The following is a 46,017-nucleotide window of genomic DNA, read 5'->3' on the forward strand; positions in this document are numbered from 1 at the left end:
GTGGCCTGCCGAAGATGATCCGCACCGACAACGGCAAGGAGTTCTGTGGCAAGGCCATGGTCGCCTGGGCGCATGCCAATCGTGTGCAGCTACGCCAGATCCAGCCTGGCAAGCCGAACCAGAATGCCTACGTCGAATCCTTCAACGGCCGGCTACGCGACGAATGCCTCAACGAACACTGGTTCCCAACGCTGCTGCATGCGCGCACCGAGATCGAACGCTGGCGCCGCGAATACAACGAACACCGCCCCAAAAAAACAATCGGCGGAATGACGCCGGCGGCCTATGCCCAGCAGTTGGCCAATAGCGATATCATCAACCCCGGACTCTAAACCCGACTGCTACTCAGGATGGGGGGACGTCGGACGATTACCCCGATACTCCGCCATATGCGGAGTATCGGCGGTTGGCGTAAAGCGTCTGTCTGCAGCGACCGGCCCGCCCGCCGAGTCTTCACTGCCGTAGCGCAGGCATCGGGACCTGCGTCGTTGTCGTCCATCCATAAAAAACCCAGCAACGCGGGGCTTTTTCGTTTCGATAAAAGCCGACCGAAATTAGCGCTTCATCGAACTGAAGAACTCGTCGTTGGACTTGGTGGTCTTCATCTTGTCCAGCAGGAATTCCATCGCGGCGATTTCGTCCATCGGGTGCAGCAGCTTGCGCAGGATCCAGATCTTCTGCAGCAGCTCCGGCTCGATCAGCAGGTCTTCGCGGCGCGTGCCCGAACGGTTGATGTCGATTGCCGGGTACACACGCTTTTCGGTGATGCGACGGTTCAGATGCACTTCGCTGTTGCCGGTGCCCTTGAACTCTTCGTAGATCACCTCGTCCATCTTGCTGCCGGTTTCCACCAGCGCCGTCGCGATGACGGTCAGCGAGCCGCCTTCTTCCACGTTCCGCGCCGCACCGAAGAAGCGTTTCGGGCGGTGCAGGGCATTGGCGTCCACACCACCGGTGAGCACCTTGCCGGAGCTGGGCACCACGTTGTTGTAGGCGCGCGCCAGACGGGTGATGGAGTCCAGCAGGATCACCACGTCCTTCTTGTGCTCGACCAGGCGCTTGGCCCGCTCGATCACCATCTCGGCGACCTGCACGTGGCGCGCAGCCGGCTCGTCGAACGTGGAGGAGATGACTTCGCCGCGCACGGTGCGCTGCATTTCGGTCACTTCTTCCGGGCGCTCGTCGATGAGCAGCACGATCATGTGCACTTCGGGGTGATTGGTGGTGATGGCCGTGGCCACCTGCTGCATCATCATCGTCTTACCGGCCTTGGGCGGAGAGACGATCAGTGCACGCTGACCCTTACCCTGCGGCGCCATCAGATCCAGGATGCGGCCGGTGATGTCCTCGGTGGAGCCATCGCCACGCTCCAGACGGAAGCGGCGACGCGGGAACAGCGGGGTCAGGTTCTCGAACAGCACCTTGCCCTTGCTCGCTTCCAGCGGCTCACCGTTGATGGTGTCGACGATCGACAGCGCGAAATAGCGTTCGCCGTCCTTCGGGAAGCGGATGCGGCCGGACAGATGGTCGCCGGTGCGCAGATTGAAGCGGCGGATCTGGCTGGGCGAAATATAGGTATCGTCCGGGCCGGCCAGGTAGCTGGCTTCCGCAGCACGCAGGAAACCGAAGCCGTCCGGCAGGATTTCCAGCACGCCATCGGCGGCAACGCCTTCGCCATGACGGGTGAGCACCTTGAGCAGGGCGAAGATCACGTCCTGCTTGCGCGCACGCGCCACGCCTTCCTGGATATTGAGCTGATCGGCGATATCCAGCAGCTTCTGCGCCGGCATCCGCTTGAGATCGCTCAGCGAATAGACCGGGAAGCCTTCCGGCACGGCCGGATGCGGACGCGCGATGAATGGCTCGTTGCTGCCATCGGACGAAGGCATGCCGCCGCCTTCGTTACCGAAACGATCACGCGGGCCGCGGTCGCGGCGGTTGCGGAACCGGTCGCGTCGATTGCCCTGCTGGTTCTGGCCTTGCTGATTCTGACCTTGACCCTGTCCGCCCTGACCTTGCTGGTTCTGGCCGGCGTTCTGGTTCTGGCCTTGTGCCTGGGCTTGAGCCTGCTGCTGGCCTTGCCCCTGGCTTTGAGCCTGATTCTGGTTCTGCTGTTGCTGCGCCTGGTTGAAGCGCTGCTGCTGCGACTGGCCGCCCTCGCGGGACTCGCCGTGGGTGTCGCCACCGTGGTTGGCGCTGGGCGCCGGACCGGCGTGTGCGCCATCGCGGGACGTCTGCGTCGGTGCCGGGTCGGCAGCGCGCGACGGTGCCTGCGGGGCACGGGGTGCTTCGGGTGCGGGGCTGGCGGGCAAGGGCAGATTGGGCTGCTGTGCGCCACCGTCTTCATCGGTGACGGCGGTCTTGCTCACGCGCGGCTTGCGCACGCGCTTCTCGACGGGAGCGTCGACGCTGCTCCCGGTATCGGAGGAAGGATGATCGGACAAGTGCGTGATTCCTCGCTAAGGTGCGAGCGCCCAGCTAGGGGGCGAACTATTGGTAGATGGGAGCCTAGAAGATTTTCTAGAGGGGTACGGCGGCGCACGAACGTGTGCCGGATCCACTGACACTATCACCGCGGCGCGTGGCCGCGCAAGCGTCTTTGGGCGCAGGATTTAACTGACGGCGCATCATCGGGCGCCCATCGCTGGACGCCCGTCTGCTCAGGCGGCGGCGTCGCCCAACGTCTTGTCGATCATCTGGGTCAGCTGGCCCTTGCCGACGGCGCCGATCTGGGTCGCCTGCACTTCCCCGTTCTTGAACAGCAACAACATCGGGATCGAGCGCACGTGGTACTTGATGGCCAGCGCGCGGTTCTGGTCCACATTGACCTTGGCGACCTTCAGGCGGCCCTGGTAGGTGTCGGCCAGATCGTCCAGCACCGGTGCGATCATCTTGCACGGGCCACACCACTCGGCCCAAAAATCCACCAGAACCGGTTCGCCGGATTGCAGTACCGCTGTATCGAAGTCGGCATCGCCGACATGTTGAACCTTATCGCTCACGTTGGGTCTCCTGGAAACCAAAACGGCCCACCCGAACGGGCAGGCCGCTACATTGCGTTAAACTGGGGCATTGCGCGACTGAATCAAGTGTCAGTCCTAAAGCCGCGCTGTCCGCCACAAGAGCCGCAGTTTGCGACGCTGTCGGCATCGATGCAAGCCGCGCCCGGGCTGCCCTGGGCGCCTCACGAAGACGGAATAATGAGCGACAAACCGCTAACCGATGTGACCTTTTCCTCGTTCGACCTGCATCCGGCGTTGGTCGCCGGGCTGGAGAGCGCAGGGTTTACCCGCTGTACCCCGATCCAGGCGCTGACCTTGCCGGTCGCGCTGCCGGGCGGCGATGTCGCCGGCCAGGCCCAGACCGGCACCGGCAAGACCCTGGCGTTCCTGGTGGCGGTGATGAACCGCCTGCTGAATCGCCCGGCCCTGGCCGACCGCAAGCCCGAAGACCCGCGCGCGCTGATTCTGGCGCCGACCCGCGAACTGGCGATCCAGATCCACAAGGACGCGGTCAAGTTCGGCGCCGACCTCGGCCTGCGCTTTGCGCTGGTCTATGGCGGTGTGGACTACGACAAGCAGCGCGAACTGCTGCAACAGGGCGTGGACGTGATCATCGCCACCCCGGGCCGCCTGATCGACTACGTCAAGCAGCACAAGGTGGTGTCGCTGCACGCCTGCGAAATCTGCGTGCTGGACGAAGCCGACCGCATGTTCGACCTGGGCTTCATCAAGGACATTCGCTTCCTGCTGCGGCGCATGCCCGAGCGTGGCACCCGGCAGACGTTGTTGTTCTCGGCCACGCTCAGCCACCGCGTGCTGGAGCTGGCTTACGAGCACATGAACGAGCCGGAAAAGCTCGTCGTCGAGACCGAGACCATCACCGCCGCGCGGGTGCGCCAGCGCATCTATTTCCCGTCCGACGATGAGAAGCAGACGCTACTGTTGGGTTTGTTGTCGCGTAGCGAAGGCGCGCGCACGATGGTCTTCGTCAACACCAAGGCATTCGTCGAGCGCGTGGCGCGCACCCTGGAGCGGCATGGCTACCGCGTCGGCGTGCTGTCGGGCGACGTGCCGCAGAAGAAGCGCGAGTCGCTGCTCAACCGCTTCCAGAAGGGCCAGCTCGAAATCCTGGTGGCCACGGACGTGGCCGCGCGCGGTTTGCACATCGACGGCGTCAAGTACGTCTACAACTACGATCTGCCGTTCGACGCCGAAGACTACGTGCACCGCATCGGCCGCACCGCGCGTCTGGGTGAGGAAGGCGATGCGATCAGTTTCGCCTGCGAGCGCTACGCGATGAGCCTGCCGGACATCGAGGCCTACATCGAGCAGAAGATCCCGGTCGAGCCGGTGACCTCCGAGCTGCTGACGCCGTTGCCGCGTGCAGCGCGCGTGCCGGTGGAGGGCGAAGAGGCCGATGACGAGGCGGGCGACAGCGTCGGCACGATCTTCCGCGAAGCGCGTGAACAGCGTGCTGCCGAAGAACAGCGTCGTGGTGGCGGCCGCAGTGGTCCTGGCGGCGGGTCGCGCAGCGGCAGTGGTGGCGGCCGCCGCGATGGCGCCAGCGCCGGTGCCGATGGCAAGCCGCGTCCGCGCCGCAAGCCGCGGGTGGAAGGCGAAGCGCCTGCGGCTGCGGCGCAGACCGAAAAACCGGTGGTTGCTGCCGCAGCGGCGCAGGCGCCTTCCGTTGGCATGGCCGATGCCGAACGCGCACCGCGCAAGCGTCGGCGTCGTCGCAACGGTCGTCCGGTCGAAGGTGCCGAGCCGGCAGTGGCATCCACCCCGATTGCCGCGCCTGCCGCACCGCGCAAGCCCACCCAGGTGGTTGCCACGCCGGTGCGCGCGGCAAACAAGTCGTCGGGCAGCCCGTCGCTGCTCGGCCGGATCGGCCGCCGGCTGCGTTCCCTGGTCTCGGGCAACTGACCGTTTGCGGTATTGATCGCATCGCCGCGCATCGGCGGTGCGACGCAAGCACTGACGCTCCGGCATAATCGCCGAATGACCGTTCTGCGTTTCGACAACGTCAGCAAGCACTACGCCGGTGGCCACCAGGCGCTGACCGATGTCAGCTTCGAAGTGGCCGACGGCGAGATGCTGTTCGTGACCGGCCACTCCGGCGCCGGCAAAAGTACCTTGCTCAAACTGATTCACCTCAGCGAACGCCCGAGTCAGGGCGCGGTGCTGCTGGGCGAACGCAACCTGCTCACGGTGCGTGGCCGGCAAATTCCGCTGCATCGGCGTCAGGTGGGTGCGGTCTATCAAGACCACCGCCTGCTCAACGACCGCAGCATCGCCGAGAACGTGGCGTTGCCGCTGATCCTGCGCGGCACCCGGCGCGCCGAGATCGGCAAGCGCGTGCGCTCCGCGCTGGAGCGCATCGGGCTCGCCCATCGCGAAAAGGCCTTGCCGTCGCAGTTGTCGGCGGGCGAGCAGCAACGCGTGGGCATCGCACGCGCCATCGTTGGTGAACCGCGCCTGCTGGTGGCCGATGAGCCAACCGGTAATCTGGACCCGGCACTGGCCGCAGAAATCATGCAGCTGTTCGCCGAACTTCCTGCGCGTGGCACCAGCGTGCTGGTGGTCAGCCATGACCTGGCCCTACTCAAGCAGATGCGCAAGCGCGTGCTGATTCTGGATCACGGCCGCCTGGTCGACGACATCTCGCCGCAGGACCTGGCCGAATGAGCAAGCCCGCCAATACCGAAACCGTCGCGCCGTCGCGATTCGGCGTCTGGATCGATCACCATCTGCACAGCATCGCCTTCAGCCTGGGCCGTGCGATGCGCAAGCCGTGGGCCACCTTGCTGACCATCGTGGTGATGGCGCTGGCGCTGGCGCTGCCGTTGGGGCTGTCGATTGCGCTGGGCAACGTCAAGCTGTTGGCCGGCAGCGTGCAGCAGTCGCGCGAAATCAATCTGTTTCTGAAGGTCGACGTGGCCGCCGACGCGGCGCAGGCGCTGGCCGGCGAGCTGCGTGCGCGCCCGGATGTCGCCAAGGTCACCTTGCGCACGCCCGAGCAGGGTCTGGCCGAGCTGCGCGAGAGCGCCAAGCTCGATGAAGCCGCCGATGCGCTAGGCGAGAACCCGTTGCCCACCTTGCTGATTGTCACCCCCGCCGATGCGGCCGACGACGCGCAACTGGCCAGCGCGCTGCAGGTGCTACCGCAGACCGATCAGGTGCAGCACGATGCGCTGTGGCGCAAGCGTCTGGATGGCTGGCTGCACTTCGGCGAGCGCCTGGTGCAGGTGCTGTCGGCCTTGCTCGGCATCGGTGCGGTGTTGGTAGTGGGCAACACCGTGCGGCTGGACATTCAGTCGCGGCGTGAAGAAATCGGCGTGCTGCAGTTGCTCGGTGCCAGCGATGGCTTCATCCGTCGCCCGTTTTTGTATCTGGGCGCGTGGTACGGGCTTGGTGCTGGCGCCGTTGCGCTCGCTTTGATTGTCGCCTCGGGCCTGGCGTTGCGTGCGCCGCTGGCGACATTGGCCGACAGCTACGGCAGTTCTTTTACCCTGCGCGGGCTGGATCTGTTGCATGCTGCGATGGTGCTAGTCGGCACACTCGTGCTGGGATGGTTGGGCGCCTGGCTGGTGACCGGCCATTTCCTTCGCCAGACCCGCCCCACCGAGACCTGAGACCTGCCATGCATCCACCAGATCTCAAACACCTGATCAGTGCCGCGCCGCGCGTGATGGTGGTCGATGGCTCCAAGCTGGTGCGCAAGCTGATCGCCGACGTGCTCAAGCGCGACCTGCCCAACGTGCAGGTGATCGGCTGTTCCAGCATCGCTGAAGCGCGTGAGGTACTGGAAGCGGGCGCAGTGGATCTGGTGACCACCTCGCTGTTGCTGCCCGATGGCGATGGCCTGACCCTGGCGCGCAGCGTGCGCGAAACCGCCGGGCAGGCCTATGTGCCGGTAATCGTGGTCTCCGGCGATGCGCAGCAGCATCTGGTGGAGCGCCGCTTCACCGAGTACGTCACCGATTATTTCGACAAGGCGCTGGGCCATGAAGCCCTGGCCACCTTCATCCGCGGCTACGTGCAGCCCGAACCGGTGGTGGGGGCGATCGTGCTCTACATCGAAGACAGCCGTGTGGTGGCCGAGGCGACCAAGCGCATGCTCGAGCGCCAGAGCCTGAAGGTAGTGCACGTGCTCACCGCCGAAGATGCGTTTGCACTGCTCACCGCCGAATCGCTGGGTCGCACCGAGCGCCGCATCGACATGGTGCTGACCGATGTGACCCTGAAAGGCGAGCTCAACGGCCGCGACGTGGTCGAGCGCATCCGCATCGATTTCGCCTACGGCAAGCGCCGCCTGCCGGTGCTGGTGATGACCGGCGATACCAACCCGCGCAATCAGTCCGAATTGCTGCGCGCCGGTGCCAACGATCTGGTGCAAAAACCGATCGAAGAGCGCCTGCTGGTGACCAAGGTGCTGTTCCAGCTGCGCCTGGCACGTCTGGAGGATCAGGCGGTCACGCTATGACCGAAGTGGAAGCGCGTATCCAGCTGGAACCGTCGTGGAAGGCAAAGGTTGGCGACTGGTTGCTGTGCTCTCAGATGCAGGAGCTGTCTGCCTTCCTGCGCCAACGCAAGGCGGTCGGCGCGCGCGTGTTTCCGCCTGGCCCGCAGATCTTCGCTGCCTTCGACGCCACCCCGTTCGATCAGGTCAAGGTCGTGATCCTGGGTCAGGACCCGTATCACGGCGAAGGCCAGGCGCACGGGCTGTGTTTTTCGGTGCTGCCGGGCGTGCCGGTGCCGCCGTCGCTGCTCAACATCTACAAAGAGATACAGGACGATCTGGGCATCGCGCGGCCGGATCACGGCTACCTGATGCCCTGGGCGCGCCAGGGCGTGCTGTTGCTCAATGCCGTGCTGACGGTGGAGCAGGGCCGGGCAGGCGCTCATCAGAACAAGGGCTGGGAAGGCTTCACCGATCATGTGGTGGAAACCCTCAACCGCGAGCGCGAGGGCTTGGTGTTCCTGCTCTGGGGCAGCTACGCGCAGTCCAAGGGCAGGGTCATCGACCAGGCGCGCCATCGCGTGTTCAAGGCGCCGCATCCGTCGCCGTTGTCGGCGCATCGCGGCTTCCTGGGCTGCCAGCATTTCTCCAAGACCAACGCGCATTTGCAACGGCGCGGGATCAGCCCGATCGACTGGTCGCTGCCGCCGCGCAATGAGTTGGACACCACCTCCGCTGGCGCCTGAACGGTGAGGCCGGCAGCCCGTTTCGCAACCGATTTGTCACGGTTTGCATAGGAGCTGAGTGGTAGCGTATCCGTCGAGATCGGGGTGCTGAGCTGTAGAACAACGGTGACGCAAAAAGCCCGAACGTTCTATAAATGGAATGCTGGGAACTCTTTCTGTACCCGGCAGTCCAATAGTTCGACTGCTAAGATGGTGCCTATGAACCAGACTACTTCGACTGCCCTTGTGGCAAACAATCTCCCGATTCCCAGTGCGCTCGGTTCGCTGGACGCCTACATCGGTGCCGTGCACCAGATTCCGGTGCTGTCGGTCGATGAGGAGCAGAATCTGGCCCGCCGCTTCCGCGACGAGCTGGATTTGGACGCCGCGCGCGAACTGGTCCATTCCCACCTGCGCTTCGTGGTGCATGTGGCCCGCGGCTATAACGGCTACGGCCTGCCGCTGGGCGACCTGATCCAGGAAGGCAATATCGGCCTGATGAAGGCGGTCAAGCGCTTCGACCCGGACATGGGCGTGCGTTTGGTCAGCTTCGCGGTGCACTGGATCCGTGCCGAAATGCACGAGTTCATCCTGAAGAACTGGCGCATCGTCAAGGTCGCCACGACCAAGGCGCAGCGCAAGCTGTTCTTCAACCTGCGCAAGTCCAAGACCCGTCTGGGCTGGCTCAATGCGTCGGAAGTGACTGCGGTCGCCAAGGACTTGAACGTCTCAGAGCGTGAAGTGATGGAGATGGAGTCGCGTCTGTCGGGTCGCGACATCGGTTTCGACGCCTCGTCCGACGAAGACGACGATCACGGCCCGCCGTCGCCGGTGAGCTACCTGGTCGCCAACGAAGAAGACCCGTCGCAGGCGTACGAGCGCCACGACAGCGAAGACAACCAGTTGCAGTTGCTGCGCGAAGGCATGGCCGGTCTGGATACGCGTTCGCGCGACATCGTCAAGCGTCGCTGGCTGGATTCGGATTCCAAGGTGACGCTGCAGGAGCTGGCCGATGAGTACGGCGTGTCGGCCGAGCGTATCCGCCAGATCGAGGCGAATGCGCTGAAGAAGATGAAGGCGCTGTTCGTCGCCTGATCCTTTCGATCGTGCGATCGCTGTTGTACAAACGGCCCGGTTTTCCGGGCCGTTTGCAGATGTGGTGTTACGCGATTGCGACTCCGGCGCGCGCGCCACCGGCAGATGCCACCCATAGTGGATGGCCATAAAGCGTAGGCCGAAACACACCTCGGCACCGGTTGCCAGCGACCAGGCCTGCGGCACCTCCAAGATGTGCCCGATCGCAACCAGCCCGCCACCGGCGAGCGCGGCGACGGCATACAGTTCGGCCTGCAACACCACTGGCGTGCGTGCCACCAGCAGATCGCGCGCGATACCGTCGCCGATGCCGCTGAGCATGCCCAGCAGCGTCGCGCTCAGTGGGCTGAGGTGGTAGTCCAGCGCCTTGCTGGTGCCGTAGACCGCAAATAGCGCCAGCCCGGCCGCGTCGAAGATCTGCACCGGGTTGCAGCCGCTCCACCGCTGCGTGCCACTAGAACCCGGCAACGCCGGCCAGGCAGGCGACCAGCAGATACTGCGGCTGCACCAGCGCGGCCGGCGGTGTGGCACCGATCAGCACATCGCGCACGATGCCGCCGGACACCGCGGCCGCGCAGGACAGCACCAACACGCCGAACAGGTCCAGACGGTTGCGCACCGCCACGGTCGCCCCGCTGAGGGCGAACACGAAGGTGCCGAGCAGATCCAGCAGAAACAGGACAGTTGCAACCATCAGGCCATCGACTCAGGCCGCACAGCATCGCGCACGGCCTGCGCTGCTGTCATCCGTCCTTGCTGCTGGGTGGAGTGTCGTCGGTGGCGCCGCCGAAGATGATGCGCGCGGCGCGCTGGTAGCTCCAGTACGCCATCGCCCAGTTCACCAGTACGACGAACCGATTGCGGAAGCCGATCAAAAAGTACACGTGCGCAGCTAGCCAGAACCACCAGGCGACGATGCCGGACAGCTTGAGCTTGCCCACATGCACGATGGCGGCCATGCGGCCGATCGTGGCCAGGTTGCCGTAGTCCTGGTAGCGGAACGCCGGCGCGGTCTGGCCGCGATGCCGCGCCCGGATCGCCTTGGCGATGTGCTTGCCCATCTGTTTGGCGGCCGGTGCCACGCCCGGCACCGGGCGGCCGTCCTGCTGCACTGACGCCAGATCGCCGCCGACGAAAATTTCCGGGTGGCCCGGCACGCTGAGGTCGGCCTCGACCAGCACGCGGCCGGCGCGATCCAGCGGCACGCCCAGTGTGCGCGCCAGCGGCGAGGCGGCCACGCCGGCGGCCCACACCACGGTGCGCGCCGGCACGAAGGTATCGCCGAGCTGGTAGCCCAGCGCATCGATATGCGTGACCGGCGCGCTGGTGTGCACTTCCACGCCCAGGTGTTGCAACTGCTTGCGCGCCTTGTCGGTGAGATCCTCCGGAAACGACGGCAGCACGCGCGGGCCGGCTTCAACCAGGCGCACCCGCGCCTGCTGTGGGTCGATGTGGCGGAACTCGTTCTTGAGCGTATGGCGGGCGATTTCGGACAGCGTGCCGGCCAATTCCACGCCGGTCGGTCCGCCGCCAACCACCGCAAAGCTCAGCCAGGCGGCGCGTGCGGCGGGGTCGGATTCGGCTTCTGCGCGTTCGAATGCGAGCAGCAGCTTGCGCCGCAGCACCAGCGCGTCATAGAGCGTTTTCAGGCCAGGTGCGTGTTCGGCCCACTGGTCGTTGCCGAAATAGGCATGCGTGGCGCCGGTGGCCAGCAGCAGCATGTCGTAGCCGAGCGTGTTGCCATCGGCCAGGACCACCTCACGGCGGCTTGGTGCGATATCGGTGACATCGCCGAGCAGCACTTCGACATTGCGTTGCTCGCGCAGGATGTGCCGCAGCGGTGCGGCGATGTCCGGCGCCGACAGGCCGGCGGTGGCGACTTGGTATAGCAGCGGCTGGAACAGATGATGGTTCTGCCGGTCGATCAGGGTGATGCGGATGTTGGGGTCATCGAGCGCGCGGGTCGCCCATAAGCCGGCGAAACCGCCACCAACCACAACAAGATGCAGCGGGGCTTGGGAGGGGGGAGCGGTCATCGTAAGGTCCGATGGAGTGCGACGCGGGCTCGACAGCATGCCGCATCCGCAATGAACAGGCCGCGTTAGCGCGTCCCTGCTGCGGCAGCATGTCGCATCTCCCGCGTCCGGTCGCCGCATGTCGTCGCTACCGCCCCGTTGCCGCCATTGTCGGCTGTACCGCCCCGTTGCCGCCATTGTCGGCTGTACCGCCCGCTGGGCCGCCGCTGGTTCCATCAGCGCCTGCCGCCCAAAAGCTGCCCAGTGGCGTCGCGATCGGGCTGATCGGCGTGGTGACCTGTGTGGTGCTGTTCGGGTTGCTGGTGCGCGGTGCACGCATCTGGCTGATGTCGATGAGGTGATCGCTTTTTGCCGATCAGGCGCGCAGCGCGCTGCAGGACGATGCGGTGGTGCGGGAACATATCGGGCAAATCCCCGAGATGCGGGTGGATCTGTATCGCACCGGTCTGGCACCGGGTGGCGACGCGTTCGTGTTCGATGTGGAAGGCGATCGCGGCACCGGGCGCGTGCATGCCACCTGGGTCAGCGACGGTGCCGAACGCGAGATCCTGCGTTCGGGCGTGCTCACGCTGCGCGATGGTACCGAGTGCACATTGCCGGCCGAGACCAACGTGGAGGAGCGTGAGATGGACACCGACACCGACACCGACACCGACTTCAAGACCGAATCTGCCGAATCCCTGGAGCAAAGAGCATGATCGACAATCCCGACAAACGCATCGCGCTGCTGATCGATGCAGACAACGCGCCTGCCGGCAAGATCGATGTGGTGCTGGCGGAAGTGGCGCGCTACGGCGTGGCCAACGTGCGCCGCGCTTACGGCAACTGGAAGAGCCCGCAACTGAAGGGCTGGGAGGCGGCATTGCACGATGACGCAATCCGGCCGATCCAGCAATTTGCCTATAGTTCCGGCAAAAACGCCTCGGACATGGCGATGGTGATCGATGCGATGGACCTGTTGTACGCGCGCAATCTGGATGGATTCGCCATCGTCTCCAGCGATGCCGATTTCACGCCGCTGGTGATGCGGCTGCTGACCGACGGCATGAAGGTCTATGGCTTCGGCGAGAAGAAGACACCGGCGCCATTCGTCAATGCGTGCTCCAAGTTCACCTATGTCGAGGCGCTCGGGCAACAGGCTGCAGCGGCCAGCGAAACGGCTGCCGGTCGCAAGGACGCCACCGCATTACGCAGCGATACGCGTCTGGTCCAAATGCTACGCAACGCGATCGTCAGCGCCTGCGAAGACGATGGTTGGGCACTGCTGAGTGCAGTGGGTAAACAGGTCGCCAACCAAGCCTCGTTCGATCCACGCAAATACGGCTATCGCAAGCTCAGCGACCTGGTCCGCGCGATCGGTCTGTTCGAGATCAAGCAGGACGAACAGGCAGTGTGGGTGCGCGACACGCCCACGGGTGGGCGCGCCAAACCGGCGCAGCCGGCCGCTGCGAAGGCGCAACCCGTAGCAGCGCCCAAGCGCCCGACGCGCGTTCCAGCCAAAGCTGCAGCAGGGGGCTGAGCACGACGCAGAATGCAAATGCGCCTACCGCCGCGATACCCGCCATCACGATCTGGGGCTGGCGTCCAACCGTGCACGCGCATTGCCACCGATGCAGGCCAATCGCAGCGATCCACTCGATTGCCGTCTGGTGCTCTATGCCAAGACCCCGCGGGGACGTCAGCAACGCAACCAGCGCTCACCCGACAAGGTCTCGCGTGCATCATCCAGTTTGAAAGCAGCAGCGCGTGAGCGCGAGCCGTGGTTGATCGTTGCCTCCCCACAGCTGCAAGCGCCCAGCGCAACGCAGTTGGTCAACTTGCACGCACGACGGATGCAGATCGAGTTGTGGCATTTCGGGATCTGAAGTCGCATCGCTACGGTCAGGCGATGGAAGACAGCCTGACCCGTCGCGGCGAGCGGTTGCAGATCCTGTTGTTGCTCAACACGCTGGCCAGCTTCGCCAGTTGGCTGGCGGGACTGGGATGCGAAGCCACCGGTAGCGCCCAGTGGCTATCGCCACGCAGCAGCACACGCAAGCTCTACTCGACGCTGCGCGTCGGCCGCGAGGCGCTGGTCAGGCGCTGGCCCATGGAACCGGTCTCACGCTGGCTAGAACGCTTGCGCACACTGCCTGACACAGTGCGCGAGCAGATGACATTGGTGCTGTAAAACGTGGGGATACCTAAGAACCTGGTTCCATTTCTAGGGCGTTGTGGGCTGAGTGCGGTGGTGTGAGAGGGGTGTGGAACGATCGACGGCGGTGCTGACTTTTGCGGCGTGTCTGGAGGGTTGTCCGCCGGCATCGCAATCACGCCCGCCTCTGTCGGGCCGCACGCCCGCACGTCGTCTGGAGCATTGCAGTGCAGTCGCAATGGTCTCTGTAAGAGACTGGCGCGATGAAAAAATTTTTACTGCCAGCCCTTGAAAGCCGCCCACGCAGCACAATCTCTTGCCTGCACCCGCTTCGTCGGGTTTTTTCCGCGCGCTGTGCTGGCAGTCGTCATATGCGAGTGCTAACATCGCCGATAATTTCCAGACCAATCATACACTTAAGAGGGTCTTCTCTATGAGCATCAAGCCGCTTCACGACCGCGTTGTAGTCAAGCCGATCGAAGCCGACGAAGTTTCCGCCGGCGGCATCGTGATCCCGGACTCCGCCAAGGAAAAGTCCACCAAGGGTGAAGTCGTCGCCATCGGCGCCGGCAAGCCGCTGGACAACGGCAGCCTGCGCGCGCCGGTGGTCAAGGTGGGCGACAAGGTCATCTACGGCCAGTACGCCGGCAGCAGCTACAAGTCCGAAGGCGTCGAGTACAAGGTGTTGCGCGAAGACGACATCCTGGCCGTCATCGGCTGAAGCCGTTGACGGTGGGAGTCGGAAGTCGAGATGCGGGATTGGTTCAGTGCGCCCAGCGCAGCCCGTCCCGCATCTCCTCCGCAACCCGCGCTAGCCAATCCCCAATCCCCAATCTCAAATCCCGGAGTTACAACCAATGGCTGCTAAAGACATTCGTTTCGGTGAAGACGCACGTACCCGCATGGTTCGTGGCGTCAACGTGCTTGCCAATGCCGTGAAGGCCACCCTGGGCCCGAAGGGCCGCAACGTCGTGCTCGAAAAGAGCTTCGGCGCCCCGACCATCACCAAGGACGGCGTCTCCGTCGCCAAGGAAATCGAACTGGCCGACAAGTTCGAGAACATGGGCGCGCAGATGGTCAAGGAAGTCGCTTCCAAGACCAACGATAACGCTGGCGACGGCACCACCACCGCCACCGTGCTGGCGCAGGCCCTGATCCGCGAAGGCGCCAAGGCTGTGGCCGCCGGCATGAACCCGATGGATCTGAAGCGCGGTATCGACCAAGCCGTCAAGGCTGCGGTCGTCGAGCTGAAGAACATCTCCAAGCCCACCACCGACGACAAGGCGATTGCCCAGGTCGGCACCATCTCGGCCAACTCGGACGAGTCGATCGGCAACATCATTGCTGAAGCGATGAAGAAGGTCGGCAAGGAAGGCGTGATCACCGTTGAAGAAGGCTCGGGCCTGGAAAACGAGCTGGACGTGGTCGAGGGCATGCAGTTCGATCGCGGCTACCTCTCCCCGTACTTCATCAACAACCAGCAGAGCCAGTCGGCCGACCTGGACGACCCGTTCATCCTGCTGCACGACAAGAAGATCTCCAACGTGCGTGACCTGCTGCCCGTGCTGGAAGGCGTGGCCAAGGCCGGCAAGCCGCTGCTGATCGTGGCGGAAGAAGTCGAAGGCGAAGCGTTGGCGACCCTGGTGGTCAACACCATTCGTGGCATCGTCAAGGTCGTGGCCGTCAAGGCACCGGGCTTCGGCGACCGTCGCAAGGCGATGCTGGAAGACATGGCCGTGCTGACCGGCGGCACCGTGATCTCCGAGGAAGTGGGCCTGGCGCTGGAAAAGGCGACCATCAAGGACCTGGGCCGCGCCAAGAAGGTGCAGGTTTCCAAAGAAAACACCACGATCATCGACGGCGCTGGCGATTCGGCCGCGATCGAGTCGCGCGTCGGCCAGATCAAGACCCAGATCGAAGACACCTCGTCCGATTACGACCGTGAAAAGCTGCAGGAACGCGTGGCCAAGCTGGCCGGCGGCGTTGCAGTGATCAAGGTTGGCGCCTCGACCGAAATCGAAATGAAGGAAAAGAAGGCACGCGTCGAAGACGCCCTGCACGCCACCCGTGCAGCCGTCGAAGAAGGCGTGGTCCCGGGCGGCGGCGTGGCCCTGGTGCGTGCGCTGGTGGCCGTCGGTAACCTGACCGGTGCCAACGAAGACCAGACCCACGGCATCCAGATCGCTTTGCGCGCCATGGAAGCCCCGCTGCGCGAAATCGTCGCCAATGCCGGCGAAGAGCCGTCCGTGATCCTGAACAAGGTCAAGGAAGGCACCGGCAACTACGGCTACAACGCGGCCAACGGCGAGTTCGGCGACATGGTCGAATTCGGCATCCTGGACCCGACCAAGGTCACCCGTTCGGCGCTGCAGAACGCCGCCTCGATCGCCGGCCTGATGATCACCACCGAAGCCATGGTGGCCGATGCACCGAAGAAGGACGAGCCGGCAATGCCGGCCGGCGGTGGCATGGGCGGCATGGGCGGCATGGATTTCTGATCCAGACGGCGCAAGCCGACCGCAACACCGCAGTCAAAAGAGCCCCGCAGCGATGCGGGGCTCTTTTTATGCGGTGGGGCTGCGCAGCGTCGTGCCGGTTGCAGAAGCATGCGCGACGAGCGGCACACGCTTCTGCTTGCCAGCCAGCCGAGGTGAACACTGCAGTCTGGAACGACAGCGCACGCGTCAGGACATCCATGGCGTGCGATCTCCTCGTCGCGGCTCTGGATCCAAGCAAACCCCGCCGCGAGGCGGGGCCTGGATCATCGGCGCGCAGTTGCGCGCCCCTGTCTTGCAGCATCAATGCAGCGTCGAAGGACGGTCGGCTGTTGCGTCATCGCTGGTTGACAGGTGTGGCGGACTGTTTTGCGATGTTGCTGCGATGGGCACGGCGACGCTGCCATCCTCCTCGATCTCGGTGATGGTGACGCCGCTGGTGTTCGGCCGCGCCGCGGCGCTGGCGTCCTGGATCGCCTGCAGCGCGGCGTCTGGAGCGAGGTGCTCCTCGTAAGCCTGCAAGTGCTGCGGCGACAGCTGCAGCAGATACTGCAACGTACGATGCGTCGTCTCCTGCAGCTCCTCGGGCGTGGAAGCAACGGTGGTTGCCAGCTGCCTGCCGTCGGGCCCGGTGAACAGCCGGCTGATCTGCCGTCCACCCCAGTTCATCGCCGACTCGGTGGCGTTGGCGACCGGACCCGGCATCGTCATCGCCATCAGTGACATGATCGCACCCGCATAGTAAGGCGAGGCGGACGACGCTTCGATCAGGCTCCGGTCGGCGAAGGTCTTGGCCAGTTTCTCGGCAGTCAGTGCCATGGCAATCACCATGCTGCCGCCGCACATGGCCTTGAAGCGCTCCATCGTGTCCTGCCGGTTCGCATTCTTGTTGAAAGCCGACTGCAACATCACCGTCGTCACGACCGCGGTATCGGCCAGCGTATCCACCGTCCCTATCCGGTCCGGCTGAATCAGGTAAATCGCCGAACCGCTCACCGCGGTACCCAGCAAGGCCAACGACAATTTTGAGGCAATGTCGTTGTTAGATAGCTGCCGTGGAATCGACTCAGACCGGCCCGGGCCCGGGCCCGGGCCGTGCTGTAGCACAGTGCTCAGACGCTGGCAGCAGCGATCGACCGTTTCCAGCAGTTGGGTGCACTGGGCGTTGAGCGTGCGGGTGAGTTCATGCCCCTGGCCCGGCCCGGTGAAGTCTCGGCGCACCTGTTGAAATGCATCCCGGCCGTCGAGCAGCACGGCTGCGATCTGGTCGAGCTGCGTGCGTAGTTCCGCGCTGATCTGGCCGGGGGTCATGCCGGCGCGCGTTCGCTGCGCGTAGTTGGTGAAGCCCAATTGGTGCGCAGCACTCGCGTGCAACCGCGACGCCTGGTCGCGCGCGCGATTGCCCAAGGCGCTGATGCTGCTCCAGAGAAAGGGGGTGACCATGATCGCCGCGCAGGCCGTTGCGGCGGCTGCGCCAAACCCCATGTTGTTTTCCACTGCCTCGGCTTGATGTCGCACAGCCTCGTTGCCGGCCTTCTTGGTGATTTCCAATGGCAGGAACAAACCATTAAGCAGGTAGGCATACAGATGCAGCTCGTTGGCGTCGCGTCCGAACTGCCCACCCCCAATGAGCGGGATGGGAAGGCCATCGGCGGTAGAGCGTAGTGCGGATGCCGACAGCATCAACACACCCCTGGCGGCGAGTGCAAGCGAATACGAAAAGGTCTTGGCCTGATTCGCCATGAACGGGCTTGGCACGAGCAGTGGCCAGGCATTTGCCAGGTTGAGCAGTGCCTTCAGCGCACGACCGGTTGCCGGCGTTCCGTGCTCCAGCGGATGCAGTGCGTCTTCGACCGCTTTGATATCGCTCAGGAATGCGTTACGGAAGCGCTCTTCCAGTCCGTTTTCAGGGTTTGAAATGGCCCCGCGGAGCTGCGTGATGGCTGCGCTCAAACGCGCCAGGCTATGGGGCGCGGCCTGCTCTTGATCGAGCTGACGCACCATCTGCAGGAATGCAGGATCGTGCGCCTGGGACTCCAGCATGGTGCGTAAATCGGAGATCGACCATAGGCCGTGGGCCGCCTGCGACAGGCCCGTAATCGCGTGCTGCGTGCCGGTTGCCAGTGCTGAGCGCGCGCGCGCGAGCAGTCCTGTTTCGGTCGATGGTGCCGGCGTGGCTGCAGGCGCCGTTTCGTTGGAGGATGCCTCTGCCACCGTCGCGTGACTTGCAGTGGCGGGAGCGGAGGTGCTTGCGCGTCGACGGGGAGACAGGGCCGCCAAGGGCGCCGCGACCGGTGTCTGTGGCGGTGATGCAGATGTCTGTCCCGCCACGCCGGTGTCGAGGTGCGTTTGCTCGTGTGATGTCGCGCTGGGGGATGACGATTCTTCGATTTGCCGCGGTTGGATCCTCATGGCGTAGTACCTTCGGGGAAAGTGGGGGGGGGGACGACGACGGTCCCACGCCCGATGATCGGAACAGGCGCAGCCACAGCATGCGGCAAGTGCGAAATGTTGCACTGAAAGCAGAATCGAACAGCCGCTCGCTTGAATATCTGCTCAATAAATCACCCGAAGTCGATCTATCTGCCCGATGTCGCGTTCACAGCGCTGTCGCTGCATAGCAGTTTTGTTGGGCACGTGAGGCAGGGGGGCCATACCCGCACTGGGTATGCCGTGATCGACGACGTCTCTTTTCTAGACCTAAATCGGGGACTCCAGCATGCACCGTTACCAACGGGCTCTTCTCGCGTTCTGCACTGTGACTGCGCTCTATGGCATTTCACCGGCGATGGCGCAACAAACCACAGACCTCGGCGAAGTGGTTGTCACCGGCTCGCGCATCAAACGCGCGCAGGTTGAAGGCGCGCAGCCGGTGGTCACCATCAGCGCGCAGCAGATCCAGCAGGAAGGCTTCGCCACCGTCTACGGCGTGCTCAACAGCATGAATCAGCAGGGCTCGGTGGAAGCCGATACGCAGTGGGGCTCGCATACGCCCAATGCCTGGCCGATCAATCTGCGCGATTTGGGGCCGGGCCGTACCCTGCAGCTGGTCAACGGCCATCGCGTAGCCCATTACCCGCTGCCCTACGGCGGCGAAAGCAATTTCTCCAACTACAGCAATATTCCCTCCGCAGCCGTGGAGCGCATGGACATGCTCACCGGCGGTTCGTCGGCGATCTACGGCTCCGATGCAGTGGCCGGCGTGATCAACGTGATCCTCAAGTGCGACTACCAGGGCGACCACGTGCGGTTGCGCGGTGGCACCGCGACCGAAGGTGGACGCGATAGTTTCGACGTGTCGTGGGCCGGCGGGCGCACCGGCGAGAACTGGAGCCTGACCTACGCGCTGCAGGCCACCAAGCGCGACTCATTGAGCGGACGCGATCGCCCTAGGATGGACGATGCGCACGACATGTCTTATTCCAATTGGACCGGGCAGAACCGCTTGTACGGCTTCAATCCGTTCACCGGTATGAGCCTGATCGATGCCAATACCAACGCGCGCCTGGCGCCGCCGGCCGGCACCTGCGCGCGCTTGGGCAGCGAGTTCATCGACGGGCAACGTCTGAGCTACAACCAGAACACCGGCGCGCTCACCAACGCCGGCAGTTACTGCGGCGTGGCACACGATGATGGCGACTGGGGTCTGGTCACCGGCAGTGAGGACTATACGGCGTCTCTCTATGGCACCTGAAAGTTCGGCGAACACACCGAAGCCTGTGTCACGCTATCGGCCAATCGCAGCATCGGCCGCTGGACCTACGACCCGCCTTACGCCTATCTGGGCCCGTTCCAGGACGCGGACACCGGTCGTTCGTTGGACCTGATCCGCCAGCTCACCCGGCGCGAAGCCGGCGGCTGGGACCGGCTGGCCAACGACAACAAGGAACAATCCTGGGATCTGAGCGCCGGCTTGCGCGGCGTGTGGGCCGACCGTTTTGATTGGGAATTGAGCGTGGGCCGCTCGCGTTACACCGTCGACGCATACATTCGCACCGTGGACACCGCGCGTGCCACCGACTACTTCCTCGGCAGCTCCCTCGGCACCGCCGCCGATGGCACGCCGATCCATGCGATCAACCAAGCGCGCGTGTACACGCCACTTTCGCCAGACCAATACGACGCGCTGGTCGCCAAATCGCACAACTCGGCGTATTCGTGGGTCAATCAAGCCAGCTTCAGCGTAAGCGGCGATGTGGTGCAGGGCTGGTCCGGTCCGATCCGCTTTGCCACTGTGGCCGAAGTCCCAAAGCAGGGCTATCAACTCTCGCCCGACCCGTGCGCCAACGAGTCTTACCCGGTGGATGTGGTGGACAGCGGTGGTGGCGAACGCATGCGCAGTTCGGCCGGTCTGGAATTCCGGATTCCGTTGCTCTCCACGTTGAGTGCGAATGTGGCCGGCCGTTACGACCGCTACGGCAATTACCGTTCTTCGGCCGCCATCCCCACCGATGTGGGCACGCAAAGCGACACCACCTGGAGCGCAGGTCTGGAATGGCGGCCGGTGGAAAGCCTGCTGGTGCGCAGCACCGTGGTCACCAGTTTCCGCGCGCCGGACATGCATTATGTGCTGGGCGAACCCAGCTCCACCAACCAGACGGTGATCGATCAGTCCCGCTGCATTTCCTCGGGCGCGTATTTGATCGGCGGCTGTAACGACGAGAACAACAGCATCTTCTACACCGTGGATGTCAATCGCCGCGGTACCCCGGATCTACGCTCGGAGACCGGTCGCTCGTTCGCCGGTGGCGTGGTGTGGGACATCGCACAAGGCTTGTCGTTGAGCCTGGATTACTACCGCATCCAACTGGATGAAATGATCAAGGATCTGGACTGCGACGAGATCCTATCGGCCGAAGCCGGCTGCCGTACCGGCACCACCATCAGCGGCGGCACCTGGAACACTCCCGGGGGCGCCGGCTACTGCGAGACCATCACCTCGCGCGTGCTGCGCAATGCCGACTGCACCATCGCCAGCATCGAGCGCGGCCCGATCAACCTGGCGCAGATGGAAACCTCCGGCATCGATGCCGCGCCGAAGTATCGCCTGGCCACCGCAGGCTGGGGCAACTTCCAGTTGTCGCTGGACTACAACAACCTGATCGCCTATCGCGAGCAGATCTATCGCATCGACAGCGACGAAAACCGTCGCGACGAACGCGTGCGCAGCCGCGTGCGTGGCAGCGTGCATTGGGACAACGGCGGCGCCTGGGATTGGACCGTGTACTTCCGCCGGATCGGCTCGATGCGCGCCGTCAACTGGGGCACCTGCGAACGCTTCGATGACGGCTATCAACCCAGCGCCTCCGATGCGTGCCTGGTGACCGATACCGCCAACGTGCACCTGGGCGAAACCAGCAAGCGCTACTTCGGCCGCGCGGGCCCAGCGATCTACTGTAACCTGAGCGCCGGTTAGAAGATCACTGACCACGCCAAGCTCAATTTCTACGTCAACAACGTCTTCAACGAACTGGGCTACGACCACAATGAGCGCTTCTACGGTTATGGCCTCTACAACACGACGCTGTTCGACCCGATCGGCCGCGAAGTAGCCGCGGAATATGTGTTTACATTTTAAGAGCGGCTAACAACACGTCGCGAGCAGCTGTCAGGTGGGCGCGGACGGCGCGCCCAGAACCGCATTGGACGCGTGGTACATGCCGGTTCCGAGCACCCGCGCCCGCCTGGCGGTGAGCGCAGTCGTTTTGTTAGCCGCTCGCAGTGATTGCAGCGCATCCGCACGTCACGGTTGGTGCCGTGGCGTGCGGGTGCCTTACGTGTGTGTTGCGGCAGCGATGAATCTGCAATCGCAACGGCAATCGCCTCTATCGGCGAAGCCGACACGGGGCGTTCGGCCACCGCTGCATTGACGTCGCATGACGCGACGGTCGGCACGGACATGTCTGTGGCGTGGTGGCGCGTTGATCGCGACGCACTCGGTAGGCCGCGGGGGCCGTGTCGAAACACGCGCGGCCGTTTGAAGTGGCGATGCGCCGGGCGGACTGTGAGATTTACCGAGGCGGCCGGTGCGATCATTGCTTGATTGTTTGTTCGCATCGAGCCGATTGGCTGCAGCGATGTCGCCGCTCGACAGGGGGGCATCGGCCCTGCAACCTGTGCCCAAATCACTGCTGCAACGGTAATTGCGCTCCTCTGTACGTGTCTGCCAGCAGCTGCAAAGGACGGTTGCCCAACCCCGTCCCCGGTTCCGTTGCCGATGAAACAGTAGCAACGCGCAAATGTGCGTGGTATCAATGCACGCATGAACGCACCCCGCAGCCAGTTTTATTTTTGGTACTACGGTTTTCCAATGCCGCTGGCGGAGGAAGGATTGCGCTCACCCTGAAGGACACTTCAGCAGCATTCCCAAAAAGCCGCCAGCGCACACTGGCGGCTTTTTTGTTGCCGCCTTGCCTGGCTCCCCGATGCAACACCGCCCACCGAGACACTGTTATGCCGCCTGTGACCGATGACCTGCGTATCCGCAAGATCGAAGCCCTCGCACCGCCTTCGCAGCTGCTGTCGCTGCTGCCCTGCGATGAGCGCGCCTCCGAAACCGTGACCAACGCGCGCGCTGCGCTGCACAAGATCCTGCACGGGCGCGACGACCGCCTGGCGGTGGTGATCGGGCCCTGCTCGATCCACGACCCGGTGGCGGCGATGGAGTACGCGCAGCGCCTGCGCCCATTGCGTGACCAATTCGGCGACGCGCTGGAGATCGTGATGCGGGTGTACTTCGAAAAGCCGCGCACCACCATCGGCTGGAAGGGCCTGATCAACGACCCGGATCTGGATGGCAGCTTCCAGATCAACAAAGGCCTACGCGTAGCGCGCGGCTTGCTGCGCGACATCAACAATCTCGGCTTGCCGGCCGGCGTGGAATTTCTCGACATCATTTCGCCGCAATACATCGCCGATCTGGTGGCCTGGGGCGCGATCGGTGCCCGCACCACCGAGAGCCAGGTGCATCGCGAAATGGCGTCCGGCCTGTCGTGCCCGGTGGGCTTCAAGAACGGCACCAGCGGCGACGTCAAGATTGCGGTGGACGCGGTAGGCGCGGCCTCGCATCCGCATCATTTCCTGGCCGTGACCAAGGACGGACATACCGCCGTGGCAGCCACGGCAGGCAATCCGGATTGCCACGTGATTCTGCGCGGCGGCAAGCAGCCCAACTTCGATGCAGCCAATGTGGAAGCGGCCAGCCAGGTGCTCAACAAGTCGGGCTTGCCGGCGCGCCTGATGATCGATGCCAGCCACGCCAACAGCAGCAAGAACCCCGAGAACCAGCCCAAGGTCATCGACGACATCAGCAATCAGCTGGAAGCAGGCGAAACGCGCATCGTTGGCGTGATGGTGGAAAGTCACCTTGTCGGAGGGCGCCAGGAATTGCTGCCGGGTTGCGCGCTGACCTACGGGCAGAGCATCACCGATGGCTGCATCGGTTGGGATACGTCGGTGCAGGTGCTGGAACGTCTGGCGACAGCAGTGCGCGCGCGGCGTGCGCGACGGATTGCCGAGGCTGCGTGAGTCATGGACTGCAGCATCAGCGGTGGCAACGCGTGCTGATGCTGCATGGCGCATCGCCAACGGCGAGCTATGACGGGGCAACGCGCTGGCTGGCGTGCAACGAGGCTTCGCTCGCACCTTCCACCGGCACTGCAGTGAGGAGATCGCGCGACTCGCGCGTGAGCGTGTTGATGGCCGCTGCAGGCCAGGAACGTCGGGCCGGCGCAGGCAGCCGGCCCGACGGATTGGACACCACCGAGTGATGACCCGTTTCGCTCACTGGAAGGAGGGGGAGAGAGCCTTCCTGTCACCTCAAGCGAACGGGCAGTAACGTTATCCGCCCAACGCGTGACCTTGCGATGTCGCTGCATGTCGGCGGCAGCAATGAAGTTTGAGAAGCGTTAAAACTACGGCCTGTTGATGCCGAGCCTTCAGCACAACCCCAGTGCACGCACCCAACGGGATGCAAGCTTGCAATAGCGATTGGCCGCTTGCCGATCGCCAAGCTCTACCGCCACCCCCAATCCCCATGACGGCAATGGCCGTATTCACGCGTCGCGGTCGGCACAACCGCGATAGTGACGGCAGACTCTTTCCTGCCTGTGCCCATGCCCTCACTTCGCGACCGCTTCCAGCGCTGGCCACGGCCGTGGCGTCGTGCAGTGGTCGCGGTGCTTGCGCTGTACGCACTGTACCTGCTGGCCGGCAACCTCTATCTCAACACCCCGCTGTTCGACGCCAGCACCAACCGGCAGCCGCACACGTTCACCATGCAGACCGGCCCGGCGCTGACGCTGTTCCCGGGCGAGGTCATCGCCTTCAACGTGCGCATGCGCGGGCAGGCCAATCGCACCGTGTATGTCTCCATGCCGACCGCGCGCATGCACGTATTGCTCTGCTGGCCTTGTTTCGGCGCGAAGTCCGTTTGCCTTGGCTGCACGCCACCGGGGTGAGCGCGGAAGTGGATACATCCGATACGCCGATTCCACCGCCGTCGCGTGGCGACCAGGGCTGGACCTTGCGCTTTGATGCGATCACCAGCAACAGCATCCGCAGCGCGCGTCTGGGCAAATTGCTGATCGCCGGGCAGGGGCACGGCAAGATCGGCTTTCTGAAGCAACTCAAGGGCGGGCCATCTGCGCTGTTTCCTTCCGAAGCGGGCTTTACCGATGCGGTGGTCAGCTACGACGGGGTGCAGGTGTTCAACGGCGCGCAGCTGGATGCGCAGTTCCAGTTTCCACGCCATTACCGCGACCAAGCACCCGGCTTGCGCAAGCTCGGCATCACCAGAGCGCGGCTGCAGTTGAAGGCCAATACGGTGGCGTTGAAGATCGATACCGGCGCGCCGCACGTGGACGTCAGTAGCGGACCATCGGCAGCCCGCGTGGAGGCCGATATTCGCCTGGACGGTGGCGCGCTACAGCCGGGCAGCCGTGCGGTGTGGAGGCTGCCGCTGCTGGCCGGCGTCGGTGCCACCGATCGCGGCATGCTCGCGTTGCAACTGGACGTGGCCCAGGAGAGCCGCGTGCAGGCGCGGCTGCCGCGCGATGAGAAGACCGGCAGCGAACTGCACGCCGACCTGCGCATCGCCGGGCGCAGCGTTCCGCTCGAACAGCCGGCACAGTTGCTGCCGCGCATGTCGGGGCAGATGCGCGGGCTTTGGAAGTTCGAATCCTTGAACTGGATTGCCGAGCTGTTCGTGCGCAAGCCGTGGTTTCAGCTGGAAGCCGGCGGTCTGGTCGAGGCGGACCTGCGCCTTGCACAGGGGCGGCTCACTAGCGGCAGCACGCTGGATATTGCGCGCGTGGAAGCGGTGGCGCAGGTGTTCGACACGCGACTGGCCGGTATCGCCAAGGCGCACGGTCGCATCGACGATGCGGCGACCCCGCAGGCGCATCTGGACGTGAGCATTCCCACCTTCAAGGCGGCGCCGCGCGATGCGCCCAAACAACTCCTGCTGGAGGGCCGCGATCTGCAACTGGCCACCTGATTAGCACGCACTTTCAGCGGTGAACAGGGTGACATCACGCAGGGCCCGCTCGGATCACGGCTTGCTGGCGGCTGCGGCGGCCAGCAAGCTGGGCACCAGCCGGGTCAGATCGAAACGGCGGTTGAACCGCCACATCGTCTCTGCCAGGTAGCGCTGGGCGTATTTGGCGAATTTGAAGGCGTGATAGGCACCGTCCAGCGAACGCTTTAGGTTGGACAACACCACGTTGACCCAGCGTGCGTTCTCTGCCTCGCAGCGACTTCGACCGCTGCCTTCGATCACCGTGTGCGCGTGCTCGGCTTCCAGTGCTCGAAACGCACCGAGTCCATCACTGTAGACATCTGCTCCAGGATGCAGGCGTTGCCCGTTGCTGTTGTCCATCACCGTGCCCGAGCGCAGGCTGGTCTGGCGATAGCAGGCCGTGCACTGCCAGTACGTGGTGCCGTGACGCTGGAATCGACTGTGCGCAGTAGCGGCGCAACGCGGACAAACAAAGCCCTGTGGCCAGCGCGAGATCTCCAACGCCTGCTCGCACTGCTGCTCGTTGCCATAGCGCTTGAGGAACGCCGGCAACGACAGCCCGGCTTGGAACTGCACACGATTCATGGCCATGATCTGGTCTCGGTGGAGCGACGCTCCTAGCATCGACCGGTCGGCTCTCACTGGCTGCGACTGTGCTGAAAGATCGTGCTAATCAGGACTGGCCATGCATGGCGATGCCGAGCTGGCCCGTCTGAGCGACACGCTCAAGGCACAGCTGCGTTTGAACGATGCGCGTGTGCCCGACTTCACGGTCTATAACCGCTATCTGCCGGGCAATAACGTGCGCCTGCTCGGTGGCAGCGGCAGTCTGACCGGCGATGTGGCGCTCAATGCGTCCGGCGATGTCGGCAGTGGACATGCAAATTTGCGCGGGCGCGGCGCGCATCTGGCGTTGGCCGGCGTGCAGATGCGCGGCGATGCCGAGTTGCAGGCAACGCTGCAACGCGCAGACTTCAAGAACACGTTCTTCGACCTCAGCGGCACGCGCATACGTCTGCGCGATATGCGCGTGGGCGACGATGGCAAAGACACCAGCTGGTGGGGCGAGCTGCAGGTGGGTGCCGGCACCATCCAGGCCGACGCACCGTTCCAGGTGGATGCCGATGCAGCCATTCGCATGCACGATATCGCGCCGCTGCTCTCGGTGTTCGAGCAACGTGCAGACTATCCGCGCTGGGTACTGGGCTTGCTGGATTCGGGCGAACTGGATGCCACCGGCCGGGTACGTTGGCGCAAGCAGCAGTTGCTGGTCGACGATCTGCATGCGGAAAATGCGCGTCTGCCGCTGCGTGCGCGGCTGGCCCTGAACGATGCGCAGCGGCGCGGCGATCTGTATCTGCGCTGTGGTGTGTTCGGCGCCGGCATCGAGCTCGATGGCAAGCAGCGGCAGTGGCATCTGGCCGGCGCACGTGAGTGGTATGACGCACAACCCGGACTGTTGCCGCCGGTCGCCAAGACCAAGTGATGCAGGCGCTGGCGTGATCGTACTGCGTCCTGCTCACGGTGGGCTTGGCACACTGTGCCGAGCCGCGTGCGCGGTTTTCAGGAGCCTGCCGTGATGATGATGCCTGTTCGCGCCCGTTGGCGCGCCTTGCCGCGCGCATTACGTTGGCCGCTATTGGCGCTGATCACGCTGTACGCGGGCTATGTGCTGTTGGGCAATCTGCTGCTCAACACACCGCTCGGCCCGGCCGCGCTGAATCGCTCGCCCGATAAATTCGCCATGCAATCGGGCCCGGGGCTGACTTGGTGGCCCGGGCGTCTGGTGCTGTGGAATGTCGATCTGCAAGGCCAGTCCACGCGTACGAACTGGAAGGTGAGTGCGCAGAGGATGAGCGGGCGGATTCGGTTACTCCCATTGCTGCACTGCCAACTGCTGGTGCCGGAACTGCATGCGCGTGGCGTGCATGGCGGCATGCGGGCCGCGGTCGTCGCAGCGACGCAATCGCCTGCGGCGACGCAAGCGAGGCGTGCTGCGGTTGCTCCGGTGAAGGATGCCGCTGATATGCCGGCCGCTTCAGCAAGCGAGGGGACGGCGACAGCAACGCGCAATGTCGAAAAAACGGCGACGCAGCCGCCCGCGCAGCATCCGCGCGCAACGACTGCAACGAACGCGACGCCCACAGCGAGTACGTCGTAATCAGCCCGGTGCGCCGACGCTCACGCCAGCACACCACTACCGCCAACCGCCTGGACCCTGCAGTTCGACCGCATCGTTGCCGATCACCTGCAGGCCGTGTCGGTGCATCAGCTGCACATCGAAGGTGAGGGTCAGCTGCAATTGGGCCTGTTCAAACAACTGCGTGGCGGGTCGATGGAAATCTTCCCTTCGCGTGCAGTGTTCGAATCGGCGCGTGTGAGCTGGGGCGAACACGAAGTGATGCGCAATGGGCAAGTACGTGTCGAAGCCAGCATCGCGCGGCATTAGCCAGACCAGGTGCGCGGGCTGGCGGTATTACAGCTAACCGATGCGCTGATTGCCTTGCATGGCGACACCGCAGCGTTGGATGTCACCCGCAATGCGCAGGGCCGGCATGCGGTCGCAACGCGTGCCGGCCAGGGGCGTGCAGATGGCGAGCTGCGTTGGATACGCGGTGCATTGCAGCCCGGCAGCCAACTGCACTGGCGCGTGCCGCTGCACGACAGTACGCGCACACCGGCCACATTGCTGGGCGAACTGACCGCGCAGTTGCAGGTCGATCAGAACATGCGTGTACAGGTGAGCATGCCCGAACCGGCCGATGCCGGGCTGACGCTGGATGCCGACCTGCGCGTGCAAGGCCGGCAACTGCCATTGCACTCCATGCGCAGTCTGTGGGCGCGCATCGTGCTGGACGACACGCGCATGCAATGGCGTCAGCCGGTCGGTGTGGATGGACGTGTGCGCATCCAGATGCGCGACCTGGCATTTTTGATGGCGTTGTATACACGCGACCGTTCGATTCCGAACTGGATGCTGCAATTGGTAGATGCCGGCCAGGCGCAAGTGACCGCACGCGTGCATTGGCAAGGCGAAACGGTCATCGTCGACCGGTTGCAGGCACGTAACCAACGCTTTTAGGTCGATGCGCGCCTGCGTTTGCAGGGCCATCGACGCAGCGGCAGCCTGCCGGCCCGCTGGGGACTGCTGAGTGCAGCGGTGTGCCTGCGCGGCGATGCGCCCTAGTGGCATCTCCTGCATGCACAGGAGTGGTATCGCGCACAGCTGGAACTGATGCGCTGATCACAGAAGCGCATGCGCTGATGTGAACAAAAAGCACCAGTTATGTACTTATCAGTATTGTTTTGCACTGCAGCGTGCAAGTCGGATTCGGCGCGCGCACTATGCTTCCGCATCCCGACGTGGGGGAGGGAGCAAAGCCCGCTGGCAGTTCGCTGCAAGCGGGCTTTTTTATTGCCTGAACGTTGCCGGTTCAAGCGCTGATCCGCCGCCTGGCCAGTCGCGGACAGGTCCGCCTGACGGCGGCGGAGTCGTGTTGGTAGCCGCTCTTATCGCTGCAGGTCCAGCAGCCACAACGTGCTGCCGCCGGTGATGAATAAGCGGCGTTGCACCAGATCGAAGGTGCAATTGGAGGCCGTGTGCGGCGTCGGCACCAAGCCAAGCACGTGGCCGCCGCTATCGAAGACGCACACGCCCGCGCCGGAGCTGCTCCACAACCAGCCCTGGCAGTCCACGCAGAAGCCGTCCGGCAGGCCTTCCGGCACCACTGCGAAGCGGCGACGGTTGTGCAGTGCGCCATCGTGCCAATCCAGGGCGGTGATCTCCGGTGCGCCTGGGCCGCCTTCGGGCGTCTGCGACACGTACAGCACGCGTTCGTCGGGCGAGAACGCCAGCCCGTTGGGATGATCCAGGTTGACCATGCACTGCAGGGCGCCGCCATCGGGCGGCAGCCGGTAGACGCCGTGATGGTCCAGTTCCTGCGGGCCCGGGCAGCCCTGGCTGGGCTTGCGTAGCCCGAAGGGCGGGTCGGTGAACCAGATCGCGCCATCGCGCGCGACGATCAGATCGTTCGGCGAATTGAGCCGTTTGCCCTCGAAACGCCCCACTAGCAGATGCGCCCGGCCATCCACCTCGCTGCGGGTGATCGCGCGGCGCCCATGTTCGCAATGCACCAGCCGCTGCTGCGTATCCACCGCATTGCCGTTGGTGAAGGCGGTAGCGTCCAGCAGCACGTCCACCGCGCCGTCTTCGCGCCAGCCCAGCACGCGGCGGCCCACCACATCGCTCCACACCAGCGTGCGCTGCGCCTCCCACCAGGCCGGACCTTCGCTCCAGGTGGCCTGGTCATAGAGGGTGTGCAGGCGCGCGTGACCTAGCCGCGCCGCGAGGGCCGCGTGCTGTGTGGTGGGTGGCGGGCAATCGGCTGGCTGGGCGGCACCGGGTGCGCGAACGCGGCAGTGGCTGTCCATCAACGCGGTGCCGGATGGCCGAACGGATGCGCGGTGGCGGCACCGGGCGATTGCGCAAATTGCACCATCATCTGCAGGCAGGGCTCATCGCCCAACTGACCGGAGCGGTGGCCGCGCTGATCGGCGGTGCCCTGATCCTGGCCGAAGTGGATGTCGCCCGGGCCCATTTCCACGCGCGTGCCGTCGCCGGTTTCGATGAACCAGCGGCCGCGCAACGGAATCACCCACTGCGGGTGCGGACTTTCATGCCAGTCGCCGACCCAGCCCACCGGCAGCACCGCGAACTGGATGCCCAGCACCTCGCCCGGGAACGGTCGCAACCACTGCGGTGCTGCGCCGCCGCCCACGCTTTTGCTACCGAAGCCGGGTAGCTGCGAGGCGTTGAGACAGCTCTTGCCATCCGGCCCAGTCCATAGATGCAGGAAGGGGAGGCTGGGCGGCAGCGCAGGATCGTTGCCGTGCGTGTCGAGCGGAATCTGCGAGGGCAGCAACGTGTCAGGCAATGTGGTGGACGACATGGCGAAGCCTCGTGCGAAAGCCGCAGTGCAGCATGGGTGTCGTCAGGCTTGCGTCAGCGAGATGTTCAAAGCGGCGAAATGCTGCACGTTCTGTTGCGTGCGTTTTGCCGCGTTTGCGCATGCACGCGCCACTTGCGTGCCAGGGATGCCAAAATCCAACCATGTCGATACCTACCGCTTCCCTGTCTCCTGCGCTCGCCGCTCTGATCGAGCGGGCCGTGGCGCGTGTCCGTCAATCGCTGCCTGCCTGGCAGGTGTGGCCAGGCGGCGATTTTGATCGACAGCTTGCGCAGGTCGCACTCGCCAGCGATTTCGCGCTCGATACATTGGCGCGGCAACCGGCATTGCTGCAGCACCTGGCACACCCCGATCCGCCACCGCTGCCGTTGCCGCAACTCGATCCCGCGCAGCCGCAGCTGTGGCCGGCGCAATTGCGGCGCTACCGCAGCGCCGAATCCACGCGTCTGGTGTGGCGCGATGTGCTCGGTCTGGATAGCGTGGAGGCCACCCTGGCCGGCGCGACCCGGCTGGCCGAACACTGCATGCAATGCGGGCTGCAGGCGTTGGAGCAGCAATTCGCTACCCGCCATGGCAAGGTCATTGCCGACGACGGCAGCGTGCAACGCTTGGTCGTATTCGGGCTGGGCAAGCTGGGCGGTGGCGAGCTGAATTTCTCATCTGACGTGGATCTGGTGTACGCCTATCCGCAGGGCGGCCAATCCGATGGTGCGCGCTCATTGGCGGCCGAAGAATATTTCGCGCGGTTGGGCCAGCAGCTGGCCAGGTTGTTGGACGAAGCCACGGCCGAGGGGTTCAGCCATCGCGTGGATCTGCGCTTGCGTCCATTCGGCACCGCCGGCCGCGTGGCGTTGTCGTTCGCCGGCATGGACCAGTATTTTCAACGCGAAGGACGCGATTGGGAACGCTATGCCTGGCTCAAGGCACGCGCGGTGGCCGGCGCCATCGACGCCGGCGAAGCCTGGCTGGAAACGTTGCGGCCATTCGTCTACCGGCGGTATCTGGATTTCACCGCACTGGACGGCTTGCGCGAGATGAAGGCCGCCATCACCGCCGAAGTGGCCCGGCACGATTGTCTGGACGATATCAAGCGTGGGCCTGGCGGTATTCGCGAAATCGAGTTTCTGGCGCAATCGCTGCAACTGATTCGCGGCGGGCGCGAGCCGAGTCTGCGCGAGCGCCGGTTGTTGCCCGCGCTGCGCGCATTGGTGACTGCAGGTCAGATCGATCAAGAAAATGGCCAAGCGCTGACCACGGCGTATCGGTTTCTCCGTCGGCTGGAAAACCGCCTGCAGATGTTGCGCGATGCGCAGACCCACGCATTGCCGCAGGCACCGCTGGATCGCGAGCGGATTGCGCTGGGTCTGGGCTACGCGGAGTGGGCGACCCTGCTGGATGCGCTGGCGCCGCAGCGCGCACGGGTAACGGCCGAATTTGCCGAACTGCTGGCTCCGCGCGTCCGCGCGACCGCACCGGACACGCTTGCCGATTACTGGCGCGCGCTGCCCGCGGGGGATGCGGCGCCGTTAGCGGGGATGGGCTTGAGCGATCCCGGCGGCGCGCATCAGGCGCTGGCCGACTTTGCGCATTCCTCCGGCGTGCGCGGGCTGTCCGATAGCGCGCGTGCGCGGCTGGATCGGGTGATGCCGGCATTGCTGCACGCGGCCACCCGTGCCAGCCAGCCGGATGCGGCGGTGCCCCGCATGCTTGGCCTGCTGCAGGCCACCTTGCGCCGCACCAGCTATCTCTCCTTGCTGGACGAGCAACCCAGCGCGCTTGCCCGCCTGGTCGATGTACTCTCGCGCAGTGCGCTGCTGGCCGAGCGGCTGGCGGCGTATCCGTTGCTGCTGGACGAATTGCTCGACACCCGCATCAGCGGCCCGCTGCCGGATCGCGCAGCGCTGCACGCGGCCTGCGCCGATATCGTGCACATCGACGACACCGAAGCGGCGCTGCGTGAGCTCAACGAGCGCCGGCTTGCACGCAGTTTCCGCATTGCACTGGCCACACTGGATGGCCGCCAACAGGCGGTGGAGAGCACCCGGCAACTGGCCTGGCTTGCCGAAGCCGTGGTGCAGACCGTGTTGCACCTGGCGCGCATCGAAATGGTGGCAGCGCATGGATACGTGTCCGGCGGTAGCTTTGCCATCATCGGGTACGGCAGTTTGGGCGGGATGGAACTGGGATTCGGATCGGATCTGGATCTGGTGTTTCTCTACGATCATCCGCCCGAGGTGGATGCCTCCGACGGCAAGCGCCCACTGGAAGCCGGGCGCTGGTTTGCGCGGCTTGCACAGAAGGTGATGGCACTGCTGGCTGCCGAGACCGGCGCCGGCCGTCTGTACGACATCGATGTGCGCTTGCGCCCGGATGGCGGCAAGGCTGCGCTGGTGTCGTCGCTGGCCAGCTACCGCGAATACCAGCGCGAGCGCGCCTGGACCTGGGAGCATCAGGCCCTGGTGCGTGCACGCGCGGTTGCCGGCGACGCTGTCCTTTGCGATGCGTTCGCACAGGTGCGTCGCTACACGCTGATGCGCGTGCGCGACACCGCGCAGTTGCATGAGGACGTGCGCAAGATGCGCGCACGCATGCGCACCGAACTGGATCGCAGCGATGCGGGGCGGCTGGATCTCAAGCAAGGTGCGGGCGGCCTGGTGGATCTGGAATTCGTGCTGCAGGCCGGCGTGCTCGGCCTGGCGGCACAGCAACCGCAGCTACTCGATGTTTGCGATACGCCGGCGTTGATCGACGCGCTGGTGCAGGTGCACTGGCTGCCGGACGACAGCGCCGCATCACTGCATCAGGCGCATGCAACGCTGGTGGATGCCGGCCTGAGTTGCACGCTGGACCGCCGCCCGCGCCTGATCGCACCGACGCCGGCCATCCAGCAGGCACGCGGCACCATCTTCAATGCCGCACGTGTGCAGCGCCTGACGTTTCCGCTGGGCAAGGATGAAGCAGCGCTGTGAGTGCAGTGGTGGGTGCGCTGCATTCGATGCGTGCGTGGCACCCGACAAGAACGATGCGTTGCCGTCCTCGGGTAAGCAACGCACGCGCCAGCGCGTCATGCGTTCTGCCGACGCGGCGCGCTACGCCACAGCAACGCGCGGAACGGACCGAGCAGAAACACGCCCATGCCCAGCTTCACCGCCAGATCGCCGGCAGCCCAGCTGATCCACGGCAAGCCCGTGCCGGCGAAGGCGATGCTCCAGAAAATGGTCGTATCCAAGCTGGCGCTGTAGGTGGTGGCCACGATCGGCGCGCGCCACCAGTGACCGTTGCGCAAGCGGTCGAACACGCTGATGTCCAGCAACTGCGCTGCGATGAAGGCGCTGCACGAGGCCGCCGCAATGCGTGGCGTCGCTAGCCAGAATGAGAGCAGCACCGCCAGCGCGAACCCGCACCAGGCCACCATGCGTGCCGCACGCGGCCCGAAGCGGCGATTGATCAGATTGCTGAGCAGCAATGCCAGCGGATAGGAGAACGCGCCCCAGGTCAGCCAGTCGTTGACTGGGTACTGCACCAGGATGTTGGACAGTAGCACCACCGCACCCATCGCCAACACCGCCCAGGTCAATGCGCGGGCGGTGAGCGGGGCCAATGCAGGTGGCGAGGCAAGGCGCATGGCGACACGGCGTTGATTGGGTACGCAATTATCCTCGCCGCGGGAGGGATGGACCAGCGTAGCGATGCGGCCCCCTGCCACGGCTTCGACACACCTGATTAGCCCTGACCTTCCGCTGCAGCACCTGCGCACTTATCGCGAAACCAGCTCGATAGAATGTCACGATGACGTCCTAGCTGAAATAACGTCGGACCGGCTCCTCGCGTCAGCGACGCCGAAAGCGCACATCATGGAAAACATCAGGAAAACCACGCTGTTTGCAGGACTGAAGCAAAAGTCTAGCTGAGGGTTAGGGCTCATCAGCTCGACACATGACGGCTTCATGACGCGTTGCCCCGGCGTGCGCGGTGGGCCGTGCCTGTATCGCGCGCAGCTAACGAATTGGCACGTGTGGGCGCCACGGCCGCAACCGGACAGCGCATACGCATGCGTGTTTGGTTGCGTGCACGTCCGCAGCAGCGTGGGCACGCAGTGCCTGCAAAGAGAATGCAAATTTCTTTCGCAGTGACATGGTGTGGCCATCGATTGCATGTGCGTGTCACGCACGATCGACGGGATCATCTGCCTATGGTGAGTGCAAACAGAAGGGCAGCTCTTGCAGCGGCGAAATCGTGACCTCGCCGGGTGTATGGGCGCGACACGCGCACCTGTACGTGCTCGTAGCGACCGCATGCAATCTTTAGACAGCAACGCGCGGCGATGCGTCGTGGAGTGGCACACGCAGCAGACGGCAAGCGCGCCTCGCTGTTGGTGACACACTCTCGCCCGCCGGCGCTTCGGCAGCGAACATCGCACGTATCGTTGAGACTGGCGCTGTCGCCGTTTATGAATGATGGCGGCCCTTGCAAGCCCAGCGAGACGCCGATGCCGATGCCGATAGAGAAAGCTGCCGAAGATGCAGTGTGGTGATGGTGTCGCACCGCCAGCGCGCTGATTTCTTTACTCCCCTGCAGCAGGGTGATGTCGCACGTCGTGAGGCCGGCTCGACTGTTTGCGCAGCAGGCACACGCATCCCCCACCCGTGTCGATCTGACCATGCATCGTCGGTCTGCGATCGGTCGTGCACGCCCCTGCGATGCCGTTCCGGCCTCGCCTGTTCGCTTTACCCCCGGAGAGATGCCCATGCTTGATCGTATTCGTCGTCGGCCGCTGCTGGCTGTCGTGTTGTCTGCGTCACTGGCCGCAGGCGGTGCCGCCAACGCCGCCCCGCCCGTCCCAGAGGCCAAGCTTGCCGCGATGACGGCGACCTTGCGTGCAGCGCCGGTGTTTTTCGACGTGCATTTGCCATCGCGCGATCAGGCCGGACTGGACGCATTCCTTGCGGAGGTCCAGGATCCGTTGTCGCCGCAGCATCACAAGTGGTTGTCTGCTGCCGAATTCCAACGTCGCTTCGGCCCCGCGCTGGCGCAGCTCGCGCAAGTGCGTGCCGCGTTGCAGGCCGCGCACATGCGTGTGGTGCAGCAGGGGCCGAACCTGCATGTCAGCGCGAATGCGGATGGCGTGGAGCGGCTGTTCGCTGCGCCGCTGGTCGCCGACCTGAAGCCGGCACGCCTTGCCGCCGCCGTTGCCGGCCGCGCTGCGCGCCAATGGCGTGACCGTTACCGGCTTGACCCGCGGCCTGCCGCCGGCGCACCTGAACTCGCGGGTGGTGGCCAGTGACCCCAGCAACCGCTATGGCAAGGGCACCACGAGCTATTGGTACAACGATCTCAAGCAGGCCTACGGTTATCCGTCCTACCAGACGATGATCGGCGCGCCGGGGCAGCAACATCGGCTCGATGGCAGCGGCAGCACGATCGCCGTCCTGATCAACGGCGACGTGCTGGATTCGGATATCGCCACGATGTTCGACCACGAGCACTTCAGCCTGTATGCCGGCAACCATGCCAATCCGACGCTCTACGCGCGCCACTATGTGGCCGGCGCCAAGCCCGGCTTGCACGAGGGCAATGAGGCTGCGTCTATCGAGGCCACGCTCGATGTGGACATGGCCCTTGGCGGTGCACCAGGCGCGCACGTGCTCTTGTACGTGGTCCCCGACCTCAGCTCGATTCCTTGCTGGCCGGCTACCGACAGATCGTGCAGGACAATGAAGCGGACGTGGTCAGCTCTTCGTTTGGGGTCTGCGAGAAGTACTTCACCGCGGCCTATAACAGCGGCAGAGATGCCACCTCCGTTGCTGGCCTGTTCGATGCCGTCTTCAAGCAAGGCAACGCGCAAGGCATCACCTTCGTCACCTCCAGCGGCGACAACGCCGGCCTGGAGTGCGCGGACACGCAGTACCTGGTAGAGGGCAATAATGGCCGTTACATCCCAGGTGTGGAATTTCCGGCCGCCGATGCGCATGTGACCGCGGTCGGTGGTGGCAACCTGTTCACCGCTTACAAGAAGGACAGCCTGGGTTCGGGCTACGTCAGCGAAAGCGCCTATGCCGACCCGTTACAGGCGAATGATCCTTATGGCGTGGGCGCGCTGCTCAGTGGCGGATACTTCGGCGCGGGTGGCGGCGTCAGCACGCTATTCCAACGCCCGGCGTATCAGTCGCGCCCGCTGGGTGGCACGCGCACCTCGATGCGCGCATTGCCCGATGTCGGCATGCTGGCCGGTGGTTGCCCGGCGATCGCCGGGCATCCCTGTCAGCAGGACACCAGCTCGGTGTCCATCTACTTCGCCTGCTTCATCTACAAACTGGTCGGCACCAGCGTCGCCGCGCCGGAGTTCGCCAGCGTGGCCGCGTTGCTGGGACAGAAGCAGGGCCGCCAGGGCAACCTCAACGACTATCTGTACCGGTTGGCCGCCAATGGACCGGAAGCCTTCCACCGCGGCATCCCCGGCAATAACGGGGTGGTCAGCAACGATGTGCCGATCGCGGGCAAGTACAACTACACCACGGGCCTGGGAACGCCGATCGTGCGGTTGATGATCGGTGCGCTGGACGCAGCGCCGGCCGGCATTCCGCGTTCTCCCAGCAACCCGTAAACGCAGTGCGCTTGGTGGCATCGGCGTCGTGGCAACGACGCCGATGCCACGACGATCACGCCGTGGTCGACCGGATGTGGCCTCGGCCTGCAGCGCGGGGTGTGCGTGTCACCACGTGTGGCTGCTGCTGTATGCGGCAGCCGCTTCTGTCGGTACGAACGCCAATGCTTTCCCTTGTTCGGCATGCACGGTCCAGCCGCTGCCTGCGGGGCTAGGTTGGAACGTCACCATCTCGCCGACCTGGAAGCCTGCGGCGGGATCGTCCTGGCGTGCCTGCCAGCGCAGCGACAAGGTGGCGTCTACCTGCTTCGGGTCTTCCAACTGCACCTCGCTTTCGCCCTCCGGCAACGTCTGCACTGCTTGCACCCGCATCGGCGGCAGTGTGGCGGCACGCGGGTTGCTGCTGGCATTGCGGGCTGCCTGCACTGCCATGGATGTGGGAAAGAGCACAGACGCCAAGGCTCCACCGACGACCAGCACGGGAGTCGACACCGCCAATGCCGAATAGAACCCGGATGTGTCCTCACACGTCGTCATCTCGCCCGCTTGCGCGCAAGGCAGCGTCACGGTGGCGAACGACAGCACTGCTACCAGGGCAACAGGTTTCATGGCGTTTCTCCAGGAGTAGGGGCGGCACGTGCAATCGACAGTTCCTTGTCCACCGCGTCGCGCTGATGCAGAACGTCCAACACCGATTCGACCGTGACCACCGAATAGTTACCGGACACACGTTCGCCCACAGGATGATCGGTGACTGCCGCATTGGCGGCGACAAAGCGCGCGCCGATGCGCTGGCTCAGAGCCAGGTGCAGGGTGCTTGGGTGATACCGCGCGGTGCGCAGCCATGCCTGTGCATTGCGGCGACCGGCGATGGTGGCGACCGGTTGCGCATCGGCCGCCATTGCGGCGGCCAGCACTTCCAGCACCCATTGGTTGGAGTTCTGATAGTCGGTGGAAAACGGATACGCCACGATGCTGTAGCGCGTTTCATGCAGGCGGTGGGCAAGATCGCCGCTGCCGCTGAGGAGTGCGTGCAGACGTTGCTGCAGTGCCTGAGTGGGAACGCCCACGCGCAGATCGCTGCGCAGCGCGCTTTCGCCGATGAAGTTGCTCAGGCATCCCTGGTAGAGCTGCGACGCATCGCTCTTGCAGCGATTGAGCAGGTGGCGCACCCGCCAGCTGCCATCGTCGTCGCGCACGGCAAATGCCAGGTGGCTATGTTTCAGACCATAGCGGCTCAGATCCTGGCCGCCACGTGCCAGCAGCACCACCTTGGCGTCGGGCAGCGCATCCAGCGCCTGCGCGGTGGATGTGGCCATGTCGAACATTGCGGCGATGGGTAACGCGGCACGCAACGCGGTGCTGCTGCGGTGGCGGCCAGCGGTAATGCGGCGAGTACCAGCAGCGCGATTGCCCTGCGCCGGGTGTGTCGCGTCCATCGCGCGTTGATCGTCCCTGTCATGCGAAGCGTCCTTGTCTCGGTGGCCCGCTGGCGGGCCTTGGGTCATGGCAGCAGGCGCGCGCGCACCTGCATGGCGATGCGCTCGGTTTCGCGCACAGGCACGATATCGACCGCGCTGGCGAGAACTTCATCGACAGGATGCAGGCGCTGGCGTTGTCGCAACGCCTGCAGATAGGTGTCAACGCGCCCACGTGCCTGTTCGGCAAACGCGGCAGCGACCGGCACACGGGTCGCGCAGGCTTCGGAGAGCAGATTGACCGAATCGGCGCTGGCCACGATGGCATCGGCCCAGCCAAGCAGTCCAGCGTAGGGGTTAGGTCCATCGCGCTCATCGCACCACAGCAGGTGCGGCAGGCCGGCGCAGGCCGCGCGCAGCGCAGCGATCGCATCGCCCGGTGTGCGGCGGGAGGTGGTGACCAGCAGACTGCCGCCCAGCGTGCGCAGGTGAGCGCTGACGCGCGTGCACAACGCCGCCAGCGCCTGGGATGTCCACGGGACCTGGTCGGTGGGCCCCCCGATCAACAGGGCTAGGCGCGGGCCCGGCAAGCGGGCCACGGCGGGGAAGGCCGCCCGCCCGGCCGCCAGCCACGCATCGTCCACCGGGTGCAGGCTGCCGAGCAGGGTGAGCACGTTGCCGCCGCGCAGTGTGTCGTGCTCGGGCACCACCAGCAGGTCCCAGTGACGTGGGTCCAGCCGCGGGTCCAGGATCTGCACGCTGCGGCTGCCACGGCCACGCAGTAGCCGGGTGGCCAGCGCCGCCTGCCGGCCGCAGCCGATGGCCAGTGCTGGGGGCTGCTGCAGTTGCCGGTCGAATGGCGCGCCAAAGGCCTGTCGGGCGCCGGGCAGCCGCCGCGGCGCCGCCCAGCGCCACGGCGCCTTGGGCTGCAGGTGGATGGCCTGAAAGCCCTCAGATTGCAGTGTACGCGCCAGCGCCTCGGCCTGACGCGCATTGCCGGCGCGGCCGTCGCTCAGCGCCCAGGTCAGCCCCATCGTTTCAGATCCGACATAGATTTGTTTCAGATTGAACGCGTGTGGCGGCAATCGCGTCACTCTACACTGCGGGTCTTCACACTGGCGCCGACGCCGCAGCCTACCGTCGCACCCCCCTTCCTCTGGAGTGCTCATGTCCGACTCGCTCAACGCCGCCGCACTGGATCAGCTGTTTCGCACCGCCCGCACGCAGAACGCGTTCGCCGACACGCCGGTCAGCCAGGAGGTACTGCGCGAGCTCTATGAGCTGGTGAAGTGGGGCCCCACCGCGGCCAATAGCGGCCCGGCGCGCTTTGTGTTCGTGACCAGCGCCGACGGCAAGGCCAAGCTCAAGCCGGCGCTGTCCGAGGGCAATGCCGCCAAGACCCTGGCCGCGCCAGTGACGGTGATCGTGGCGCACGATGAAGACTTCCACGAAAAGCTGCCGTACCTGTTCCCGCATGCCGACGCCAAGAGTTGGTTCGACGGCCCGCGCGAAGGGCGCGCCGAATCGGCGTTCCGCAACGGCTCGCTGCAAGGCGCCTACCTGATCCTGGCCGCGCGTGCGCTGGGACTGGATGCCGGTCCGATGTCCGGCTTCGATAACGCCAAGGTGGATGCGGCGTTCTTCGCCGGCACGCCGATCAAGTCCAACTTCCTGGTCAATCTCGGCTACGGCGACCCGGCCGGGCTGTTCCCGCGTTCGCCACGCCTGAGCTTCGACGAAGCCGCGCGCTTCGAATAAAGCGATGCCTGCATGCGTGCGGGGCGTGAGCTCCGGCACACCGCGCATGCCAGCCGTGTTCAAGCGATGCAGTTGGCCGTTCGCCGGCTGACCGCTTGATCTGGTTCACCGTCTTGACGTACATGGTCTCTCGGTTTCCTGCAGTCCTCGTCCGTCTGCATCTGTCCCACCCGCGTTGATCCAACGTGTCTCTCATTCCATGGAGTTTCAATGAAGACCACCCACAAGCTGTTGCTGCCGCTCGCCCTGACTCTGGCCATTGCCGCCTGCTCCAAGCCGGCCGACAACACCGCCGCGCCGGCCGCCGAAACCACGCCTGCTGCCACCGCCCCGGCCGACGCCGCTGCTGCACCGGCACCGGCACCGGCACCGGCCGCCCCGGCCGTGGAAGTGGCTTCGGGCACCTACACCCTGGATCCGTCGCACACCGACGTGCTGGCGCAGTGGAGCCACTTCGGCTTCTCCAACCCGAGCGCGCACTTCGGCAATGTCGACGGCACCCTGGTGTACGACGCGGCCGACGTGACCAAGTCCACCGTGCAGGTCACCCTGCCGCTGTCCGGCTTGAACAGCTTCACTGCCAAGTTCGACGAACTCCTGAAGAGCGGTGATTTCTTCGACGCGGCCAAGTTCCCGACCGCCACCTTCAAGAGCACCAAGGTGGAAGCTGCCGGTACCAACAAGCTGACCGTCACTGGCGATCTGACCATCAAGGGTCAGACCAAGCCGGTCGTGCTGGACGTCACCCTCAATGGTGCCGGCGAGCACCCGATGAAGAAGGTGCTGGCTGCTGGTTTCGACGCCAGCACCACCATCAAGCGCAGCGATTTCGGTCTGGGCCAGTACGCCCCGAACGTCAGCGACGAAGTGAAGATCCGTATCACCACCGAAGCCCTGCAGGCCAAGGCCGGCGATGCGGCTGCGAAGGATGCCTCAGCCAAGTAATCGGTCTGGCTGCTGTCCAGGCAAAGGCCCGCTTCGGCGGGCCTTTGTCGTTGTGAGGGGGCGGCCAGTTGCGATCAAAACGGGTATGCGTGCGTTGCGGTGTGCATCGATGGCGCAGCCAACACCGCATGGTCTGGGCACCCTGCAGGGTGGGGCCGTGTCTGCCGGCACCGCCAGACCCGGCCCAAGCGCATCGCGTTCGCCAGGATGCAGGTGTTGAATCCCGACTGCTTGAGGAGCGCGCGCATGCTCAGCCGGCGCGCGGCATCCACTGCATGCGCTTCCCCGCGCGGAACCCATGCCGCGCTGCCAGCAGCCGCTGTGTGCTCAGACAGAAAACGAATGAATCGGCAAGCGTGCCGTCGAAATCGCAAATGATCAGTGCAGGCAGCGCAAGACGCAGGGCAGGGCGTCATCGCCTAACCAAGATTGCGCGCGTACCCGCGCGCACCCATTCCCACATGTGCGCGCAGGCGATGGCGCGCTTACGCTTCTTCGAAGTGCGGCACGATCGGCGTATCGCTTTGCGTGCTCTGTTCGATGACCTTGCGCTGCATTGCGGCCAGGTACGCGTCCAGCTCTTCGGTGGAGGCGAACACGTCGCTTAACGGCACCGCCTTCACCAGATCGAAGACCTTGCAGATCTGTGGTTGCGGATTGCTCACCAGCACCTTGCCATGGCGCGTGGCCAGCGCCTTGCGTGCCTTGAAGATGCAGCGGATGCCGGCGCTGGAAATGTATTCCAGTGCGCTTAGATCCAGCACCAGGGTGGTGATGTGGGTGCCCAGCAATGGCAACAGCGCCGCGTCCAGGTCCTGGTAGGTGTGGGTGTCCAGCCGCCCGGTCAGGATGACGCGTTGACGGGTGTCTTTCGGCGGGTCGATCTGGATGGCGAGCGTGGTCATGACAAGGCCTCGGGGACAGGGGCGTACGGATGAAGAAGAGTGACGCGCACCACGTTGTATGCACCATCGCGGCGGTAGTCGATGTGATCGGCGAGCTGATGCACCAAAAACAACCCCAGCCCGCCGATCGGGCGCTGATCGAACTCGGCAGCCAGGTCCGGTAGGCGAATCGCGCGCGGATCGAAAGCCTTGCCGGGATCGTGCAGCTCCAGTACCAGCGCTTGCGGATCCAGTTTCAGTTGTAGCCGCAACGGTTGTTCCGCGGGCTGGCCGTGGGTGAGGGCGTTGCAGCCGAGTTCCTCCACGATCAGCCGCACGTGGCCGATGCGCTCTGCGCCCAGGCCCTCGCGCATCAGCGAGTCTTCCAGCCTGTCGGTGACATAGGCCAGATAGTCCAGCGACGGGGCGATGGCCAGCTCGAGCATCACCGTGTGGTTGCCTCCCCGGCAACATTTCGCCCAGCATGCTCCTGGCGCAGCCGAATCGCCAGTAGCGTGATGTCGTCGTATGGATCGGCCTTACCGGTGAAGCGCGCGACGTTGGCAATCACGGCCTTGCATTGCGCCGCCGCACTGCGATGCGGGCGCAGCGCAGCCAGCAAACGCTCCAGCCCGTAGCGGGCGCCGTGCTCGTCCATCGCCTCGGTCACCCCATCAGTATAGCCTAGCATGGTCTGTCCGGCGCGCATGCGGCCCTGCAGCACCGGGTAGGACTCCTGCGGCTCGATCCCCAGCAGCGCACCGGTTTCCAGCGGCAAGGGGCGAGCCTTCCCGTCGATATCGATCAACAGTGGCGGCTCGTGCCCGGCGCTGGCCAACCAGTAGTCGCCACTGACCACATTGATCAGGCCGCACAGCACGGTGGCGAACATGCAGGTCTCGTTGTTTTCGGCCAATCGCCTGGAAGCGGCAATCAGGATGGTGTCCGGGCGCTTGTACCGGCGCGCGGCAATTTCCAGCACGCTCACCGCGCGCGCCATGAACAGTGCCGCCGGCACGCCCTTGTCGGAGACATCGCCCACCACGAACCACAGCAAGCCCGGTTCGGTTTCGACGAAGTGGTAGAAATCCCCGCCCACCGCCTTGGCCGGTTCCAGCCACGCGCAGGTTTCCAGATGCGAACTGGCGCGTTCGAAGGTGCGCCCGGAAGGCAGCATGGCCTTCTGGATCTCGCGCGCAATCTGCAACTCGCTGTGCATGCGCTCGCGTGCGGCGGTCATTTCGCCGATCTCGGCGATGTGGTGGCGGATCGCATCGCGTGCGCTGTCGAAGGCGCGCGCCATCACTCCCACTTCGTCATCGCGTTCGATGTGCTGCAACGGGTATTCGAATTCGCCACGACGGAAATGCTCGGCGGTGTCTGTCAGTTCGTCGATCGGCCGCGTCAACTTGCGTGTGATCTGCCGCATCAACCACCACCACATCACCGCACCCAGCAGCGCCGCCAGTGCCACCCACGCGGCCAGCCAGTTCAGACCGGCCAGCACATAACCTTCCGAGGCCGACAACACGAAGGTCCAGCCGCTGCGCCCCACTGCCGCGCTATGGGTCAAAAAGCGCTCGCCATCGGGCGAGGTATGCGTAAACGAAATCGGCTGGCCGGCAGCGACCGCGCGTTGCAAGGGCCGCAGATCCGGCCGCGAACGGCGCACGTAGGTATTGAACGAATAATGCAGATTGAGCGCCGGGCCGGGGCCTAAAACCAGCATGCCTTCCGGCGACAACAGCATCGGCTGGATACCGATGTCGCGCGGCAGCTGGTCGATGATCTTGCGCAGGTGCTGCAGCGGCAGGTCCACGCTCACCATGCCCACCGACGCCGTATCCGGCGCATCGCCGGGCCGGCGCAGCGGCAGGTTGTAGCTGGTGTACAAATCGCCGCCATCGGTATCCAGGGACGGCTCGGACCACCACGCGCGGCCCTCGCGCTGGGTGCGCAGATACCAGGGCATGGCGCGATAGTCGTAACCCAATTCCAACGCGGATTTCTCCACTACGCGCGTGCCGCGGCGATGCACGTACCAGACAAATCCGCTGTCGCCGGCCTTCTGCGTGCGCGGCTGGATGATCAGGCGTGCCGCAGCGATATCCGGGTCGCCGGTCAGCGTGGCCAGCAGCAACGCGCGCAGATTGAACGGCTGCAGCCCAACCCCACTACTGCTGGCCGCCAGCATGTGCCCGCTCACCTGCACCGAATCCAGCAGTGCCGCCAGGCTGCCTGCGGTCTGTTCGGTCAAGCCATCCACCTCGGTGCGCGCCGCCTCCACCAGCTCGGCGCGCTCGCCCAGGTAGAACACCGTTCCCAGTGCCGCCAGCAACACCACCAGCACCGCGGTGGCCGCCAGCAGCACGCGCATGCGCAAGCTGCTGCGCCAGGGCATGCGCGCGGCGACCGATGTCTGTTGCGGCAGTGATGGCGAACGGTTGCGCATGGCGCGCGCTCCTTAGCGGCAGCTGGTCTGATGATCGCAGCTTTGCTGTCATGTACAACTGGTATGGCAGGCGCATCCTCACGCAGCTTCGATTGACCCCTCGAACGCGCGCACTAGATTGGCCGCCCACCCGCCACGGAGGCCGGCCTTGCGCCAGATTCTGACCCCAAGCCTGCTGGCCCTTTTGCTTACAGCCTGTAACTCCCCGGAGACCAGCATGACCCAGACCCACTCCCCCGCCACCGAGGCCACCGCAGAAGCCGACGTCGAGGCCGGAGGCCGCGGTCTTGCCAAGTTAAATCCGAGCCCGCGTAAGGCTTACGAGGTCGCGCTCACCCTGAACAAGGCGCCTGGCGCTTTCGGTCTGGTGGAAGCTGCGGCGCAATACGATGTCAGCAACGAGCAGCAGTGCGGCAAGATCCAGCCCGAAACCGGCACCGCCGGCCGCATAACCAGCCAGGAAAATGTCGTGCTCAAGAAGATTTCCGAGACCGAATACCGCGGCACCGTGTATCTGGATCTGATGCAGGACGAGGACTATTACGGTCGCGGCGTCTGCTATTGAGAATTCAGCGGCGTCAGCGTGCTGCTCAAGGCCACCGATGCCGAAGAAGAAACGCGGTTCTTGTCGTTTGTCGAAGCCAAGACGGTGACCGCGCAGCAGGCGTTGACGAACTACTACTGGAAAGCCAGACGATCGAGCTGACTACCAGTTGAACCCCCCGGGAACCCCGGAGGCTCCATACACTTGAGAAGATGGAGCCATGAGCAGAGCAAGTAAGTGTTCCCCAGAAGTCCGGGAGCGATCGGTGAAGATGGTCCTGGAGCACCAGGGCGGTACGCGTCGCAGTGGTCGGCGATTGTGTCGGTGGCGGCCAAGATGGGCTGTACGGCCGAGACGTTGCGCGGCTGGATCCGTCAGTACGAGCGTGATGCCGGCAAGCGCGAGGGCGTGACGACGGCCGAAGGAGCGCATCAGATTGCTTGAGCGCCAGGTGCGCGAGCTGCGCCTGGCCAACGAGATCCTGCGCAAGGCGTCGGCGTCTTTTGCCCAGGCGGAACTCGACCGCCCCTTCACGAGGTGAAGCGCTTCATCGACGACCATCGCGACGTTCACGGGGTCGAGCCGATCTGCAAGGTGTTGCCGATCGCCCCGTCGACGTACTACGCGCACGCGGCCCAAAGGTCCGATCCTGAGTTGCGCTCGGCAAGGGCCAAGACGGACGAGGCGTTGATGCCTGAAATCAGGCGTGTGTGGGACGAGAACTTCCAGGTCTATGGTGTGCGTCAGCTCTGGCGGCAGATGCGGCGGGAGCAGTTCGCTGTTGCGCGCTGCACCGTGCAGCGTCTGATGAAGCGCCAGGGCCTGCGCGGTGTCATCCGCGGCAAGGCGGTGCGCACGACGGTGAGCGATGCGAAGGCGCCGTGCCCGCTCGATCACGTCAACAGGCAGTTCACTTCGGATCGGCCAAACGCGTTGTGGGTCTCGGACTTCACCGATGTGTCGACGTGGCAAGGCTGGATCT

The 46,017-nt window shown here is 64.7% G+C and carries 27 protein-coding genes, 1 other RNA gene, 12 pseudogenes and 1 other annotated feature; of the genes and pseudogenes, 23 read left to right on the forward strand and 17 right to left on the reverse strand.

The window, feature by feature from the left end:
* The coding region (locus tag WJW29_RS14385) for an integrase core domain-containing protein (RefSeq protein WP_146762021.1) at positions 1 to 332 on the forward strand (332 nt) is incomplete at its 5' end.
* A 222-nt stretch (positions 333 to 554) separates the two neighbouring features.
* On the opposite strand, the gene rho is transcribed toward WJW29_RS14385, so the two are convergent.
* Both rho and trxA read right to left on the reverse strand, forming a co-directional pair.
* A complete protein-coding gene (rho, locus tag WJW29_RS14390) occupies positions 555 to 2,444 on the reverse strand; it encodes a transcription termination factor Rho (protein WP_041182317.1) in 1,890 nt (629 codons plus the stop codon).
* Between the two features lie 216 nt (positions 2,445 to 2,660).
* On the reverse strand, positions 2,661 to 3,002 hold the full coding sequence (trxA, locus tag WJW29_RS14395; protein WP_011260615.1) for a thioredoxin TrxA: 342 nt from the start codon (positions 3,000 to 3,002) through the stop codon (positions 2,661 to 2,663).
* A 198-nt stretch (positions 3,003 to 3,200) separates the two neighbouring features.
* Here trxA and rhlB point away from each other — a divergent pair, with 198 nt between their 5' ends.
* The 6 genes from rhlB to rpoH all read left to right on the forward strand — a co-directional run bounded on the left by rhlB (position 3,201) and on the right by rpoH (position 9,281).
* Entirely contained in the window at positions 3,201 to 4,925 is a 1,725-nt protein-coding gene (rhlB, locus tag WJW29_RS14400; RefSeq protein WP_011260614.1) for an ATP-dependent RNA helicase RhlB, read from the forward strand.
* Positions 4,926 to 5,000: 75 nt separating this feature from the next.
* Positions 5,001 to 5,687 (forward strand): cell division ATP-binding protein FtsE, encoded by a 687-nt coding sequence (ftsE, locus tag WJW29_RS14405; RefSeq protein ID WP_011409654.1) that lies wholly within the window; start codon positions 5,001 to 5,003, stop codon positions 5,685 to 5,687.
* On the forward strand, positions 5,684 to 6,634 hold the full coding sequence (gene ftsX, locus WJW29_RS14410) for a permease-like cell division protein FtsX (RefSeq protein ID WP_011260612.1): 951 nt from the start codon (positions 5,684 to 5,686) through the stop codon (positions 6,632 to 6,634). Before ftsE ends, ftsX begins: the two co-directional genes overlap by 4 nt.
* A gap of 8 nt (positions 6,635 to 6,642) precedes the next feature.
* Entirely contained in the window at positions 6,643 to 7,485 is an 843-nt protein-coding gene (locus tag WJW29_RS14415) for a response regulator (RefSeq protein ID WP_011409653.1), read from the forward strand.
* Positions 7,482 to 8,207: a uracil-DNA glycosylase gene (gene ung, locus WJW29_RS14420; RefSeq protein WP_011260610.1), complete on the forward strand. Its 726-nt coding sequence runs from the start codon at positions 7,482 to 7,484 to the stop codon at positions 8,205 to 8,207. The genes WJW29_RS14415 and ung overlap by 4 nt, the downstream gene beginning before the upstream one ends.
* Positions 8,208 to 8,405: 198 nt before the next feature.
* Complete coding sequence (rpoH, locus tag WJW29_RS14425; protein WP_010370120.1) at positions 8,406 to 9,281, forward strand: RNA polymerase sigma factor RpoH; 876 nt, start codon at positions 8,406 to 8,408, stop codon at positions 9,279 to 9,281.
* 81 nt (positions 9,282 to 9,362) lie between these two features.
* Here the strand turns inward: rpoH and WJW29_RS14430 are convergent.
* Both WJW29_RS14430 and WJW29_RS14435 read right to left on the reverse strand, forming a co-directional pair.
* Positions 9,363 to 9,975 (reverse strand): annotated as a pseudogene (locus WJW29_RS14430) (trimeric intracellular cation channel family protein); the annotation flags it as partial.
* A 49-nt stretch (positions 9,976 to 10,024) separates the two neighbouring features.
* Positions 10,025 to 11,317 (reverse strand): NAD(P)/FAD-dependent oxidoreductase, encoded by a 1,293-nt coding sequence (locus WJW29_RS14435; RefSeq protein WP_041182316.1) that lies wholly within the window; start codon positions 11,315 to 11,317, stop codon positions 10,025 to 10,027.
* 206 nt (positions 11,318 to 11,523) lie between these two features.
* Between WJW29_RS14435 and WJW29_RS14440 the strand changes: the two are divergent.
* The 5 genes and pseudogenes from WJW29_RS14440 to groL all read left to right on the forward strand — a co-directional run bounded on the left by WJW29_RS14440 (position 11,524) and on the right by groL (position 15,949).
* Positions 11,524 to 12,015 (forward strand): annotated as a pseudogene (locus WJW29_RS14440) (hypothetical protein).
* Positions 12,012 to 12,836, forward strand: coding sequence for an NYN domain-containing protein (locus tag WJW29_RS14445; protein ID WP_011260605.1), 825 nt, complete (start codon positions 12,012 to 12,014; stop codon positions 12,834 to 12,836). Before WJW29_RS14440 ends, WJW29_RS14445 begins: the two are co-directional and overlap by 4 nt.
* A 58-nt stretch (positions 12,837 to 12,894) precedes the next feature.
* Positions 12,895 to 13,487 (forward strand): annotated as a pseudogene (locus WJW29_RS14450) (IS4 family transposase); the annotation flags it as partial.
* A gap of 397 nt (positions 13,488 to 13,884) precedes the next feature.
* Positions 13,885 to 14,172 carry a co-chaperone GroES gene (locus WJW29_RS14455; RefSeq protein WP_003483210.1) on the forward strand — a complete coding sequence of 96 codons (288 nt, stop codon included), beginning with the start codon at positions 13,885 to 13,887 and terminating at the stop codon, positions 14,170 to 14,172.
* 136 nt (positions 14,173 to 14,308) lie between these two features.
* Positions 14,309 to 15,949, forward strand: coding sequence for a chaperonin GroEL (gene groL, locus WJW29_RS14460; protein WP_011260602.1), 1,641 nt, complete (start codon positions 14,309 to 14,311; stop codon positions 15,947 to 15,949).
* A 300-nt stretch (positions 15,950 to 16,249) separates the two neighbouring features.
* Here the strand turns inward: groL and xopX are convergent, their stop codons facing one another.
* Positions 16,250 to 18,358, reverse strand: a complete 2,109-nt coding sequence (xopX, locus tag WJW29_RS14465; RefSeq protein ID WP_011260601.1) for a XopX family type III secretion system effector — start codon at positions 18,356 to 18,358, stop codon at positions 16,250 to 16,252.
* Positions 18,359 to 18,734: 376 nt separating this feature from the next.
* On the opposite strand from xopX, the pseudogene WJW29_RS14470 reads away from it, so the two are divergent.
* Positions 18,735 to 21,524, forward strand: a pseudogene (locus WJW29_RS14470) (TonB-dependent receptor).
* A 4-nt stretch (positions 21,525 to 21,528) separates the two neighbouring features.
* Here the strand turns inward: WJW29_RS14470 and WJW29_RS14475 are convergent.
* A non-coding RNA gene (locus WJW29_RS14475) (sX9 sRNA) lies at positions 21,529 to 21,605 on the reverse strand.
* A gap of 794 nt (positions 21,606 to 22,399) precedes the next feature.
* Here WJW29_RS14475 and WJW29_RS14480 point away from each other — a divergent pair.
* The gene (locus tag WJW29_RS14480) at positions 22,400 to 23,473 is read left to right on the forward strand and encodes a 3-deoxy-7-phosphoheptulonate synthase (RefSeq protein WP_011260598.1); all 1,074 of its coding nucleotides are present in this window, start codon (positions 22,400 to 22,402) and stop codon (positions 23,471 to 23,473) included.
* Positions 23,474 to 24,060: 587 nt separating this feature from the next.
* Positions 24,061 to 25,436 (forward strand): annotated as a pseudogene (locus WJW29_RS14485) (hypothetical protein); the annotation flags it as partial.
* A 60-nt stretch (positions 25,437 to 25,496) separates the two neighbouring features.
* On the opposite strand, the gene WJW29_RS14490 reads toward WJW29_RS14485, so the two are convergent.
* Complete coding sequence (locus WJW29_RS14490) at positions 25,497 to 26,054, reverse strand: transposase (RefSeq protein WP_113114264.1); 558 nt, start codon at positions 26,052 to 26,054, stop codon at positions 25,497 to 25,499.
* An 88-nt stretch (positions 26,055 to 26,142) separates the two neighbouring features.
* Here WJW29_RS14490 and WJW29_RS14495 point away from each other — a divergent pair.
* Positions 26,143 to 26,949: pseudogene (locus WJW29_RS14495) on the forward strand (hypothetical protein); the annotation flags it as partial.
* Positions 26,950 to 27,042: 93 nt separating this feature from the next.
* Positions 27,043 to 28,650, forward strand: a pseudogene (locus WJW29_RS14500) (hypothetical protein).
* Positions 28,651 to 28,973: 323 nt separating this feature from the next.
* On the opposite strand, the gene WJW29_RS14505 reads toward WJW29_RS14500, so the two are convergent.
* Both WJW29_RS14505 and WJW29_RS14510 read right to left on the reverse strand, forming a co-directional pair.
* Positions 28,974 to 29,894 (reverse strand): SMP-30/gluconolactonase/LRE family protein, encoded by a 921-nt coding sequence (locus WJW29_RS14505; RefSeq protein ID WP_011409642.1) that lies wholly within the window; start codon positions 29,892 to 29,894, stop codon positions 28,974 to 28,976.
* Positions 29,894 to 30,412 (reverse strand): hypothetical protein, encoded by a 519-nt coding sequence (locus WJW29_RS14510; protein WP_011260589.1) that lies wholly within the window; start codon positions 30,410 to 30,412, stop codon positions 29,894 to 29,896. Before WJW29_RS14510 ends, WJW29_RS14505 begins: the two co-directional genes overlap by 1 nt.
* Before the next feature lie 161 nt (positions 30,413 to 30,573).
* On the opposite strand from WJW29_RS14510, the gene glnE reads away from it, so the two are divergent.
* On the forward strand, positions 30,574 to 33,399 hold the full coding sequence (gene glnE / locus WJW29_RS14515) for a bifunctional [glutamate--ammonia ligase]-adenylyl-L-tyrosine phosphorylase/[glutamate--ammonia-ligase] adenylyltransferase (protein WP_011260588.1): 2,826 nt from the start codon (positions 30,574 to 30,576) through the stop codon (positions 33,397 to 33,399).
* A gap of 95 nt (positions 33,400 to 33,494) precedes the next feature.
* On the opposite strand, the gene WJW29_RS14520 is transcribed toward glnE, so the two are convergent.
* Positions 33,495 to 34,055: a VUT family protein gene (locus WJW29_RS14520; protein ID WP_011409640.1), complete on the reverse strand. Its 561-nt coding sequence runs from the start codon at positions 34,053 to 34,055 to the stop codon at positions 33,495 to 33,497.
* A 1,035-nt stretch (positions 34,056 to 35,090) separates the two neighbouring features.
* Here WJW29_RS14520 and WJW29_RS14525 point away from each other — a divergent pair.
* Positions 35,091 to 37,034 (forward strand): annotated as a pseudogene (locus tag WJW29_RS14525) (S53 family peptidase).
* Positions 37,035 to 37,142: 108 nt separating this feature from the next.
* Here the strand turns inward: WJW29_RS14525 and WJW29_RS14530 are convergent.
* The 3 genes and pseudogenes from WJW29_RS14530 to WJW29_RS14540 all read right to left on the reverse strand — a co-directional run bounded on the left by WJW29_RS14530 (position 37,143) and on the right by WJW29_RS14540 (position 39,486).
* A complete protein-coding gene (locus tag WJW29_RS14530; protein WP_027703830.1) occupies positions 37,143 to 37,643 on the reverse strand; it encodes a hypothetical protein in 501 nt (166 codons plus the stop codon).
* Positions 37,640 to 38,496, reverse strand: a pseudogene (locus WJW29_RS14535) (DUF2145 domain-containing protein). Before WJW29_RS14535 ends, WJW29_RS14530 begins: the two are co-directional and overlap by 4 nt.
* A 42-nt stretch (positions 38,497 to 38,538) precedes the next feature.
* Complete coding sequence (locus WJW29_RS14540) at positions 38,539 to 39,486, reverse strand: ELM1/GtrOC1 family putative glycosyltransferase (RefSeq protein WP_011260582.1); 948 nt, start codon at positions 39,484 to 39,486, stop codon at positions 38,539 to 38,541.
* Between the two features lie 133 nt (positions 39,487 to 39,619).
* Between WJW29_RS14540 and WJW29_RS14545 the strand changes: the two genes are divergently transcribed.
* Complete coding sequence (locus WJW29_RS14545) at positions 39,620 to 40,210, forward strand: malonic semialdehyde reductase (protein WP_011260581.1); 591 nt, start codon at positions 39,620 to 39,622, stop codon at positions 40,208 to 40,210.
* A 210-nt stretch (positions 40,211 to 40,420) separates the two neighbouring features.
* A complete protein-coding gene (locus WJW29_RS14550; protein WP_011260580.1) occupies positions 40,421 to 41,155 on the forward strand; it encodes a YceI family protein in 735 nt (244 codons plus the stop codon).
* A gap of 215 nt (positions 41,156 to 41,370) precedes the next feature.
* Here the strand turns inward: WJW29_RS14550 and WJW29_RS14555 are convergent.
* From WJW29_RS14555 to WJW29_RS14570, 4 genes and pseudogenes are all read right to left on the reverse strand, one after another.
* A pseudogene (locus WJW29_RS14555) lies at positions 41,371 to 41,546 on the reverse strand (HAD family hydrolase); the annotation flags it as partial.
* Positions 41,547 to 41,640: 94 nt separating this feature from the next.
* Positions 41,641 to 42,060 (reverse strand): STAS domain-containing protein, encoded by a 420-nt coding sequence (locus tag WJW29_RS14560; protein ID WP_011260579.1) that lies wholly within the window; start codon positions 42,058 to 42,060, stop codon positions 41,641 to 41,643.
* Positions 42,057 to 42,488: an ATP-binding protein gene (locus WJW29_RS14565; protein WP_012443890.1), complete on the reverse strand. Its 432-nt coding sequence runs from the start codon at positions 42,486 to 42,488 to the stop codon at positions 42,057 to 42,059. Before WJW29_RS14565 ends, WJW29_RS14560 begins: the two co-directional genes overlap by 4 nt.
* Positions 42,485 to 44,491, reverse strand: a complete 2,007-nt coding sequence (locus WJW29_RS14570; RefSeq protein WP_011260578.1) for a SpoIIE family protein phosphatase — start codon at positions 44,489 to 44,491, stop codon at positions 42,485 to 42,487. The genes WJW29_RS14565 and WJW29_RS14570 overlap by 4 nt, the downstream gene beginning before the upstream one ends.
* A 217-nt stretch (positions 44,492 to 44,708) precedes the next feature.
* Between WJW29_RS14570 and WJW29_RS14575 the strand changes: the two are divergent.
* Both WJW29_RS14575 and WJW29_RS14580 read left to right on the forward strand, forming a co-directional pair.
* Positions 44,709 to 45,179 (forward strand): annotated as a pseudogene (locus WJW29_RS14575) (hypothetical protein); the annotation flags it as partial.
* 76 nt (positions 45,180 to 45,255) lie between these two features.
* Positions 45,256 to 46,017, forward strand: a pseudogene (locus WJW29_RS14580) (IS3 family transposase); the annotation flags it as partial.
* Positions 45,531 to 45,647: a sequence feature (AL1L pseudoknot), on the forward strand. Its footprint overlaps the pseudogene before it by 117 nt.

The organism is Xanthomonas sp. JL1 (assembly GCF_038405005.1).

Bases quoted from the DNA above. Each gene is read 5' to 3' on its own strand.
- rhlB (WP_011260614.1), top strand. From the start codon at position 3,201: ATGAGCGACAAACCGCTAACCGATGTGACCTTTTCCTCGTTCGACCTG.
- ftsE (WP_011409654.1), top strand. From the start codon at position 5,001: ATGACCGTTCTGCGTTTCGACAACGTCAGCAAGCACTACGCCGGTGGC.
- ftsX (WP_011260612.1), top strand. From the start codon at position 5,684: ATGAGCAAGCCCGCCAATACCGAAACCGTCGCGCCGTCGCGATTCGGC.
- WJW29_RS14415 (WP_011409653.1), top strand. From the start codon at position 6,643: ATGCATCCACCAGATCTCAAACACCTGATCAGTGCCGCGCCGCGCGTG.
- ung (WP_011260610.1), top strand. From the start codon at position 7,482: ATGACCGAAGTGGAAGCGCGTATCCAGCTGGAACCGTCGTGGAAGGCA.
- rpoH (WP_010370120.1), top strand. From the start codon at position 8,406: ATGAACCAGACTACTTCGACTGCCCTTGTGGCAAACAATCTCCCGATT.
- WJW29_RS14435 (WP_041182316.1), bottom strand. From the start codon at position 11,317: ATGACCGCTCCCCCCTCCCAAGCCCCGCTGCATCTTGTTGTGGTTGGT.
- WJW29_RS14445 (WP_011260605.1), top strand. From the start codon at position 12,012: ATGATCGACAATCCCGACAAACGCATCGCGCTGCTGATCGATGCAGAC.
- WJW29_RS14455 (WP_003483210.1), top strand. From the start codon at position 13,885: ATGAGCATCAAGCCGCTTCACGACCGCGTTGTAGTCAAGCCGATCGAA.
- groL (WP_011260602.1), top strand. From the start codon at position 14,309: ATGGCTGCTAAAGACATTCGTTTCGGTGAAGACGCACGTACCCGCATG.
- xopX (WP_011260601.1), bottom strand. From the start codon at position 18,358: ATGAGGATCCAACCGCGGCAAATCGAAGAATCGTCATCCCCCAGCGCG.
- WJW29_RS14480 (WP_011260598.1), top strand. From the start codon at position 22,400: ATGCCGCCTGTGACCGATGACCTGCGTATCCGCAAGATCGAAGCCCTC.
- WJW29_RS14490 (WP_113114264.1), bottom strand. From the start codon at position 26,054: ATGGCCATGAATCGTGTGCAGTTCCAAGCCGGGCTGTCGTTGCCGGCG.
- WJW29_RS14505 (WP_011409642.1), bottom strand. From the start codon at position 29,894: ATGGACAGCCACTGCCGCGTTCGCGCACCCGGTGCCGCCCAGCCAGCC.
- WJW29_RS14510 (WP_011260589.1), bottom strand. From the start codon at position 30,412: ATGTCGTCCACCACATTGCCTGACACGTTGCTGCCCTCGCAGATTCCG.
- glnE (WP_011260588.1), top strand. From the start codon at position 30,574: ATGTCGATACCTACCGCTTCCCTGTCTCCTGCGCTCGCCGCTCTGATC.
- WJW29_RS14520 (WP_011409640.1), bottom strand. From the start codon at position 34,055: ATGCGCCTTGCCTCGCCACCTGCATTGGCCCCGCTCACCGCCCGCGCA.
- WJW29_RS14530 (WP_027703830.1), bottom strand. From the start codon at position 37,643: ATGAAACCTGTTGCCCTGGTAGCAGTGCTGTCGTTCGCCACCGTGACG.
- WJW29_RS14540 (WP_011260582.1), bottom strand. From the start codon at position 39,486: ATGGGGCTGACCTGGGCGCTGAGCGACGGCCGCGCCGGCAATGCGCGT.
- WJW29_RS14545 (WP_011260581.1), top strand. From the start codon at position 39,620: ATGTCCGACTCGCTCAACGCCGCCGCACTGGATCAGCTGTTTCGCACC.
- WJW29_RS14550 (WP_011260580.1), top strand. From the start codon at position 40,421: ATGAAGACCACCCACAAGCTGTTGCTGCCGCTCGCCCTGACTCTGGCC.
- WJW29_RS14560 (WP_011260579.1), bottom strand. From the start codon at position 42,060: ATGACCACGCTCGCCATCCAGATCGACCCGCCGAAAGACACCCGTCAA.
- WJW29_RS14570 (WP_011260578.1), bottom strand. From the start codon at position 44,491: ATGCGCAACCGTTCGCCATCACTGCCGCAACAGACATCGGTCGCCGCG.